Annotated in this window: 46 protein-coding genes; 28 read left to right on the top strand and 18 right to left on the bottom strand. The window is 60.8% G+C overall.

What is annotated here, in order from left to right:
* Positions 1 to 204: 204 nt before the first annotated feature.
* A complete protein-coding gene (locus tag PMI26_RS0129655; RefSeq protein WP_007975264.1) occupies positions 205 to 912 on the top strand; it encodes a CatB-related O-acetyltransferase in 708 nt (235 codons plus the stop codon).
* Positions 913 to 1,040: 128 nt separating this feature from the next.
* On the opposite strand, the gene PMI26_RS13565 is transcribed toward PMI26_RS0129655, so the two are convergent.
* The 4 genes from PMI26_RS13565 to PMI26_RS13580 all read right to left on the bottom strand — a co-directional run bounded on the left by PMI26_RS13565 (position 1,041) and on the right by PMI26_RS13580 (position 6,451).
* Entirely contained in the window at positions 1,041 to 1,589 is a 549-nt protein-coding gene (locus PMI26_RS13565; RefSeq protein ID WP_007975263.1) for a cupin domain-containing protein, read from the bottom strand.
* 425 nt (positions 1,590 to 2,014) lie between these two features.
* Positions 2,015 to 3,313: an NAD(P)/FAD-dependent oxidoreductase gene (locus PMI26_RS13570; RefSeq protein WP_007975262.1), complete on the bottom strand. Its 1,299-nt coding sequence runs from the start codon at positions 3,311 to 3,313 to the stop codon at positions 2,015 to 2,017.
* A gap of 52 nt (positions 3,314 to 3,365) precedes the next feature.
* Positions 3,366 to 4,856 (bottom strand): aldehyde dehydrogenase, encoded by a 1,491-nt coding sequence (locus PMI26_RS13575; protein ID WP_007975261.1) that lies wholly within the window; start codon positions 4,854 to 4,856, stop codon positions 3,366 to 3,368.
* A 218-nt stretch (positions 4,857 to 5,074) separates the two neighbouring features.
* A complete protein-coding gene (locus PMI26_RS13580; protein WP_007975260.1) occupies positions 5,075 to 6,451 on the bottom strand; it encodes a glutamine synthetase family protein in 1,377 nt (458 codons plus the stop codon).
* A gap of 283 nt (positions 6,452 to 6,734) precedes the next feature.
* Here PMI26_RS13580 and PMI26_RS13585 point away from each other — a divergent pair, with 283 nt between their 5' ends.
* From PMI26_RS13585 to PMI26_RS13605, 5 genes are all read left to right on the top strand, one after another.
* Entirely contained in the window at positions 6,735 to 7,496 is a 762-nt protein-coding gene (locus tag PMI26_RS13585) for a gamma-glutamyl-gamma-aminobutyrate hydrolase family protein (protein WP_007975258.1), read from the top strand.
* 352 nt (positions 7,497 to 7,848) lie between these two features.
* Positions 7,849 to 8,991, top strand: coding sequence for a polyamine ABC transporter ATP-binding protein (gene potA, locus PMI26_RS13590; protein WP_007975257.1), 1,143 nt, complete (start codon positions 7,849 to 7,851; stop codon positions 8,989 to 8,991).
* Positions 8,988 to 9,902 carry an ABC transporter permease subunit gene (locus tag PMI26_RS13595; protein ID WP_007975256.1) on the top strand — a complete coding sequence of 305 codons (915 nt, stop codon included), beginning with the start codon at positions 8,988 to 8,990 and terminating at the stop codon, positions 9,900 to 9,902. The genes potA and PMI26_RS13595 overlap by 4 nt, the downstream gene beginning before the upstream one ends.
* Positions 9,899 to 10,783 carry an ABC transporter permease subunit gene (locus tag PMI26_RS13600; RefSeq protein ID WP_007975255.1) on the top strand — a complete coding sequence of 295 codons (885 nt, stop codon included), beginning with the start codon at positions 9,899 to 9,901 and terminating at the stop codon, positions 10,781 to 10,783. The genes PMI26_RS13595 and PMI26_RS13600 overlap by 4 nt, the downstream gene beginning before the upstream one ends.
* A gap of 239 nt (positions 10,784 to 11,022) precedes the next feature.
* Positions 11,023 to 12,120 (top strand): polyamine ABC transporter substrate-binding protein, encoded by a 1,098-nt coding sequence (locus PMI26_RS13605; RefSeq protein ID WP_007975254.1) that lies wholly within the window; start codon positions 11,023 to 11,025, stop codon positions 12,118 to 12,120.
* A 259-nt stretch (positions 12,121 to 12,379) separates the two neighbouring features.
* On the opposite strand, the gene thpR is transcribed toward PMI26_RS13605, so the two are convergent.
* Entirely contained in the window at positions 12,380 to 12,922 is a 543-nt protein-coding gene (gene thpR, locus PMI26_RS13610) for an RNA 2',3'-cyclic phosphodiesterase (protein ID WP_007975252.1), read from the bottom strand.
* A 121-nt stretch (positions 12,923 to 13,043) separates the two neighbouring features.
* On the opposite strand from thpR, the gene PMI26_RS13615 reads away from it, so the two are divergent.
* On the top strand, positions 13,044 to 13,238 hold the full coding sequence (locus PMI26_RS13615) for a hypothetical protein (protein ID WP_007975251.1): 195 nt from the start codon (positions 13,044 to 13,046) through the stop codon (positions 13,236 to 13,238).
* Positions 13,239 to 13,252: 14 nt separating this feature from the next.
* On the opposite strand, the gene PMI26_RS13620 is transcribed toward PMI26_RS13615, so the two are convergent.
* Both PMI26_RS13620 and PMI26_RS13625 read right to left on the bottom strand, forming a co-directional pair.
* On the bottom strand, positions 13,253 to 13,606 hold the full coding sequence (locus tag PMI26_RS13620; RefSeq protein WP_007975250.1) for a DUF1428 domain-containing protein: 354 nt from the start codon (positions 13,604 to 13,606) through the stop codon (positions 13,253 to 13,255).
* Between the two features lie 17 nt (positions 13,607 to 13,623).
* Positions 13,624 to 14,688, bottom strand: a complete 1,065-nt coding sequence (locus PMI26_RS13625) for a hypothetical protein (RefSeq protein WP_007975249.1) — start codon at positions 14,686 to 14,688, stop codon at positions 13,624 to 13,626.
* 388 nt (positions 14,689 to 15,076) lie between these two features.
* On the opposite strand from PMI26_RS13625, the gene PMI26_RS13630 reads away from it, so the two are divergent.
* Complete coding sequence (locus PMI26_RS13630; RefSeq protein WP_007975247.1) at positions 15,077 to 15,337, top strand: hypothetical protein; 261 nt, start codon at positions 15,077 to 15,079, stop codon at positions 15,335 to 15,337.
* Positions 15,338 to 15,375: 38 nt separating this feature from the next.
* Here the strand turns inward: PMI26_RS13630 and PMI26_RS13635 are convergent, their stop codons facing one another.
* A complete protein-coding gene (locus PMI26_RS13635) occupies positions 15,376 to 15,612 on the bottom strand; it encodes a hypothetical protein (protein ID WP_007975246.1) in 237 nt (78 codons plus the stop codon).
* Positions 15,613 to 15,792: 180 nt separating this feature from the next.
* Between PMI26_RS13635 and PMI26_RS13640 the strand changes: the two genes are divergently transcribed.
* The 6 genes from PMI26_RS13640 to yghX all read left to right on the top strand — a co-directional run bounded on the left by PMI26_RS13640 (position 15,793) and on the right by yghX (position 23,042).
* Positions 15,793 to 17,556, top strand: coding sequence for an L-lactate permease (locus PMI26_RS13640; RefSeq protein WP_007975245.1), 1,764 nt, complete (start codon positions 15,793 to 15,795; stop codon positions 17,554 to 17,556).
* Between the two features lie 242 nt (positions 17,557 to 17,798).
* Positions 17,799 to 19,298, top strand: coding sequence for a glycolate oxidase subunit GlcD (gene glcD / locus PMI26_RS13645; RefSeq protein WP_007975244.1), 1,500 nt, complete (start codon positions 17,799 to 17,801; stop codon positions 19,296 to 19,298).
* Positions 19,298 to 20,362 carry a glycolate oxidase subunit GlcE gene (gene glcE / locus PMI26_RS13650; protein WP_007975243.1) on the top strand — a complete coding sequence of 355 codons (1,065 nt, stop codon included), beginning with the start codon at positions 19,298 to 19,300 and terminating at the stop codon, positions 20,360 to 20,362. Before glcD ends, glcE begins: the two co-directional genes overlap by 1 nt.
* A gap of 3 nt (positions 20,363 to 20,365) precedes the next feature.
* A complete protein-coding gene (gene glcF, locus PMI26_RS13655; RefSeq protein ID WP_007975242.1) occupies positions 20,366 to 21,583 on the top strand; it encodes a glycolate oxidase subunit GlcF in 1,218 nt (405 codons plus the stop codon).
* Positions 21,584 to 21,602: 19 nt separating this feature from the next.
* Positions 21,603 to 22,004, top strand: coding sequence for a heme-binding protein (locus PMI26_RS13660; protein ID WP_007975241.1), 402 nt, complete (start codon positions 21,603 to 21,605; stop codon positions 22,002 to 22,004).
* 150 nt (positions 22,005 to 22,154) lie between these two features.
* Positions 22,155 to 23,042: a YghX family hydrolase gene (gene yghX, locus PMI26_RS13665; RefSeq protein ID WP_007975240.1), complete on the top strand. Its 888-nt coding sequence runs from the start codon at positions 22,155 to 22,157 to the stop codon at positions 23,040 to 23,042.
* A gap of 143 nt (positions 23,043 to 23,185) precedes the next feature.
* Here the strand turns inward: yghX and PMI26_RS13670 are convergent, their stop codons facing one another.
* Together PMI26_RS13670 and PMI26_RS13675 are read right to left on the bottom strand one after the other, a co-directional pair.
* Positions 23,186 to 23,839, bottom strand: coding sequence for a peroxiredoxin (locus PMI26_RS13670; RefSeq protein WP_007975239.1), 654 nt, complete (start codon positions 23,837 to 23,839; stop codon positions 23,186 to 23,188).
* A gap of 109 nt (positions 23,840 to 23,948) precedes the next feature.
* Positions 23,949 to 24,893 carry an aldo/keto reductase gene (locus PMI26_RS13675; RefSeq protein ID WP_162831818.1) on the bottom strand — a complete coding sequence of 315 codons (945 nt, stop codon included), beginning with the start codon at positions 24,891 to 24,893 and terminating at the stop codon, positions 23,949 to 23,951.
* Between the two features lie 129 nt (positions 24,894 to 25,022).
* Here PMI26_RS13675 and PMI26_RS13680 point away from each other — a divergent pair, with 129 nt between their 5' ends.
* From PMI26_RS13680 to PMI26_RS13690, 3 genes are all read left to right on the top strand, one after another.
* On the top strand, positions 25,023 to 25,811 hold the full coding sequence (locus PMI26_RS13680; protein WP_007975237.1) for an alpha/beta hydrolase: 789 nt from the start codon (positions 25,023 to 25,025) through the stop codon (positions 25,809 to 25,811).
* A gap of 286 nt (positions 25,812 to 26,097) precedes the next feature.
* On the top strand, positions 26,098 to 26,727 hold the full coding sequence (locus tag PMI26_RS13685; protein ID WP_007975236.1) for a hypothetical protein: 630 nt from the start codon (positions 26,098 to 26,100) through the stop codon (positions 26,725 to 26,727).
* 19 nt (positions 26,728 to 26,746) lie between these two features.
* Positions 26,747 to 27,385: a helix-turn-helix transcriptional regulator gene (locus tag PMI26_RS13690; protein ID WP_007975235.1), complete on the top strand. Its 639-nt coding sequence runs from the start codon at positions 26,747 to 26,749 to the stop codon at positions 27,383 to 27,385.
* A 2-nt stretch (positions 27,386 to 27,387) separates the two neighbouring features.
* Here PMI26_RS13690 and PMI26_RS13695 read toward each other — a convergent pair whose 3' ends face one another.
* A complete protein-coding gene (locus tag PMI26_RS13695) occupies positions 27,388 to 28,275 on the bottom strand; it encodes a LysR family transcriptional regulator (protein WP_007975234.1) in 888 nt (295 codons plus the stop codon).
* 91 nt (positions 28,276 to 28,366) lie between these two features.
* On the opposite strand from PMI26_RS13695, the gene PMI26_RS13700 reads away from it, so the two are divergent.
* From PMI26_RS13700 to PMI26_RS13735, 8 genes are all read left to right on the top strand, one after another.
* The gene (locus PMI26_RS13700; RefSeq protein WP_007975233.1) at positions 28,367 to 29,809 is read left to right on the top strand and encodes an aldehyde dehydrogenase family protein; all 1,443 of its coding nucleotides are present in this window, start codon (positions 28,367 to 28,369) and stop codon (positions 29,807 to 29,809) included.
* A 13-nt stretch (positions 29,810 to 29,822) separates the two neighbouring features.
* Positions 29,823 to 30,809, top strand: a complete 987-nt coding sequence (locus tag PMI26_RS13705; protein ID WP_007975232.1) for a dipeptidase — start codon at positions 29,823 to 29,825, stop codon at positions 30,807 to 30,809.
* A gap of 106 nt (positions 30,810 to 30,915) precedes the next feature.
* Positions 30,916 to 32,469 (top strand): BCCT family transporter, encoded by a 1,554-nt coding sequence (locus PMI26_RS13710; protein WP_007975231.1) that lies wholly within the window; start codon positions 30,916 to 30,918, stop codon positions 32,467 to 32,469.
* Positions 32,470 to 32,492: 23 nt separating this feature from the next.
* On the top strand, positions 32,493 to 34,208 hold the full coding sequence (locus tag PMI26_RS13715) for a hypothetical protein (protein ID WP_007975230.1): 1,716 nt from the start codon (positions 32,493 to 32,495) through the stop codon (positions 34,206 to 34,208).
* Position 34,209: 1 nt separating this feature from the next.
* Positions 34,210 to 34,932 (top strand): DUF3726 domain-containing protein, encoded by a 723-nt coding sequence (locus PMI26_RS13720; protein ID WP_007975228.1) that lies wholly within the window; start codon positions 34,210 to 34,212, stop codon positions 34,930 to 34,932.
* A gap of 29 nt (positions 34,933 to 34,961) precedes the next feature.
* On the top strand, positions 34,962 to 35,336 hold the full coding sequence (locus tag PMI26_RS13725; protein WP_007975227.1) for a RidA family protein: 375 nt from the start codon (positions 34,962 to 34,964) through the stop codon (positions 35,334 to 35,336).
* A gap of 271 nt (positions 35,337 to 35,607) precedes the next feature.
* On the top strand, positions 35,608 to 36,468 hold the full coding sequence (locus PMI26_RS13730) for a CAP domain-containing protein (RefSeq protein ID WP_007975226.1): 861 nt from the start codon (positions 35,608 to 35,610) through the stop codon (positions 36,466 to 36,468).
* Between the two features lie 778 nt (positions 36,469 to 37,246).
* Positions 37,247 to 37,648: a GFA family protein gene (locus tag PMI26_RS13735; RefSeq protein WP_007975225.1), complete on the top strand. Its 402-nt coding sequence runs from the start codon at positions 37,247 to 37,249 to the stop codon at positions 37,646 to 37,648.
* A gap of 158 nt (positions 37,649 to 37,806) precedes the next feature.
* Here the strand turns inward: PMI26_RS13735 and PMI26_RS13740 are convergent, their stop codons facing one another.
* Together PMI26_RS13740 and PMI26_RS13745 are read right to left on the bottom strand one after the other, a co-directional pair.
* Positions 37,807 to 38,439 carry a Vgb family protein gene (locus tag PMI26_RS13740; protein ID WP_007975224.1) on the bottom strand — a complete coding sequence of 211 codons (633 nt, stop codon included), beginning with the start codon at positions 38,437 to 38,439 and terminating at the stop codon, positions 37,807 to 37,809.
* Between the two features lie 35 nt (positions 38,440 to 38,474).
* Positions 38,475 to 39,695 carry a hypothetical protein gene (locus PMI26_RS13745; RefSeq protein ID WP_007975223.1) on the bottom strand — a complete coding sequence of 407 codons (1,221 nt, stop codon included), beginning with the start codon at positions 39,693 to 39,695 and terminating at the stop codon, positions 38,475 to 38,477.
* A 315-nt stretch (positions 39,696 to 40,010) separates the two neighbouring features.
* On the opposite strand from PMI26_RS13745, the gene PMI26_RS13750 reads away from it, so the two are divergent.
* Entirely contained in the window at positions 40,011 to 40,436 is a 426-nt protein-coding gene (locus PMI26_RS13750) for an N-acetyltransferase (RefSeq protein ID WP_007975222.1), read from the top strand.
* Positions 40,437 to 40,626: 190 nt separating this feature from the next.
* Positions 40,627 to 41,856, top strand: a complete 1,230-nt coding sequence (alr, locus tag PMI26_RS13755; RefSeq protein WP_007975221.1) for an alanine racemase — start codon at positions 40,627 to 40,629, stop codon at positions 41,854 to 41,856.
* 250 nt (positions 41,857 to 42,106) lie between these two features.
* Here the strand turns inward: alr and PMI26_RS13760 are convergent, their stop codons facing one another.
* From PMI26_RS13760 to PMI26_RS13780, 5 genes are all read right to left on the bottom strand, one after another.
* A complete protein-coding gene (locus tag PMI26_RS13760; protein ID WP_007975219.1) occupies positions 42,107 to 42,874 on the bottom strand; it encodes an amino acid ABC transporter ATP-binding protein in 768 nt (255 codons plus the stop codon).
* Positions 42,871 to 43,530, bottom strand: coding sequence for an amino acid ABC transporter permease (locus PMI26_RS13765; RefSeq protein WP_007975217.1), 660 nt, complete (start codon positions 43,528 to 43,530; stop codon positions 42,871 to 42,873). The genes PMI26_RS13760 and PMI26_RS13765 overlap by 4 nt, the downstream gene beginning before the upstream one ends.
* Before the next feature lie 10 nt (positions 43,531 to 43,540).
* Complete coding sequence (locus PMI26_RS13770) at positions 43,541 to 44,188, bottom strand: amino acid ABC transporter permease (RefSeq protein ID WP_007975215.1); 648 nt, start codon at positions 44,186 to 44,188, stop codon at positions 43,541 to 43,543.
* Positions 44,189 to 44,251: 63 nt separating this feature from the next.
* Positions 44,252 to 45,040: an ABC transporter substrate-binding protein gene (locus PMI26_RS13775; protein ID WP_007975214.1), complete on the bottom strand. Its 789-nt coding sequence runs from the start codon at positions 45,038 to 45,040 to the stop codon at positions 44,252 to 44,254.
* A gap of 159 nt (positions 45,041 to 45,199) precedes the next feature.
* A complete protein-coding gene (locus PMI26_RS13780) occupies positions 45,200 to 48,247 on the bottom strand; it encodes an aminotransferase class III-fold pyridoxal phosphate-dependent enzyme (RefSeq protein ID WP_007975213.1) in 3,048 nt (1,015 codons plus the stop codon).
* A 139-nt stretch (positions 48,248 to 48,386) separates the two neighbouring features.
* Here PMI26_RS13780 and PMI26_RS13785 point away from each other — a divergent pair, with 139 nt between their 5' ends.
* On the top strand, positions 48,387 to 48,827 hold the full coding sequence (locus PMI26_RS13785) for an Lrp/AsnC family transcriptional regulator (RefSeq protein WP_007975212.1): 441 nt from the start codon (positions 48,387 to 48,389) through the stop codon (positions 48,825 to 48,827).
* Positions 48,828 to 48,980: the final 153 nt, after the last annotated feature.

Here is a 48,980-nt window from a genome sequence, read left to right as displayed (position 1 = left end):
CTAGGTTTTCACACAGCCTGCTTCTGCGGGTTTTCAATGGCCACCGTTCAGTTGGTACAGCAGCCATCAGCAGACTGAGATGCACAAAAGCGTTTATTGAAAAACGTCTAAAAAATCCATCTCCCCCGGCCGATTCATTTAAACTCGACTGTTGGCTCATGGGGCCAGGCCAAGCCCTATAACGGATATCCAAGACAGCTTTTCATGAAAAAAATAATCAGTTATTTGCGAAATAGTTACTGGAAAGGATGGATTCGCAAACACAAATGCAAAGTGGCGGGCGGTGTATTGTCACTGCACAAAAGATCGACACTGACCATTGAAGAAGGCGTGACCCTTGGGCATGTGGTCATAGAGTCAAAAAAGCTGGAAATCGGTGCGCATACCTATATCCGCAGTGACTGCGTCCTTTCGGCGGTCTCCTCCATTGGCAGGTTTTGCTCCATTGGCAGCAGCTGTTTTATCGGCCAACAAAAGAGCTCGCATCCGTTGGACTGGCTCAGTTCACATCCCTTTCAATATACCGACACTGCGCTGGTTTACGACCCGGAGGTTGCGGACATCACGATTGGGCATGACGTCTGGGTCGGCCATAGCGCGATGATCCTGGAAGGCGTGACCATAGGCACCGGCGCTGTCATCGCCACCCGCGCCCTGGTTGCCCATGACGTGCCGCCGTACGCCATTGTTGCCGGCACCCCGGCAAAAGTCGTCAAGTATCGGCACACACCCGAGTTGATTGAAGCGCTGATCAACAGCAAGTGGTGGGAGGTTGATGTAGAGGTACTCAAGACATTACCGCTCAATGATCCGCAAGCCACTTTGGCTCTGTTGGCCACCCTGCAGAAAGAAACACGCGCCGACTACCAACAGATCGAGATAACCCGCAAAGGGTGCAGTGTTTCGTCTTGAGCAGCGCAAATGACCAGCGCTGCACTTCAAGATGCCTGGCTGTAACCCGATTCGAATGATAAAAAAACCCGCATCAAATGCGGGTTTTAAAGCCCGGTTCCTGATGAACCCTGCCCGAAAAGCGGTTATCAGAAGTTCGCCGGGGTGTTGGCGCTGATGATTTCCGCCTCATCCGCCCCGATATTGCGAAACCGATGCGGCAAGGTCGTCGGGAAGTAATAGCCATCTCCGGCGTTCAGCACGCTCACCTGGCCATCCACGGTCAACTCCACGGTGCCACGGGTCACCAACCCGCACTCCTCGCCTTCGGAATGCACGATCGGCTCTTCGCCGGAGCTTGCGCCCGGTGCGTATTGCTCGCGCAGCAGGCGCATCTGCCGGCTCGGTACGGACGCGCCGATCAGCAGCAGGCGCAGGCCATGGCGGCCGAGGTCGGGCTGTTCGTTGGCGCGGAAGACGTACTGGTGTTCGCGGGGTGGCTGATCGAAAGTGAAGAAGTCGGCCAGGGACATGGGGATGCCCTCCAGCAGTTTCTTCAGGGAGCTGACGGAAGGACTGACCCGATTCTGTTCGATCAGGGAGATGGTTGCATTGGTGACGCCGCTACGCCGGGCCAGCTCGCGCTGGGACAGTTTGTAGCTTTCGCGTACTAATTTGAGTCGTGAGCCCGTGTCCATGACAGCCTTATGTGCCAACCCGTAGGAGCGAGCTTGCTCGCGATTGCGATTTTAGCCTAAACGTTGATGTTGACTGAACCAGCGCCATCGCGAGCAGTCTCGCTCCTACAGGGATAATGGAGGGGTGGAGTACTGGCGCGTATCACGCCGTTTTCCGGTCCCGGAAACGTGAAAGGCGGCTATTAAATCACGTTTGTTGGTAATGCTCAGCAGGTTCGATAAACGGCTGGAAAAATAGCCATTTGCCATGAAGTTGCACAACCTGTGGGAGCGGGCTTGCTCGCGAAAGCGATGTGTCAGGCGACATCTGTTTTGGCTGATATGGCCTCTTCGCGAGCAAGCCCGCTCCCACAGGGGACCGCGGTATTTCTGGGATTAAAAAAACCGGCGGCACCTTTAGGGAGATGCTGCCGGCGAGGTAAAGCTTAGATGCCGAAACGGTCGCGCAGCGAGTAGTACACGGCGCCCAGGGCGGTCAGCGGTGCCGAGAAGGTACGCCCGCCGATCATCGGCATGTGCGGCAGGGAGGCAAACGCGTCGAAACGCTCGGCGTCGCCACGGATCATTTCCGAGATCAGTTTGCCGGCCAGGTGCGAGCAGGTGACGCCGTGACCGCTGTAGCCCTGCATGTAGTAGGCGTTTTTCTCGATACGGCCGAACTGCGGCATGCGCGACATGGTCAGCAGGAAGTTGCCGGTCCAGCGGTAGTCGATCTTCACATCCTTCAATTGCGGGAAGGTCTTGAGGATTTTCGGGCGGATCAGTTGCTCGATGTCGTTCGGTTCACGCGCACCGTAGACTACGCCACCGCCGTACAGCAGGCGGTTGTCCGCCGTCAGGCGGTAGTAGTCGAGCAGGTAGTTGCAGTCTTCGACGCAGTAGTTGTTCTTGATCAGGCTGCGGGCCTGCTTTTCCGACAACGGCTCGGTGACGACGATCTGCGAACCGCACGGCATGCTCTTGCTGGTCACGCGGTTGTCCAGCCCCTGCGGCAGGTAGGCGTTACCGGCGATCAGCAGGTACTTGGCCTTCACCACGCCTTTGGCCGTGCGCACGGTGATCGGCTCGCCGTAGGTGATTTCCACCGCCGCCGATTGCTCGTAGATCTTGCCGCCCAGGCCGATGATCGCCGAGGCTTCGCCGAGGGCCAGGTTCAGCGGGTGAATGTGACCGCCCTGCATGTCCAGCAGGCCGCCGACGTACGCATCGGAACCCACTTCGCGCTTGATGTCGGCTTCGCCGAGCAGCGTCAGGTTCTTGTTGCCATAGCGCTCCCAGCTTTTCTTCTGTTCGGCCAGGCCCTTGAGTTGCTTCTTGTTCATCGCCGCGAAGATGCCGCCGGGACGGTAATCGCACTGGATGTCGTAGTGCTGTATGCGCTGGCGAATGATGTCGGCGCCTTCGAAAATCATGCTGCCGAGCACTTCGGCGGTCTTGTCGCCGTAGCGCTCTTCGATGACATCGACGTCGCGGCTGTAGGAGTTGACCAGTTGGCCGCCGTTGCGACCGCTGGCGCCGAAGCCGACTTTGGCCGCTTCGAGCACGGTCACGCTGTAGCCCGCTTCGGCGAGGAACAGCGCCGAGGACAGGCCGGTGTAGCCGGCGCCGATCACGCAGACGTCACAGTCCACCGCCCCTTCCAGCACCGGGAAATCGCCGGTGAAGTTGCGGGTGGCGGCGTAGTAGCTGTTTACATGCTGTTGATTGCTAAAGCTGTGTTTCATAAATTTCTCCGATGGCCGCCGCAGATTGCCGGCGACCGCCGCTTTATTGTTGTTAGAGCTTGATCCAGGTCGCTTTGAGTTCGGTGTACTTGTCGAACGCGTGCAGCGATTTGTCCCGACCGTTACCCGACTGCTTGTACCCGCCGAACGGCGCGGTCATGTCGCCGCCGTCGTATTGGTTGACCCAGACGCTGCCGGCACGCAAGCCACGGGCGAAGGTGTGGGCCTTGCTCAGGTTGCGGGTCCAGACGCCGGCGGCCAGGCCGAAGATGCTGTCGTTGGCAATCGCCAGCGCTTCTTCGGCGGTGTCGAATGTGATGACCGACAGCACCGGGCCGAAGATTTCTTCCCGGGCGATGGTCATGGCGTTGGTCACGCCGTCGAAAATCGTCGGCTGAACGTACTGGCCACCGGTGTCTTCTAGGGTGCGGCTGCCGCCGGCGATCAGTTCGGCGCCCTGCTCCTTGCCGATGCCGATGTAGCGCAGCACGTTGTCCAGTTGACGCTGGTCGACGACCGCACCAACGGTGGTCGCAGGATCGAGTGCGTGGCCCGGCTTCCAGGCTTGCAAGGCTTCTACCAGCAATGGCATGAACTGCTCGCGAATCGAACGCTCCACCAGCAGGCGCGAACCGGCGGTGCAGACTTCGCCCTGGTTGAAGGCGATGCCGCTGGCCGCTGCCTGTGCCGCCGCGCGCAGATCCGGCGCATCGGCGAACACCACGTTCGCACTCTTGCCCCCGGCTTCGGCCCAGACGCGTTTCATGTTGCTTTGCCCGGCGTAGATCATCAGCTGCTTGGCAATCGCCGTGGAGCCGGTGAAGGCCAGCACGTCGACATCCATGTGCAAGGCCAGCGCCTTGCCCACGGTGTGGCCGTAGCCCGGCAGGACGTTGAACACGCCTTTCGGGATGCCGGCATCGAGTGCCAGTTGCGCGATGCGGATCGCGGTCAGCGGCGACTTTTCCGAAGGCTTGAGGATGAACGAGTTGCCCATCGCCAGAGCCGGGGCGAATTTCCAGCTGGCCATGATCAGCGGGAAGTTCCACGGCACGATGGCCGCGACCACGCCGGCCGCTTCGCGCGTCACCAGGCCCAGTTGATCGTGGGGCGTGGCGGCGACTTCGTCGTAGATCTTGTCGATGGCTTCGGCGGTCCAGCGGATCGCGTTGGCGGTCGCCGGAATGTCGATGCTCATCGAATCGCTGATCGGCTTGCCCATGTCGAGGGTTTCGAGCAGGGCCAGCTCTTCCTGGTTGGCCAGGATCAGCTCGGCGAAACGGATCAGGATGCGCTTGCGCTCGGCCGGGGCCAGGTTGGCCCACACACCGGATTCGAAGGTGCGGCGTGCGGCAGCGACTGCCGCATTGGCATCGGCTTCGTCGGTGCTGGCGACGCTCGCCAGGAAACGGCCGTCCACGGGGCTGATGCATTCGAACGTGGCGCCACTGGCGGCCGCGCAGTATTGGCCGTCAATGAAGGCGCGACCTTCGATTGTTAGGGACTGGAAGCGTTGCTCCCAGTCGCTGCGAGTGTTTGTCATGGTTGTGACTCGACGCAGGGGAATAGGTGATCAGCCAGGCCGAATGCCAGTGATCAAAAATATCTGAAAAAACCGCAATCCCTGTGGGAGCGAGCTTGCTCGCGATAGCGGTAATTCAGTCGACATCTATGTTGAATGCCAGACCGCTATCGCGAGCAAGCTCGCTCCCACAGGGGTTGGCGGCGCACACAGAATGTGTGTGTGCACCTCCAACGCCATCAAACGGTATGCAAGTACCAGTTGTACTCAAGGTCGGAGATGGAGTTCTCGAACTCGGCCAGCTCGCTTTCCTTGCACGCCACGAACACGTCGATGTACATCGGGTCGATGTAGCGCGCCATGACTTCGCTGTCGTCCAGCTCGCGCAGGGCATCGCGCAGGTTGTTCGGCAGGCTTTGCTCGTTCTGCTCGTAGCTGTTGCCTTCCACCGGGGCGCCCGGCTCGATCTGGTTGGTCAGGCCGTGGTGCACCCCGGCCAATACCGAAGCCATCAGCAGGTACGGGTTGGCGTCGGCACCGGCCACGCGGTGTTCGATGCGCACGGCGTCCTTTGAGCCGGTCGGTACGCGCACAGCCACGGTGCGGTTGTCGATGCCCCAGCTCGGCGAGTTCGGTACATAGAACTGTGCGCCGAAACGACGGTAGGAGTTGACGTTCGGGCAGAGGAACGCCATCTGCGCCGGCAGGGTCTCGAGCACACCGCCGATCGCGTGTCGCAGCGCGGCGTTCTGCTCGGGATCCTCGCTGGCAAAGATGTTGTTGCCTTCTTTGTCGAGAATCGAAATGTGCACGTGCAGACCGTTGCCCGCCTGGCCCGGATACGGCTTGGCCATGAAGGTGGTGTCCATCTCGTGGTCGTAGGCGATGTTCTTCACCAGACGCTTGAGCAGGACCGCATAGTCGCAGGCCTTGATCGGGTCAGCCACGTGATGCAGGTTGACTTCGAATTGCGCCGGGGCGCTTTCCTTGACGATGGCGTCAGCCGGGATGCCCTGCTCTTTAGCGCCTTCGAGGATGTCTTGCAGGCAGTCGACGTATTCGTCTAGGTCGTCGATCAGGTACACCTGGGTCGACATCGGACGCTTGCCGGATACCGGCGAACGCGGCGATTGCGGACGACCGTTCACGTTGTCCTGGTCGATCAGGTAGAACTCCAGTTCGAACGCGGCGCAGATGGTCAGGCCCATGTCGTCGAACTTGCGCACGACATTGGCCAGCACTTCACGCGGGTCGGCGAAGAAGGGTTCGCCTTCGAGTTCGTGCATGGTCATCAGCAGTTGCGCAGTCGGGCGCTTCTGCCAGGGTTCGATGCTCAGGGTGCCCGGGATTGGGTAGCAGATCCGGTCGGAGTCGCCGATGTCCAGACCCAGGCCGGTGCTTTCCACCGTGGAGCCATTGATGTCCAGAGCAAACAGAGACGCCGGCAGGTTGATGCCTTTCTCGTAAACCTTATGAAGACTGGTGCGCTCGATGCGCTTGCCGCGCACCACACCGTTCATATCCGCAATCAGAAGGTCGACGTACAAAACCTCAGGATATTTCTTAAGGAATGCGTTTGCTTCGTTGAGTTGAACGGTACGCAGAGGGACCGACATGATGCACCTATTTTTTACTGTTAATTATTATGTTCACCGCCCTTTCACGAGCCCAGTCAATCCGAAAGGCAAAGTGAAGTCAATAGCGAACACCTGGCCTTTCAACGTTTATTTTCGGGCCTCCCAGAAGGACGAGAGTGCCAGATACGCCCTCAAACACGCGTAAATCCTGAAGATCGGACGTGCGGCGTTTAGAATTTTTTACATGAGAGTTGTTAATTAAAATCAACAAGGCTAAGCTCCAGAAAAGCTCGTTCAAGTGTGAAACTTCGAGGTGATAAAAATGGCATTCAAGCCATTGATCGGCGTTACTGCATGCGTCAAACAGATTGGCCTGCACCCCTACCACATCAGCGGCGACAAGTACTTGCGTGCTGTCAGCGTTGCGGCGCTGGGGCTGCCTGTCGTTATTCCTTCCTTAGGCGAACTGACCGAAATCGATGACCTGCTGCCGCAGCTCGACGGTCTGTTGCTGACCGGCTCGCCGTCGAACGTGGAACCCTTCCACTATCAAGGCCCCGACAGCGCCCCCGGCACGGAACACGATCCGCAACGGGACCGCACCACCCTGCCACTGATCCGCGCAGCCATCGCTGCCGGCGTTCCGGTGCTCGGCATCTGCCGTGGCTTCCAGGAAATGAACGTGGCGTTCGGTGGCAGCCTGCATCAGAAAGTCCATGAACTCCCTGGCTTCCTCGATCACCGAGAGGCCAACCACCCGGACCTGGCCGTGCAATACGCTCCCGCCCATGCGGTGAATGTGCAGCCCGGTGGTGTGTTCGAAGCCCTGGACCTGCCTGCGGTGTTCCAGGTCAATTCGATTCACAGCCAGGGCATCGACCGACTCGCGCCCGGCCTGCGCGCCGAAGCCGTCGCACCCGATGGCCTGATCGAAGCGATCTCGGTCGAGCACAGCCAGGCCTTCGCCCTCGGCGTGCAATGGCACCCGGAATGGCAGGTTCTGAACAACCCGCCTTACTTGAGTATTTTCCAGGCGTTCGGCGAAGCCTGCCGGCAACGGGCGGCGCTGCGTCACTCGAGCTGACGACCCGGCACCCACATTCAACGATTGACTGCCCAACGCGAGCGGGCGGGCGCTTTTGCGCGTCCCGTTCGCGATAACAACACACTGCAATAACAACAAGTACGACCAGGCAGCCAGGATGGCGGCGCCGAATAAACCCGGAGCGGGAAACGCAATCCCCTGTAGGAGCGAGCCTGCTCGCGATGGATGTCCGGACACCGCGGGCATTCAGACTGCCAGCGTCATCGTTGGCGACCATCGCGAGCAGGCTCGCTCCTACAAGGGATCAGCGCGGACCGGCTTCACGGGTTTGCAATCCACTATTAAGCCGGGCCGTGTTGGCCTGGCGACTGAAACCTGTTGGGAGTTTCACATGGCAAACGCCTCCAGCATTTACAGGAAGGCTATTGAAGGTCACCAGGCCCCGAAAAAGGTCCTGGTGAAAGTCGATCGCGTCACCAAGAAATTCGACGAAACCACCGCAGTGGACGATGTGTCCCTGGAAATCCACCAGGGTGAAATCTTCGCCCTGCTCGGTGGTTCCGGCTCCGGCAAATCGACCCTGCTGCGCATGCTCGCCGGTTTCGAGCGCCCGACCGAAGGCCGGATTCTGCTCGACGGTGTCGACATCACCGACATGCCGCCGTACGAACGACCGATCAACATGATGTTCCAGTCCTACGCCTTGTTCCCGCACATGACGGTGGCGCAGAACATCGCCTTCGGCCTCAAGCAGGACCGTTTGCCAGCGGCCGAGATCGAAGCCCGGGTGCAGGAGATGCTGCGCCTGGTGCACATGACCCAGTACGCCAAGCGCAAGCCGCACCAACTGTCCGGCGGCCAGCGTCAGCGCGTGGCCCTGGCCCGTTCCCTGGCCAAGCGTCCGAAGCTGCTGCTGCTCGACGAACCGATGGGCGCCCTGGATAAAAAGCTGCGTTCGCAAATGCAGCTGGAGCTGGTGGAAATCATCGAGCGCGTGGGCGTGACCTGCGTGATGGTGACCCACGACCAGGAAGAGGCCATGACCATGGCCCAGCGCATCGCGATCATGCACCTGGGCTGGATCGCCCAGATCGGCAGCCCGGTCGACATCTATGAAGCACCGGTCAGCCGCATGGTCTGCGAATTCATCGGCAACGTGAACGCTTTCGAAGGCACAGTGGTAGAAGACCTGGAAGGTCACGCGATCATCCACAGCCCGGATCTGGAGCAGAAGATCTACGTCGGTCACGGCGTCAGCACCTCGGTGCAGGACAAGTCGATCACCTACGCGATCCGCCCGGAAAAACTGCTGGTCAGCACCGTCAAGCCGGACAACCGCTACAACTGGTCCAGCGGCAAGGTGCATGACATCGCCTACCTCGGCGGCCATTCGGTGTTCTACGTCGAGCTGCCTGGCGGCAAGATCGTCCAGTCGTTCATGGCCAACGCCGAACGCCGTGGTGCACGTCCGACCTGGGACGATCAGGTCTACGTGTGGTGGGAAGACGACAGCGGCGTGGTACTGCGCGCATGAAAACCTTCAATCAGCAATTTCTGAGACTGGTCCCCAGCGGGCGCAAGTTCGTCATCGGGATTCCATTCATCTGGCTGTTTCTGTTCTTCATGCTGCCGTTCTTCCTGGTGATGAAGATCAGCTTCTCGGAAGCAGCCCTGGCCATTCCGCCCTACTCGGAGATCTACACCTACGCCGAGCAGAAATTCCAGCTGTTGCTCAACATCGGCAACTACACCTTGCTGGGCCAGGACGAGCTGTACCTCTCGGCTTATCTCGGTTCGTTGAAGGTCGCGCTGTTCAGCACCCTGATGTGCCTGGTGATCGGTTTCCCGATGGCCTACGCCATCACCAAGGCCAGCAAGGAAGCGCAGAACGTGCTGATGCTGCTGATCATGATGCCGACCTGGACCGCGATCCTGATCCGCGTGTATGCGTGGATGGGCATCCTCAGCAACAACGGTCTGCTCAACGGGTTCCTGATGTGGACCGGGCTGACGTCGGCACCGATCGAGATCCTCAACACCAACACCGCTGTTTATATCGGCGTGGTGTATGCGTACCTGCCGTTCATGGTGCTGCCGCTGTACGCCAACCTGGTCAAGCACGACCAGAGCCTGCTGGAAGCCGCGTCGGACCTGGGTTCGAGCACCTTCAACAGCTTCTGGAAAATCACCGTGCCGCTGGCCAAGAACGGCATCATCGCCGGCTGCATGCTGGTGTTCATTCCGGTGGTCGGTGAGTTCGTGATTCCGGAACTGCTGGGCGGTCCGGAAACCCTGATGATCGGCCGTGTGTTGTGGCAAGAGTTCTTCAACAACCGCGACTGGCCGGTGGCGTCTGCCCTGGCGGTGGTGATGCTGTTGATCCTGATTGTGCCGATTCTGCTGTTCAACCGCAGTCAGGCCAAAGAGATGGAGGCACGGGGATGAAACGCTTCGGATTTTCAAAGTTCATGCTGATTTTCGGCCTGTCGTTCATCTACCTGCCGATGCTGATCCTGGTGATTTACTCGTTCAACGCCTCGAAGCTGGTGACGGTGTGGGGTGGCTGGTCGTTCAAGTGGTACGCCGGCCTGCTCGACAACTCGCAACTGATGGGCTCGGTGGTGCGCTCGCTGGAGATCGCCTGCTACACCGCCATCGCGGCGGTGGCGCTGGGTACCCTGGCAGCGTTCGTGCTGACCCGCGTCACCCGCTTCAAGGGGCGCACCCTGTTCGGTGGCCTGGTCACCGCGCCGCTGGTGATGCCCGAGGTGATCACCGGTCTGTCATTGTTGCTGCTGTTCGTGGCCATGGCGCAGTTGATCGGCTGGCCGCAGGAACGCGGCATCGTCACCATCTGGATCGCCCACACCACGTTTTGTGCCGCTTATGTTGCGGTGGTAGTCTCCGCTCGCCTTCGCGAGCTGGACCTGTCCATCGAGGAAGCGGCCATGGACCTGGGCGCGAAACCGTTCAAGGTGTTTTTCCTGATCACCATCCCGATGATCGCGCCATCACTGGCGGCCGGCGGCATGATGTCGTTCGCCCTGTCGCTGGATGACCTGGTGCTGGCGAGCTTCGTCTCCGGCCCGGGTTCCACGACCCTGCCGATGGAAGTGTTCTCGGCGGTACGCCTGGGCGTGAAGCCCGAGATCAACGCCGTGGCCAGCCTGATCCTGTTGGCCGTGTCGATCGTGACCTTCATGGTCTGGTACTTCAGCCGCCGTGCCGAAGCCTCCCGCAAACGCGCGATCCAGGAAGCCATGGACCAGACCGCCAGCGAATCCTGGCAACAACCGAAGAAGCAGATGGCGGCGGCCACCGCCTAAGCCGCTGCTGAATTAACTGTGGCGAGGGGGCTTTTGTGGCGAGGGGGCTTGCCCCCGTTGGGTCGCGAAGCGGCCCCAAAACCGGAAACCGCGGTGTTTCAGTTTCACCGCACTCGCTGGTTTTACGACTGCTGCGCAGCCGAACGGGGGCAAGCCCCCTCGCCACAAAAGCGCCCTCGCCACAGTTTTTGTGTTCACTGTTTTGTGATCTTGAATAAAAAAGAAATGGAGTTGTACCGATGAAAATGTTTGGCAGGACTCTGCTGACACTGTCCTTATTGGGCGCGATCGCCACTGGCGCCCAGGCCAATGACAAGGTTCTGCGCGTCTACAACTGGTCGGATTACATTGGCCCGGACACCGTCAAGAAGTTCGAAGACGAGACCGGCATCCAGGTGACCTACGATGTGTTCGACAGCAACGAAACCCTCGAAGCGCGCCTGCTGGCGGGCAAATCCGGCTACGACATCGTCGTGCCGTCCAACAGTTTCCTGGCCAAGCAGATCAAGGCCGGCGTCTACCAGACACTGGACAAATCGAAGCTGCCGAACTGGAACAACCTCAATCCGGTGCTGCTGAAAAACGCCTCCGCGAGCGATCCCGACAACGCTCACGCCATCCCGTACATGTGGGGCTCGATCGGCATCGGTTTCAACCCGGCCAAGGTCAAGGAAGTGCTCGGCGCCAACGCCCCGACCAACTCCTGGGACCTGCTGTTCAAACCGGAAAACGCCGAGAAGCTCAAGGCCTGCGGCATCAGCTTCCTCGACTCGCCGACCGAAATGATCCCGACCGCCCTGCACTACCTGGGCTACCCGGTGAACGATCAGGACAAACAGCACATCGCCCAAGCCGAGGCGCTGTTCATGAAGATTCGCCCGAACGTGGCGTACTTCCATTCGTCGAAATACATCTCGGACCTGGCCAACGGCAACATCTGCGTGGCCGTCGGTTACTCCGGCGACGTGCTGCAGGCCAAGGCCCGCGCCCAGGAAGCCGGGGACAGGGTGAAGATCGACTACAGCATCCCGAAAGAAGGCGCCGCCAGTTTCTACGACATGCTCGCAATCCCGCGCGATGCCGCCAACGTCGAGAACGCCTACCTGTTCATGAACTTCCTGATGCGCCCCGACGTGATCGCCGACATCACCAACAACATCGGCTACAGCAACGCCAACGCGGCGGCCACGCCACTGGTCGATGAAGCGATCCGCAACGATCCGGGTTCCTACCCGTCGGAAGCGGTGATGGCCACGCTCTATGCCGTACCGGACCAGCCGATCGCCATCCAGCGAATCATGACCCGAGGCTGGACCAAGGTGAAACTCGGCCAGTAATCCACTCAATTGATCTGCTGAGCCTGACATAGCCATCGCGAGCAAGCTCGCTCCCACAGGGATAGCGCGAACTTCAAGGTACACGCCGTACCTGTGGGAGCGAGCTTGCTCGCGATGAGGCCAGAACATCCAGCACACATTTCAGCCCTACCAATTTCCGTTCACGCAGCGCCTTACCACCGCTGCCTCTCCTGCAAGTAGAACGGCCTCACCTGGCTCCCTCGGTTCAGGTGAATTTGGCGCCCTCGGGCGCCTTTTTTTATGGGGGATCAATCAACGGCCATTCGGCCAGTGCCCGATAACGGCCCTTGTGGGATTCGAACAGGGTGAACCGGTCGGCACGCAGGAAGAATTGTGGCGCGGTCGGGGACTCCGGCACCGGCGCCCGATAGTCCCGCGCCAGGGTCAGGTGCGGGCGATATTCCCTTGGGGCCTCCTCCAGCCCGAACGGCAACATCGCCTGTTCCAGGGCATAGACCAGACGCAGCAATGCCGGGGGCGCCTGCTGCGGCGCGAGCACCAACGCCCCTGCCCTGCGCCATACGTCCAGCCGGTCAAGCACCACCGTCAAGCGCTCGCCCGGCGTGCGGATGGCCCCCGCTGCGGTGCAGAGCTCGGCGATCTGCGCCACACCCACCGCGCCCAAAAACTTCAGCGTCAGGTGAAAGTTGTCCGCCGGCACCGGTCGTCCGTTGCGCAGCTGCAGCACGCTGCGCCACTGGGCGATCTCCCGGCGCTGGGCCGGGGCGCAGTCCAGCGCAAAGAACAGCCGCTTGATCGGCTCGCGGGTTTCGTCGTTCATGCCGCACTCCTTGTGGGAAGACTGTCTGAGTGTACTCAACAGCCGCCTGCCGGCCAGCGGATTTCTGGCAACGTCCACCAGGCGCGTTATAGTTTTGGCATCCCGAAACCGGAGGGGGACCATGCGACAGATCATCAGCAAAGAGCCATGGTGGGCCAGACCGCCCGCGCCAGGACAGGATGAACTCCAGCTGGAGTGGGGCTGGCTGGTGCATTACAGCGAAGGTGAACCGCGCTTCGAGTTCATCCACGAGCGGCCGACGGATGACGAGATCCGCCAGCGCAAGAGTTGCAGGATCACCCCGACGCCGGAGTGATCCCGTGTCCGGCATCAAGCCGTGAGAAGTACTTCAAACCCGCCGTACACCATGCGCTGGCCATCGAAGGGCATCGGATTGACGTCCGGCTTCATGCGCGGGTCCTGCATCATCTTATCCATCCCGGCATTGCGGGTGGCCTTGTCCGGCCAGATGATCCAGCCAAAAGCAACGGTTTCGCCCTCCTTGAGCTTCACCGACATCGGGAACGAGGTGACCTTGCCTTCCGGTACGTCCTCGCCCCAGCATTCGACCACGCTCAAGGCGCCGTTTTCCTTGAAGACCGAAGCGGCGATCTGGGCGTGTTTGAGGTATTGCCCACGGTGGGCGGTGGGTACGGCAGCGATAAAACCATCGACATAAGACATGAGTGTTTCTCCTTGGGTCATGGGGTGTTCTGCTGGGTAGTCGGTTGCGCCGGCGTCCAATCGACAGTGCCCGCACTCAAACCGACCGGCGGTTGTGCACCGCCGCCCAGATTCCCTTCGATCTGCCCCGCCATGTAAAGCGTGCCGGCCATGACGCCGGTGGTCGGGTTTTGCACCAGCTTGATCCAGGCCTTGTCGAAGGTGTTGCCCAGGCTGCTGCGGATCAGCGCCTCGCTGTCGGGCCTGTCATTGGCCTGAATAATCGCGCGAATGGCCGCCACACCGACGGTGATCAATCCGCCGGCGAGTTTCCCGGCAGCGGCGGCCACGGCACTGGCGGCCCCGCGCGGGGCCATCTCGGCTTCCATGCGCTGGCTGGCGCGCTTGGCCACCGGCGCCATCGCGGTGTCGGTCGAGCCCACGCCCTTGTCACCGCCGGCCTTGTGGATCTTGTCGATCAACGCGGCGTAGGCCGGCAATGTGTTCAACGATTCGGTGCGCACGATCTGGTACAACGAGGCGTCCCGCGCCGGCGGCGGCCCGAGGGCAATGGCCGGGATTTTCTGGATGCGCCCGTTGAGCTGGGCCATCGGCACGCCGTGGCGGGTGGAGATTTTCTGCAGCTCTTCCTTGAGGATGTCGACGTAGAATGCCGCTGCCAGGCCAAGAATCGCATCGGGATCGATTTCCGCCGCCACCGGGGCCAGGACCTTCTCCTGATAGGCTTCGAGCAGGTACGCCGCCAAGCGCTTGGCCGAGGCATCCTGCTCACCCTTGGCGCTGATGGTGTACCAGCTGACCTTCATCGACAGCCATTCCTGGGTCCAGTAGCTGCTGAACCACGGAATGAAATTCTCTTCGGTCAGTTCATAGACCCGCGTACGCCAGTATTCCATGGCGCCACGGGCGTAGATTCGGGTCTGTTCGGTGGCCGACTGCGACGCGGCGACGATCTCCCGGTCCACCTGTTGCCAGGTGCTGGCGGGAACGATGACCGGCGCCACTTCCACCGGCGCACGGGGCGGCGTGGCGCACCCTGCCAACACCACCAGCACGGCAATGATCAGCGAACGCAGGTTCAAGATGGCGGCTTCCAGAAGTGTGCACCGGGCGGGATGTCCAGCACTCGAAAACCATGATTCAAGTATAGGTCGCGGCGCCCTTGAGGCCGCCTTCGCGAGCAGGCTCGCTCCCACAGAAAAGCGGTTGGCCACGAACCTGTGGGAGCGAGCCTGCTCGCGAAGGGGCCCATATCAACAGCACAAAAACCACCATCACTGGCGTCGATATTCACCATCGCCGCGATTGCCTTCCGCTTGCACACCGTCAGCGTAGGATCGATCCCAAGCCAACACGAAATCCCGAATCGGAGGGAAACCTCATGCTGATCCATCTGCTGACCTGCCTGGCCCTGACGGCGTTCACATTGGGTGTGTTTGCCTGGTACGTCCTGAGCGAGGAGCAAACATCATGATGCACACCGTCTCCCTCGCCGTGCGTTTTCCGCTGTTCGGCAGCAATTTCTACGCGCAGAAATTCGAATCACGTAAAGAGTTGACTCTGCTGTTCGACGAGAAGTTCGAAGCATTGCTGATCCCTTCAGCCGATCATCACTTCAGCAATGAAGTGGTCGGATTCAACGATCAGTTCCGCTTTTTGAATGACGTGTTGGCCGAGCATTTGTTGGATGTCGAGGTGGCTAAAGGCTCGGCCCGTTCGTTCGGGTTCTGACAGCGACCGCCCGTCACCCGGGCACGGACGCGAACCGCTCACAATGTACGCTGGCTATTGCCAGTGCCCCTCGCAATATCGATTCCCCAATCCATCGCCGCCTCCATGTCCAGCATGTGCGGCCGTGGGTCGTGGTTTTCGTCGATGACCGAGCCGTCCGGCTTGTAGACACCGATAAACATGCCCAACGAACCGTCTTTCAATATCTCGGCGGTGACTTTGATTTTGCATCCGTTCGATAACGTCTCCTTGTGTTCAATGTGGCGTTCGGTCATGACTGCATTGCTCCCCTGACTGGATTCAAACCCTACTGGCCATGCTAGCTCAGGCCCCGGAACTGCGCCGCTCCGCTGGACCGGAGGGCCTGGCCTGACAGCGGCGCAATGCCACCTATACTCAAGGCCACCTCCCCCCAGGGGATCTGCACGTCCAACAATAAAAAGCAGAGGTGGAACATGGTCTGGCAGCAAGTCTACGATCCGTTCGGTAACCCGGTGCTTTCAACGCTCATGGCGGCTGTGCCGGTGGTGGTGATGCTGGCGTCCCTCGCGTTTTTTCATGTCAAGGCGCACCTGGCGGCGCTGCTCGCCCTGGCCTCGGCCTTGCTGATCGCGATCTTCGCCTTCGGCATGCCGGCGAACATGGCCGGTTCCGCGGCGCTGTTCGGTGCAGCCAACGGTTTGCTGCCGATTGGCTGGATCGTGTTGAACATCATCTTCCTGCACCGCCTGACCACCGAGAACGGTTCGTTCAAGGTGCTGCAAGACTCCCTGGCGCGCATCACCGATGACCGGCGCCTGCAATTGCTCCTGATCGCCTTCTGCTTCGGTGCGTTTTTCGAAGGCGCGGCCGGTTTCGGTACGCCGGTGGCAGTGACCGGGGCGATTCTCATCGGGCTCGGCTTTTCGCCGCTTGCCGCCTCGGGGCTGGCGCTGATCGCCAACACCGCGCCGGTGGCGTTCGGTGCCCTCGGCACGCCGATCATCACCCTGGCCAAGGTCACCGGGCTGGATGAGATGGAGCTGTCGATGATGGTCGGCCGGCAGTTGCCCTTCTTCTCGGTGCTGGTGCCGTTTTGGCTGATCTGGGCCTTCGCCGGCTGGCGCAAGATGCTGGAGATCTGGCCGGCGATCCTGGTGGCCGGGGTCAGTTTTGCCGTTCCGCAGTTCCTCGTGTCGAACTATCACGGGCCCATGCTGGTGGATGTGATCGCCGCGCTGATTTCCATGGCCTGCCTGACCGGTTTCCTCAAGGTCTGGAAACCGGCCACCGTGCACACCTCCGCCGCCCTGTCCGGCCGGGTCGACAACTCGAAGATCGACGCCGAGCACGACGAAAAGCCCGTACCGACCGCAACCTTCGCGAACGAGGCGAAACCGGCGGTGATGCGGGCGTGGATGCCGTGGATCATCCTGACCATCTTCGTGTTCATCTGGGGCACCCAGGGCTTCAAGAACACCTTCGACACCCGCCCTGCCATCGACCCGCAAACCAGTGCCGCCAAGCTCGATCCGCAGGGCAAGCCGATGCGCGAGGCCAACCCGCTGTTTGCGCCGGTCGTGACCTTCACCACCCTGCACCTGCAGGTCGAGAAAGTCCCGCCCGTGGTGGCCGCGCCGAAAACCGAGGAAGCGGTGTACAAGTTCACCTGGTTCACCGCCACCGGCAGCGGCATTCTGCTGGCGGCGATTGTCGGCGGCTTGTTGATGGGTTACTCGATCCCGCAACTGATTCACCAGTACCTGCGCACGTTGTGGGTGGTGCGTTACTCGCTGATCACCATTGCCGCGATGCTCGCCCTGGGCTTCCTCACACGCTACTCCGGCCTGGATGCGACCATGGGCTTGGCTTTCGCCGCGACGGGCATTTTCTACCCGATGTTCGGCACCCTGCTCGGCTGGCTCGGCGTGGCGCTGACCGGCTCGGACACCGCGTCCAACGTGCTGTTCGGCGGCCTGCAACGGGTGACGTCCGAACAACTGGGCATCAGCCCGGTGTTGATGGCCGCCGCCAACAGTTCCGGCGGGGTCATGGGCAAGATGGTCGACGCCCAGTCGATCGTGGTCGCCTCCACCGCCACCCGCTGGTACGGCCATGAAGGGGAAATCCTGCGCTACGTGTTCTTCCACTCGATTGTGCTGGCGATTCTGGTCGGCGGGCTGGTGACATTGCAGGCCTATGTCGCGCCGTTCAGTCATATGGTGGTGGGCGGGCATTGAATCGAACGCTACTTGATTATGCTTAAGCCGCATACCTGTGGGAGCGAGCTTGCTCGCGATAGCGGTGTCACGTTCAACAGAGATGTCGACTGTGCCACCGTCATCGCGAGCAAGCTCGCTCCCACAGGGGACGGTGGTTTTTTTGAATGAATGGTCCGTCGTGCGGACAAACATCCCATGGACAGCCGGCCGTCTCAGGCCAATGATGAAGGTCAGTGGTCTCCAGCGAGAATCGTGATCCCATGAACATTCTCTACGATGAACGCGTTGACGGCGCCTTGCCCGACGTCGACAGACAGGCACTGTTGCAGGCCCTGCAGAGCCGCTTGCCGGGCCTGGAAATCCTGCATCAGCAGGAGGAACTCAAGCCCTACGAATGCGACGGACTGTCGGCCTATCGCACCACGCCGATGCTGGTGGTGCTGCCCCGGCATATCGATGAAGTGCAAGGGGTGCTGCGCGTCTGTCATGAGCTGCACGTCCCGGTCGTCGCCCGTGGTGCCGGCACCGGTTTGTCCGGTGGTGCGCTGCCCCTTGAGAAAGGCGTGCTGCTGGTGATGGCGCGTTTCAACAACATCCTGGGCATCGACCCCGCCGCCCGTACCGCACGGGTTCAGCCGGGTGTGCGCAATCTGGCGATTTCCCAGGCGGCGGCACCGTTCGGCCTGTATTACGCGCCGGATCCGTCCTCGCAAATTGCCTGCTCCATCGGCGGCAACGTCGCGGAAAATGCCGGTGGCGTGCATTGCCTGAAGTACGGCCTGACCGTGCACAACGTGCTCAAGGTCGACATCCTCACGGTCGACGGCGAGCATTTGAGCCTGGGCTCCAACGCCCTCGACGCCCCCGGTTTCGATCTGCTGGCTCTGTTCACCGGCTCCGAAGGCCTGCTCGGGGTGATCACCGAGGTCACGGTCAAGTTGCTGCCCAAACCGCAGACCGCCAAAGTCTTGCTGGCGGCGTTCGACTCCGTGGAAAAAGCCGGGCGCGCCGTCGGCGACATCATCGCCGCCGGCATCATCCCCGGTGGCCTGGAAATGATGGACAACCTGGCCATCCGCGCCGCCGAGGACTTCATCCACGCAGGATATCCGGTGGAGGCCCAGGCCATTCTGCTGTGCGAACTCGATGGTGTTGAAGCCGATGTCTCGGATGACTGCGACCGCGTGCGCCAGGTACTGCAACAGGCCGGTGCGACCGAGGTGCGCCAGGCCAAAGACGAAGCCGAGCGCGTACGTTTCTGGGCCGGGCGCAAGAACGCCTTCCCGGCGGTGGGCCGTCTCTCGCCGGATTACTACTGCATGGACGGCACCATCCCCCGTCGTGAACTCCCCGGCGTGCTGCACGCCATCGCCGAACTCTCGAACGAATACGGCCTGCGGGTGGCCAACGTATTCCACGCCGGCGACGGCAACATGCATCCGTTGATCCTGTTCGACGCCAATCAACCCGGTGAACTGGAGCGCGCGGAAAACCTGGGCGGCAAGATTCTGGAGCTGTGCGTGAAGGTCGGCGGCAGCATCACCGGTGAGCACGGCGTGGGTCGCGAGAAGATCAACCAGATGTGCGCGCAATTCAACAGCGATGAGCTGACCCTGTTCCATGCCATCAAGGCCGCCTTCGACCCGAGCGGCCTGCTCAACCCCGGCAAGAACATTCCGACCCTGCACCGCTGCGCTGAATTCGGTGCCATGCACATACATGGCGGTCAATTGCCCTTCCCCGAGCTGGAGCGTTTCTGATGCGCGGCCCTGAAGATTTCGATGACAGCCAACTGCTCCTGGAGCAGGTCAATCAGGCGCTGGAAAACGCTACGCCGTTGCGCATCCAGGGTTCCAACAGCAAGGGGTTTCTTGGCCGCACCACGGCCGGGGAAATTCTCGATACCCGCGCGCACCGGGGCATCGTCAGTTACGATCCGACCGAACTGGTGGTCACCGCCCGTTGCGGCACGCCGCTGTCGGAGCTGGCCCAGGCGCTGGATGCCGCGCAACAGATGCTGCCCTGCGAGCCGCCGTCCTTTGGCGACGGCGCCACGGTCGGCGGCATGATCGCCTGCGGACTGTCCGGCCCGCGGCGCCCGTGGTCCGGCTCGGTGCGCGACTTCGTCCTCGGCACGCGGGTCATCACCGGGCAAGGCAAGCTGTTGCGCTTCGGTGGCGAGGTGATGAAAAACGTCGCCGGCTACGACCTGTCACGCCTGATGACCGGCAGTTACGGCTGCCTCGGGCTGATCACCGAAGTCTCGCTCAAAGTGCTGCCAAAACCCCGGAAAGTCCTGAGCATCAGCCTGGAAATGGACCCTGAACGCGCCTTGCTGCGCCTGGCGGAATGGGGCCAGCAACCGTTGCCGATCAGCGCGGCCTGTCACGACGGCACACATCTGCACCTGCGGCTCGAGGGCGGTGATGGTTCGGTGGCGGCGGCCCACGAGCGCCTCGGTGGCGAACGGCTGGACGCTTCGTACTGGGAAGATCTCAACGAACAGCGCTTGAGTTTCTTCGATGAAGACCAGCCGCTTTGGCGCCTGTCACTGCCCCACAACACACCGCGCCTGTCGCTGCCGGGGCGCCAGTTGATCGACTGGGGCGGCGCCCAGCGCTGGTTGAAATCCGATGCCGAAGCGGCGTTCATCCGCCAGGTCGTCGACGAAGTCGGCGGCCATGTCACCTGCTTCAGTCACGGCCTGACCGACACCCCGTTCCAGCCGCTGCCCCAGGCCCTGATGCGCTATCACCGCAACCTCAAACAACAACTCGATCCACGGGGCATCTTCAACCCCGGACGCCTGTACGCGGAGCTTTGAACCATGCAGACGACCCTGAGTGAACGCGCCCGCCATCTGCCCCGCGCCGCAGAAGCCGAAAGCATCCTGCGCACCTGCGTGCACTGCGGCTTCTGCAATGCCACCTGCCCGACCTATCAATTGCTCGGCGATGAACTGGACGGACCGCGGGGTCGCATCTACCTGATCAAGCAGGTGCTGGAAGGCAACGACGTCACGCAAAAGACCCAGCAACACCTGGATCGCTGCCTGTCGTGCCGCAACTGCGAAACCACCTGCCCATCGGGCGTCGACTACCACAACCTGCTGGACATCGGCCGCGCGGTGGTCGATGCGGCGGTGCCGCGCCCGCTCGGCCAGCGCCTGTTGCGCGAGGGATTGCGGCAGACCGTGCCGCATCCGGATTTGTTTAAAAGCCTGGTCAATGGCGGCCAGGTGTTCCGCGCACTGCTGCCCGGCACCCTGCAAAGTAAATTGCCGCGCCATGCACCGCCGGCCAAACCGCGACCCATGACCCTGCGCGAACGTCAGGTGCTGATGCTCGAAGGCTGCGTGCAGCCGGCCCTGTCGCCCAACACCAATGCCGCGGCGGCGCGGGTGCTGGACCGGTTGGGGATCAGCGTCATCGCGACCCGCGAAGCCGGTTGTTGCGGTGCCGTGGACTACCACCTGGACGCCCAGGCCGCCGGCCTCGATCGCGCCCGGCGCAACATCGACGCGTGGTGGCCGGGCATCGAAAAAGGCGCCGAGGCGATTGTGCAGACCGCCAGCGGTTGCGGCGCCTTCATCAAGGACTACGGCCATCTGCTCGCCAGCGACCCGGCCTATGCCGAGAAGGCGAAAAAGGTCAGCGAACTGGCCCGGGACCTGGTGGAGGTGTTGCGCGACGAGCCGCTGGAAAAACTCGGGATCCACGCCTCGCAACGCCTGGCCTTCCATTGCCCCTGCACCTTGCAGCACGGGCAGAAACTCGGCGGTGCCGTGGAAGCGCTGCTGAGCGGACTCGGTTTCAATCTGACGTCCGTGCCCGACGGACACCTGTGTTGCGGTTCGGCGGGCACCTATTCGTTGACCCAGCCCGAGCTGTCGCGACAACTGCGCGACAACAAGCTCAATGCCCTGGAAAGCGGCCATCCCGAGGTCATCGTCACGGCCAACATCGGCTGCCAGTCGCACCTCGACGGCGCGGGCCGGACCCCGGTGCGGCACTGGATCGAACTGGTCGAAGCCGCCCTGCCTTAACCGAATCCCGGAGATGCCCATGAACCGCAAAGCCGTGCTGAGCCAGACCGAAGTCCAGCAGATCATCAAAGCCGCCCGTGCCGAAGCACAGGCCAATCAATGGGCCGTGACCATAGTGGTGGTCGATGACGGCGGCCACCCGCTGGCCCTCGAACGCCTCGACGGTTGCGCACCGAGCAGTGCGTATATCGCCACCGAAAAGGCCCGCACCTCGGCCCTCGGGCGGCGCGAATCGAAAAGCTATGAGGACATGGTCAACGCAGGGCGCTACGCTTTTCTGTCAGCACCGTTGCTGACTTCGCTGGAAGGCGGCGTACCGATTATTTTCGATGGCCAGGTGATAGGCGCTGTCGGGGTGTCGGGCGTCAAGCCTGAGCAGGATGCGCAGGTGGCGAAGGCTGGGGCGCAGTGCGTGAAATGAGATTTTAGCCTCACCCTTTACCCCCTGTGGGAGCGAGCCTGCTCGCGAAAGCAGTGTGTCAGACACCTGGATACTGAACCTGACGCCGTCTTCGCGAGCAGGCTCGCTCCCACAGGGTCCGTGTTCAACCAGCCGAGAGGAGTTGCACCGATGACCCGTCTGACAGCCAAAGACTTCGCCCCGCAACTGCTGGAACTCTACGACTACTACGCCCACGGCAAGATCAATCGCCGGGAGTTTCTCGACCGCGCAGCGTTGTTCACCTTCGCAGGTTTGACCGCCGGTGCCCTGCTCGCCGCGCTTAGCCCCAACTACGCACTGGCCGAGCAAGTCGAGTTCACCGACCCGGACATCATTGCCGAGTACGTCACCTACCCTTCGCCCAAGGGCCACGGCCAGGTACGGGCTTATCTGGTGCGCCCGGCCAAGGCCACCGGCAAGGTGCCGGCGGTGGTGGTCGTGCATGAAAACCGCGGGCTCAACCCCTACATCGAAGACGTGGCCCGGCGTGTGGCCAAGGCCGGTTTCATCGCCCTGGCCCCGGACGGCCTGACGTCGGTCGGCGGTTATCCCGGCAATGACGACAAGGGCCGCGAGCTTCAGGCCACGGTCGACCCGGAAAAGCTGATGAACGACTTTTTCGCCGCCGTCGAGTGGATGATGAAACACCCTGCCGCCACTGGAAAAGTCGGCATCACCGGGTTCTGCTACGGCGGTGGCGTGACCAACGCCGCCGCCGTGGCCTATCCGGAACTGGGCGCCGCCGTATCGTTTTATGGTCGTCAGCCAACGGCCGAGGAAGTGCCCCGGATCAAGGCACCGGTGATGCTGCACTACGGCGAACTGGATACGCGGATCAACGAGGGCTGGCCGGCCTATGAGAAAGCGTTGAAGGCCGGGGGCAAGACCTATGAGGCCTACATTTATCCGGGCTGCAATCATGGTTTCCACAACGACTCGACGCCGCGTTATGACGAGGCGGCGGCGAAGCTGGCGTGGGAGCGGACGTTGGGGTGGTTTAGAAAGTATCTGGTTTGACCCAGACGTTGTGGCCAGCAGGGCCGGCCCCATCGCGAGCAAGCTCGCTCCCACAGGAATATCCAGTGAACACAAGATCTGTGTACGACAGAGATCCAATGTGGGAGCGAGCTTGCTCGCGATGGCGGTATTACTGCTACTGACTATTTCGGCTGAGCCACCGTCCGCAAATACGGCTTCAATGTCTTGAAGCCATCCGGGTATTTCTTCTTCGCATCTTCATCAGACACCGAAGTCGGGATGATCACATCCTCGCCCGGCCGCCAGTTCACCGGCGTGGCGACGGTGTGCCTGGCATTCAGTTGCAGAGAGTCGAGCAGGCGCAGCACTTCATCGAAATTGCGCCCGGCGCTCATCGGGTAGATCAGCATGGCCTTGACCTTCTTGTCCGGGCCGACGATGAACACCGAGCGCACCGTGGCGTTGTCCACCGCCGTACGCGCGCCGCCGCTGGCATTGGGGTGGATCATGTCGTAGAGCTTGGCCACCACCAGGTTTTCATCGCCGATCAGCGGATAGTTGACCGCGCAGCCCTGAGTCTCGGCGATGTCGCCGACCCAACGGTTGTGGTCGCTGACCGGGTCGACGCTGAGGCCGATGACCTTGGTGTTGCGCTTGTCGAATTCGGGCTTGAGTTTGGCCAGGTAGCCCAGTTCAGTGGTGCACACCGGGGTGAAATCCTTGGGGTGGGAAAACAGGATGGCCCACCCGTCGCCGATCCATTGGTGAAAATTGAGCGTGCCTTCGGTGGTTTCGGCGGTGAAATCCGGTGCTTCGTCGCCAATGCGGATAGCCATGTTCGATCTCCTTGCAGTGATGGACAGGGACGCCGTCAGGGCAACGAATGCGCTTTCAACGGCATGGACGCGGACAGTATAGGAGAGGTTGCGCAACTCGCCGGTTGCGCTAGTTCACCAGCGCAATCAGCTGCTGACGCTGGGCATCGGTCAGCATCGGGCCGAAACCGGCCCGGGCATTTTCCGCCATGTAGCGCGGGTTGCCGGTGCCCGGAATCACGCAGGTCACCGCCGAATGCGACAGCAGGAACTTCAGTGCCAGTTGCGGCCAGCTTTTGACCCCGACTTGCGCCGCCCAGCCTGGCAACGTTTGGCCTTTCAGTCTGGACAGCAGGTCGCCACCGCCGAACGGCCGATTGCAGATCACCGCCACGCCCCGTTCGCGGCACAGCGGCAGCAAGCGTTTCTCGGCGCCGCGATCATCCAGGGCGTAGTTGATCTGCAGGAAATCCAGCGGCTCGGCCTTGAGTACCGCTTCCACTTCGTCGTAGGCCGACGCTGTGTAATGGGTGATGCCGATGTAGCGGATGCGCCCTTGTTCTTTCCAGTGGCGCAGGGTCGGCAAGTGCGTCTGCCAGTCCAGCAGGTTGTGGATCTGCATCAGGTCGATCCGGTCGGTTTGCAACAGGGCGAAGGATTGCTCCATCTGCGCGATGCCTTCCTCGCGCCCGCGAGTCCACACCTTGGTGGCCAGGAACGCCGGCGAGCGCGGTTCATGGATCGACAGCAGTTCGCCGGTGGTCTGTTCGGCGCGACCGTACATCGGCGAGCTGTCGATCAGCTTGCCACCCTTGTCGAACAACGCATCCAGTACCGCGGGCAAGTCCTTGTAGGCCGGTTGCGAAGGCTCGACGTCGAATCCGCGATAAGTACCCAAGCCTACGATCGGCAAGGACTCGTTGCTGGAAGGAATGGCGCGAGTCTGCATGGTCTTGCCTCCTGTTCCCGTCGACGGCGCGGGTTGCGCACCCACCGGACCGAACGTGAAGACCGCCGAAGCGCCGGCAGCCAGCGTGAGAATTTCTCTACGGGTGTAACCCTCAGGATGGCTCATAAATCGCTTCTCACCAGTCGTTCGGGTCCGGCCTGTTGCACCGACACGGCGGAGAACCCGTGCCAGGGATCGATTGACTACACTCACAAGGCCCTGCGGCACCAGCCACTTTCAAACCCCGAGCCGTCAATGCCGCCCACTAACGTTAGTCGAATGTCGCGCACCCTGGTGTTACTCGTTGTCATCGTCGCTGCGTTGTACCTGGCGCTGTGCCTGGCGTTGTTCGTGTTTCAGCGGGCGCTGATCTATTACCCGCAACCGCGCGCCGTCGGCGCAGCCGGGACGTTGCTCACCCTGCCGGTCGCCGACGCACGGGTGCTGGTGTCCAACCGGCCTCACGAAGGCCCGAATGCGCTGATCTACTTTGGCGGCAACGCCGAGGACGTCTCGCGCAACTTGCCCGGGTTCACCCAGGCGTTCCCTGACTACGCGCTGTATCTGCTGCATTACCGGGGCTTTGGCGGCAGTTCCGGCTCGCCTTCCGAAGAGGCCATCGCCCGCGACGCCTTGACCTTGTTCGACCAGGTGTATGCCAGTCACTCCCATGTGGCGGTGGTCGGACGCAGCCTGGGGTCGGGTGTCGCCGTGCGTCTGGCCAGCCAGCGCCCGGCCGCGCGACTGGTGTTGATCACGCCCTACAACAGCCTCGAGGGGCTGGCCGCCCGTCAGTTTCGCTGGTTTCCGGTGCGCTGGTTGCTGAAGGACAAATACCCGTCCTGGCAATACGCCGCCCGCATCACGGTGCCGACGGTCTTGATAGCGGCCGAGCATGATGAAGTGATTCCGCGTTCGAGTACCGAGCGCCTGTTGAGTCATTTCACCAAAGGCGTGGCGTCGTTGCAGGTGATACCGGGGACGGGGCATAACTCGATCAGTGAAAGTCCCGACTACCTCAAACTTCTTCGTGAAGGGCTGTAACGGCAACACCAGTCTTTGTGGCGAGGGGGCTTGCCCCCGTTGGACTACGAAGTAGTCCCGAATCCAGACGATGCGTATTCAGGTTAACCGCATGTAGCTGGTTTACGACTGCTGCGCAGCCGAACGGGGGCAAGCCCCCTCGCCACAAAAAGCCTCCCTATGCCCCCAGTCGCTTCCAGCAACAGGCTATGGCCATTCATCCGAGAGTTCGCTTCCAGCCAATAAAAACATATTTTTATGCCTATATTGATATTGTCGAACGTTCCCACTCTCAGAGGGTGCCGTCATGAATATCAAAACCCTGGCTTTGCTCCTGCTGGCTTTCTGTGCGCAACCGGTCTGGAGCCAGACGCCTGCCGCCTCACCCGCCGCAGCCGACAGCCCCGCGCTGACCACACGCCTGGCCGAGCGTGACCTTTGGGTCGAACACATTTTCTGGATCAGAAACTACGCACTGGCCAATCAATCCGCCGATCAGAAACAGGCCAAAGTCGCAGCCGATCAGGTGGTCGACAACGCCACCAAAATCGCCAACAGCATCGCCCCGCTCTACGGCCAACCGGCGGCGGATCAACTGCTCAAGTTGCTTGCCGGCCATTGGGGCGCGGTGAAACACTACAGCGATGCCACGGTGGCCAAGGACGCCAAGGGCAAGCAGGCCGCCGTCACCGAGTTGACCAGCAATGCCAAGGCGATTGCGGCGTTCCTGGCCACGGCGAACCCCAATCTGCCTGAGGCGACACTGGTGACGATGTTGTCAGCCCATGGCGGTCACCACATCACCCAGATCGATGAGTTCGCGGCACATGATTACGCCGGCGAAGCCCGTACCTGGGCGATGATGCGCACGCACATCCTGGCCCTGGCCGATGCGTTGACCGGCGCGCTGGTCAAGCAATTCCCGGATAAGTTCTGATATCGCGCGAGGCTATCCCATGCTGGAAGGACTGGGCCGAACACAGCAAGACCTGCTCAATGCGCTGCTGCACCATGCCGGCGGCATGAGCATTGACGAGTTGGCTGAACACCTGGCCGTTACGCGCACCGCGATTCGCCAACACCTGGCGGCGCTGGAGCGTGACGGCCTGGTGCTGCGCGGCGACACCCGCCCGACGGGGCGTCGCCCGGAGCAGCTGTACCGGCTCACCGACCACGCACGGGAGCAGTTCCCTCGCCACTATCAGCTGCTGGCCAGCGTGCTGATTGACGAAGTCGCCGCCATCATCGGCCCCGAAGCCCTGGCTTCGCTGATGCGCAGCATGGGCCGCAAACTGGCGCTGGACCGTGAACAGCAGGTCGTCGACGAAACCAGGATCGTCCAGCACATGAACCAGGCGGGCTACGAAGCCGAGGTGTTTTTTCGCTCAGGCGCCACGCCGGAAATCATCGCGCATAACTGCGTGTTCCATCGCCTGGCCGCCGAGCATCCGGTGGTCTGCGAACTGGACCTGGCCTTGATCGGCGCGTTGGGCGGCGGTGAAGTCGAGCACAGCGAGTGCATGGTGCGCGGCGGGCATGTCTGTCGCTTCAGGCTGCGACCGACAGAAAGCCCGGAGCCGCCACTGGGAGACTGACCTTACAGCTCGACCATCTGCATGTTCGCTTTGAGAAACCCCATCAACTCGGCTGCCGCCGGCGACAGGCTGTGCCCCTTGCGGCACAGGATGCCGATCTGGCGTTCCACCCGTGGTTCGGACAGTGGCAGGAACACCAGTTTCTCGTTGCCCTGCGGGAACGCCAGGGACGGCAGCGTCGTGATGCCGATGCCCTCTTCCAGCATCGCGATCAGCGAAATCATGTTGGAGACAAACAGCAGACTGCTGTCCAGCAACCCCGCCGCTTCCGTGCCTGCGAGCAAGCGCGAGGTACCATTGCGTACCAGGGGGTAGGCTTGCAGGCTCGACCAATGCAAGGCCTCGCCATTGGCCACCAATGGATGATCGTGACGGCAGACCACGCCCACCCGATCACTCAGGATCGGCACGAACTCAATGTTTTCGTCCGCCGTCCACACGCTGCTGATCGCAAAATCCACCTGCCCCTGGACCAACAACTGCTGGACGCTGTCGGCATTGCCATCCTGCATGCTGATCTGCATTTTCGGGTGCTCGCCGACAAACCGTGCGAGCAGATGCGGCAACAACCGACTGGCCACCGACGGCACCGTCGCGATGCTCACCTGACCGATTTCATGCCGCGCCAGCAAGCTGACTTCGCGGGCGATGCGGTCGTGATGCGCCAGCAAATCCTGGAACAGCGGCAAGCAATGCTCGCCGAATGGCGTCAGTTCGGTTTTACCGCCCTTTTCGAATAATGGCTGGCCGAGCTTCTGCTCCAGCTCGCGCACAGCCAGGGACAGCGCCGGTTGCGTGCGATAGGCCTGCCTTGCCGCGCCGTGAAAGCTTTTCAGCTGGGCAACCAGGGCGAAATAGCGCAGTTGGGTGATCTTCAGCTCAGGCAGCACGGTTAGTTTTCCTTATCATTTCATATTTATTATTAATTTTTATTTGCAGAGTAATACTCTCAAGATGGGGCCAACGCAATCGGAGGTTCCCATGGCACTGCAACCCTGCAAAAACTACATCGGCGGTAACTGGTGCGAAGGCCAAGGCGTCATCGCCAACCACAGCCCTTCGGATGTTCAAGACCTCATTGGCCATTACCATCAGGCCAGCGCCGAACAGACGCTGGAGGCCATCGCCGCCGCGCGCGACGCCCAACCGCAATGGGCCGCCAGTGGCCTGGAACAACGCCAGCAGGTGTTGATGGCCATCGGCAACGAGTTGATGGCGCGCAAGGAAGAACTCGGCGAACTGCTCTCCCGGGAAGAAGGCAAGCCACTGGCCGAGGGCATCGGCGAGGTCAATCGCTCCGCGCAGTTCTTCCATTACTACGCCGCTGAAGTGCTGCGCCAGATGGGCGAGACGGCCGCTTCGGTACGCCCCGGCATCGAGATCGAAGTCCAGCGTGAACCGGTGGGCGTGGTCGGCATCATCACACCATGGAATTTCCCCATGGCCACCGCCGCGTGGAAGATTGCCCCGGCCCTGGCCTTCGGCAATGCCGTGGTGTTCAAACCGGCCAACCTGGTGCCGGCCAGCGCCTGGGCCCTGACTGAAATCATCAGCCGCCAGGCGTTGCCCTCCGGCACCTTCAACCTGGTCATGGGCAGTGGCGCAGTAGTCGGCGAAAGCCTGATCCAGTCCGCCGACATCGACGCGTTGACCTTCACCGGTTCCCTGCAAACCGGTCGCCGCGTCGCGGTTGCCACCGCCAGTAATCTGGTGCGTTGCCAACTGGAAATGGGCAGCAAGAACGCCTTGGTGGTGCTCGATGACGCCGACCTTGAAATCGCCGTGGAATGCGCGTTGAACGGCGCCTTCTTCGGCACCGGCCAAAAGTGCACGGCCTCTTCGCGATTGATCGTCTGCGACGGCATCCATGACCGTTTCGTCGAAGCGCTGGTGGCGCGCATGCGTCAACTGAAGGTCGGTCATGCCCTGCAACAAGGCACGCAGATCGGCCCGGTGGCCGACGCCCGACAACTGGAACAGAACCTCCATTACCTGCAACTGGCCGAAGACGAAGGCGCGACCCTGGTCGAGGGCGGCCAATTGCTGAACCTGCAACCGGCCGGGCACTACATGCGCCCCGCCCTGTTCACCAACAGTCACAACAACATGCGCATCAACCGCGAGGAAGTCTTCGGGCCGATTGCCTGTGTGATCCGGGTCAGCGATTACGAAGAAGCCCTCGCCGTGTTGAACGACACCGAATACGGCCTCACCGCCGGGATCATCACCCAGTCACTGCGTTATGCCAGCGACTTCAAGCGTCGGGCCCGCACCGGTTGCGTCATGGTCAACCTGCCCACCGCCGGCACCGACTACCACGTGCCGTTCGGCGGCCGCAAAGCCTCCAGCTTCGGGCCACGCGAGCAAGGGCAATACGCCCGCGAGTTCTACACCGTGGTCAAGACCACCTACGTGCGACCTTGAACGGGAGATCGGCATGCACGACTTATTGATGATCGACGGCCTGCAATATTCCCACTGGAACGAAGAAATCTTTCGCCAGATGCAGGAAGGTGGCCTGAGCGCGGTGCACGCCACCATCGCCTACCACGAGAACGCCCGGGAAACCCTGTCGCGAATCGGCGAGTGGAACCGCCGCTTCGAAACCTGGCCCGAGCTGATTCGTCCGGTACGCGAGGCTTCGGACATTCGCCTGGCGCATCAGGAAGGCCGCGTCGCGATTTTCTTCGGTTTCCAGAACTGCTCGCCGATTGAAGACGACATCAGCCTGGTGGAGGTTTTCCGCCAGCTCGGCGTGCTGATCATGCAGCTCACCTACAACAACCAGAGCCTGCTGGCCAGCGGTTGCTACGAGACCGAAGACAATGGCATCAGCCGTTTCGGCCGCCAGGTGATCCGCGAGATGAACCGCGTCGGCATGCTGATCGACATGTCCCACAGCGCCGAGCGCAGCACCCTGGAAGCCATCGAGCTGTCGAGCCGCCCGGTGATCGTCTCCCACGCCAACCCGTCGAGTTTCCACGCGGCCAAACGCAACAAGTCCAACGCGGTATTGCGCGGTATCGCCGAGTCCGGCGGCCTGCTGGGTTTCAGCACGTACCCCTTCCACCTCAAGGGTGCGTCGGGCTGCACCCTGGAATCGTTCTGCGACATGGTCGCCAGCACCGCGGAATTGATGGGCGTCGAACACATCGGCATCGGCACCGACCTGTGCCAGCAACAACCCCTGCAAGTGCTCGAATGGATGCGCAACGGGCGCTGGAGCAAAGACAAGGATTACGGCGAAGGATCAAAGGACAACGCCAACTGGCCGGCACCGTTGCAATGGTTCCGCGACAGCCGGGATTTCCCGGTCATTGCCCAGGGCCTGCGCGACCGGGGATTCGCCGAGGACGAGGTACGCAACATCATGGGACTCAACTGGTTGCGCCTGCTGGAAAACGCTACGACGGCGCAAAACTGACTCTTGATCGACACCGTGAGGACAGCATGAAAAATAACAACAATAGCCTCCCGTTCATCTCCCCGACCGGCGATGCACAGCCCCAGGCGCGTATTTTGGAGGCATCATGAAAATATCCGACTCCCTGCAAGCCGACGTCCAGCCACTGGACCTTGCACCGCCGAAAAAAGACATCGACTGGCCGCTGTTCTTGATCAGCGGCGGCTTCCTCGGCGCCTTTCTGATCGCGGCTCTGATCGACATCGATGGCGTATCGCTGCTGGTGAACACGCTGTTCGCCTGGTCGACGAAGTTCTTCGGCTTGTACTGGCAGATCCTGATGCTGGCGACCTTCGCCATGAGCCTGTTCATCTGCTTCAGCAAATGCGGACGGGTACGCCTGGGCGGCGTCGAGCAGCGCCCCGATACCAGCACCTTCAACTGGATCGCCGTGATCATGTGCGCCCTGCTCGCCGGGGGCGGCGCCTTCTGGGCGGCAGCGGAACCGATGATGCACTTCGCCAGCCCACCGCCGTTGTTCGCCGGGGTGCAACCGCACACCGAAGCCGCCGCACACGTTGCGCTCGCGCAATCGTTCGTGCACTGGGGCTTTCTCGCCTGGGCGGTGCTGGGCAGTCTGCTGGCCATCGTGCTGATGCATTTGCATTACGACAAAGGCCTGCCGCTGGCGCCGCGTACCCTGCTCTATCCGTTGTTCGGTGAGCGTGCGCTCAAGGGACCAATCGGCACGCTGGCGGACGCCACCTCGATCATCGCCGTCGTCGCCGGCACCATCGGCCCGATCGGTTTCCTCGGCCTGCAAATCAGCAGTGCGTTGCACTCGGTGTGGGGCATTCCCAACGACCTGGTGGTGCAGTCCATCACCATCGTGCTGGTCACCGTGATGTACACCATCTCCTGCCTGGTCGGGCTGGAGGGGATCCGGTTCGTCAGCGGGATCAACGTCTGGCTGATGATCGGCCTGGCGGTGTTCATGGTGCTGCTGGGGCCCAACGCTTTCATTCTCGGCGGTTTTCCCACCGCGTTCGCCTTGCACCTGGAGCAGTTCATTCCGATGACCCTGTTCCGCGCCGACCCGAAATGGCTCGACTGGTGGACGGTGTTCTACTGGGGCTGGTTCATTGGCTACGCGCCGATGGTCGCCCTGTATGTGGCGAAGATTTCCCGTGGCCGGACCATCCGCGAAGTGATCATGACCCTGTCGATCATCGCACCGCTGGTGACCATGTTCTGGTTCACCATCGTCGGCGGCGCCGGCATCGGCATGGAGTTGCAGACGCCGGGCATCGTCACTGCCCACGGCACGCAGCCCGAGGACCTGCTGCTGGGCGTGACCCAGAACCTGCCCCTGGGTGGACTGATCTCGGCGCTGTTCCTGTTCCTGAGCTTCATCTCGGTGGCCACCAACGGCGATGCGATGGCGTTCACCGTGGCAATGGCGATGTCCAGTAATGACAAGCCGAAACCATGGCTGAGGGCCTTCTGGGCGATCGGCATGGGCCTGGCCGCGGTGGTGTTGATCACCATCGGTTCGGGCGGGGTCACGGCGCTGCAATCCTTTATCGTGATTACTGCCGTACCGGTTTCGCTGCTGATCCTGCCGTCGCTCTGGGATGCACTGCGCATCGCCCGGCAGATGGCTCGCGAACAGGCAGTCTGATGATGAACAGTTCAGGAATCGCAATGATGTCGCACACCGACACAGACACCGCCTCGGCCTTGCGGCCCGCCACTCGGGTCATGGACCTGGAGCGGCTGGGCAGCCACTTTCAAAGCCGCTTGAGTTTCGTGCGCAGTAGCATGCGGCGAATGATGAACGAGCAGTGGCGCATCCAGCGCACCTGCTTCGACCTGGATGCCGAGGGCTTCGGCACGGCGATCTACCGCATCGACACCGCCAGTGCCCGCTATCACTGCGTGATTTTCTCGATGTACCTGCCGCCGGAAAAGCGCAGCGACCGGGTGATAGCCGATCAGTGGGATGTCAGTTTTGTCCTGCTTGCCGGTGATGTCGACGAACAGCAGTTGGCCGACTTGCGACGCAATGTACCGCTACAGGAAGCCGGGCGTTTTGATTCGCGCGTGCTGGTGCTGTCGCGGGCCAACCGTAGCCTGCGCAACTTCGAGCGTTTCCTCGAGGCGCTGGCCGAAGGCTGTCAGCCAGACCCGCGGCAACTGGCCGAGGTCGGCTACCTGTATCGCACCACCGCGGTGTACGGCAACGGCAAGTTCGGCATCGCCGACTTCAGTTGCCTGCAAGGCACGGCAGACTTCACGCAACCCTTCAGCGCCCAGATGTTTACCGTGTACCTGTTGCGGCATTTCAGCATCGAGCAGATCGAACACATGGCCCGGGCACGCAACCCGCAGCGGGCAGTGGGTCTGGACCCTGCCCTGCAGCGTTACCTTGGGGTCGGCAATTCCACGGGGCTGGGCATGGCGCCGTTCCTGATCAATCACCCGCAACTGGTCAACCAATGGCTGTGGGCCAGGGAAACCGCACTGGCACAGGTTGTGGCGCAAGCGGCTGACCTGCCTCATGCCCAGCGCTTTCAGGCGTTGCTGCTACGGGCCCGCCGGCACTTGCAGCAAACCAGCACCGAGGACCAACGGCAAAGCGCCATCGACCTGCAGACACTGGTCGATCTCGAACAACTGGCCGGGTGGTTCGCAGAGCAGTGCGTCAACGCGGGTTTGTGGTCACGCCTGCAAGCCTGGGCCGAAGTGAACGTCGGCGCCGGGTGTCAGGAACTGCTGGTCAGTCTGCTGCTGGAGTTGTACCCCGAACAGGTCGATCCGTTGGCCGAGCAGATGTCGGTCAACGAGGGGTTCCGCCTGAACGCCGAGATGCCCTTGGATGAGCTCTGCGATCTCATCGAGACCGAGTACCGCTGGGCGCTCGATTACGACTTGAGCGGCGCCGAGGCCAACCATTTTTTCTGGTATCGCTCGGCGGAAAAGGAAGAACCACGCCTGGGTGAACGGGCCATGGAGCCAGGCGCCGAGAAAGAAATGCAGTTGGGGATCGCGCACAACATTCAACGTTGTCATCGGGCCCTGCTTGCCTACCGCGAGCAACACCCACGGCAATTGACCGCGCACTTTCTGCTGGCGCTGCCGCAGTTCAAAGGCACCGTCTGCCGCCTGCAAGGCATGGCCCGCTGCGCCTTCGGGGAGATCCGCGCCAATCTGATGGACCGCAGCATGCTGCCGATCCACTTGCTGCGCTGCAAGCTGGCGTTCTTCGGCGCCGGCAAGTTCGACCCCAAGTCCAGCCGCTGGGTGCGCATCACCCTGTTCCAGGGGGCACCGCTGGTCAGCGAGATCGGCCAGCCGTTCGCCGACGACTGGAATTTCGCCGTCATGCCTGAACTGACCAACGCTGCCGGAGCACTCTGAAATGCGTGTATCGCTCAATGAAATCCAGGTGATCTGCCGCAAGGCCTTCGAAGGCATCGGTTTTGCACCCGGTGATTGCGACGACGCCGCCGAGATGATTGCCAGGCTGCAGCAGCAAGGCCTCGACGGTGTCGGTGCGCTGAAAAAGGCGCTGGACTTCCTTCACGATGAAGTCGATCGCCCCATCGAAACCTGCTACGAAGACGCCACCCAGCTGACCCTCGATGCCCATGGCCAAAGCGTATTGCGCTGCGCCGCCCAGGCCATCGAACTGGGGGTGGCCAAGGCCTTGCGCGGCGGCAGTGCGCTGATCCGCGTCCGCCATTGCCACAACCGCGTTCTGCTGCTGGGCTACCTGGCGCGCTGTGCCGGAGAAGGCCTGAATTTTTGTGTGTACTGGCGCGATGCCCGGCAGGAACTGGTGGCCACTTTCAGCGCCGGGAGCACCGGCCCGTCCTTGCGCGTGTATGACCTGCCGCAACCGGCCCGGGGTGATGAGCAAAGCATCAACGTGCTGATTTCCCGGCACTTCGCGCTGCTGCCACGCCTGAGTGCCGAAGTCGCGGCCCCGACGTTTGAACACCGTCAGCCAACACCCGCGGGCGGGCTGCAGGTCGATGATGAAGTCTGGGCCCAGTTGAAGAAACTGGGTGAACGGGTGCTGGTGGAAAGCACCGAAGAATCCCGTCGCCGTGGAGCCGGCGAAGGCAGCGACGCTCGGTAAACCTCTCAAACCCGCATCAGGAAGCATCAATGAAACAGGCGATCAAGACCGACCTCTTTGCCTCGCGCGCGCCACTGGAATGGGCGGTTGTCGGCAACGGCACGCTGTACACCGCGCAAATCCCCATCGACCGCCAGGGCCAGGTGGTGAGCGGCGGCATCGAAGCGCAAACCCGGCAGACCCTGGACAACCTGCGCCACACCCTGCAAGCCGCCGGCAGCTCGCTGGACGCGGTCACCCAGGTGTTGATCTACGTCACTGACCGCAGCTACCTGGCAACCGTGAATGCGGTCTACGCCGAGTACTTCCAGGCGCCCTACCCAAACCGCGCCGCCATGGTCGTAGCAGGCCTGGCCCGGGAAGAAATGCTGGTGGAACTGGTGGTGTACGCCTGCGTGGATTGATCGATTCAGGACCGCAGCGGGTTACTGGTGTACACAAAACCTGTGGGAGCGGGCTTGCTCGCGAAGGCGGTGTGTCAGGTAGCATCCATGTCGTCTGACACGCCGCCTTCGCGAGCAAGCCCGCTCCCACAGAAGTCCTACCCTTCGTCGGACATTGGGTTCCGGCCACAAACAGGTTCGCTCGCGCCGTGAACCTTGTGTCGAGACACCAGTCATACCCTGCGTTTTCCCCCCTCTCCTATCGTCGTCATCTCATTCGAGTTGTCCGTTCATGCGCCAAACCGTCGTTACCTTGCGCTTTACTTCGCTGTGCCTGCTTCCCCTGCTCCCCGTTTTTGCCAGCCCCGCCCACGCCGATGGGCAACGGCAACTGGTCGACGCCATCAACGACTACCGCGCCCATCCGCAACGTTGCGACCGACGCCCCGCGCAACGCTTGTCACCCCTGACGCTCAAATCGAACCTGGCCTTGCCCGTTGGCTATGGCGGTGGGTTGCGGGACCGGTTAAAGGCTTCCGGCTATCAGGCGACCATGGTGCGTTCTATCCGCGTGGTGGGTGCACGGGATGCCGAAGAAGCCTTCGATATGTTCCAGGACGAGCACTGCGCCGCACTGCTCGACAACCAATACGCCGATATCGGCGTCAGTCGCGCCGGGAGCGAGTGGCAAGTGGTGCTGGCGCGGCCGGTGCTCGACCGGCAAACCGCCGATCCCCGCAGCGCCGCCCAGGCGTTGCTGGCGCAGGTCAACGCTGCCCGGGCCAAGCCACGCCTGTGTGGTCGCCAGCGCTTCGCCGCCGCGCGGCCGCTGTCCTGGAGTGCGGCCTTGGGTTCCGCCGCACAACATCACAGCAAGGACATGGCCTACAGCAACTATTTCGCCCACCAGGACCCCGACGGTGACATGCCCGCCGACCGCGCCAGGGCTGCCGGCTACCGTGGCCGCCAGATCGGTGAAAACATCGCCGCCGGGCAAGGTTCGCCGAGCAAGGCCATGGCCGGTTGGCTCGCCAGTCCCGGGCACTGCGCCAACCTGATGAACCCGATGTACACCCAGGTCGGTGCCGCGTACGCCGCCAACGCCCGCAGCGACAACGGTGTTTACTGGACGATGCTGTTCGGCGCGCCTTGAGCGGCCAGCCAGTCCCACCTTGCGGGCATGAAAAAGGTTCTCGACGGGAAACTGTAGGAGCCAGCCTGCTGGCGATGGACTCCAGTGCACCGCGTTCATCCAGCTCACACGCGTTATCGTTAACGACCATCGCTGGCAAGCCAGCTCCCACAATGGACCGTGACCACGCGGGAAAACTGTAGGAGCCAGCCTGCTGGCGATGCACTCCAGTGCGCCGCGTTTATCCAGCTCACCCGCGTTATCGTTAACGACCATCGCTGGCAGGCCAGCTCCCACAGGGGGCCATGCCCACGCTGAAACTGTAGGAGCCAGCCTGCTGGCGATGGACTTCAGTGCACCGCGTATATCCAGGACACATGCGTTATCGTTAACGACGATCGCCAGCAAGCTGGCTCCTACAAAGACGCCAAAAACCAAGGCATTAAAAAGCCCGCACTGGGCGGGCTTCGCGGGTGAGTATAAGTAGGTGGCCGGTGCTGGTCTCCGGCTTACAAGGTTTATCAGGCCTCCCACAAAAGAGTCGTGAAACCGTAATGGAACTCTTCTGCTTCACACGGCATAAGGGCTGGATCCCAGCGCGGGGATCTTTCTAACCGTGTACCCTTCGGAACGCGCCCCACGTCTCCTTGCTATCCTTTTGCGCATCAGTCTGCGTCTTCACCTACAAAGTTGAGGATAGCAAAACAGGGACGATTGCCAACCGCGCTTTTAGACCGATTTCGACCAGCAGAAAACCCGGCAGGAAACAAAAATACTATCGATAAGGAGAGGGTATTGCATGGATGAGTTTCACCAGGGCAGCTGCCTTTGCGGCGCGGTCAAATATGGCGTGTCGACCGAGTTGAAAGCCATCACCCATTGCCATTGCAGCCAGTGCCGAAAGAGCCATGGAGCTGCGTTTGCGACCTACGCGAGCGCGCCCGCCTCGTCGCTGTCGATCATGACCGGCACTGACTCGCTGATGGCGTTTGAATCGTCCAAAGGTGTCACGCGACAGTTCTGTTCCCGCTGCGGATCTTCGCTGTTCTGGACTGACTCGACAGGCGCGTTTTCCGAGTGGATTTCGATTGCCCTCGGCTCGCTGGATACGCCGCTACGGACACGCAAGCAAAAACATGTTTGCGTCGGCTCGAAAGCGGATTGGTACGAGATCAACGATCAGCATCCACAAGCGGACTGAGTGAGGTTGCTTGCAGATTTTGCATACACCCACTGCCCCTGTGGGAGCGGGCTTGCTCGCGAAAGCGGCGTGTCAGACGACATTGATGCTAGCTGATACACCGCCTTCGCGAGCAAGCCCGCTCCCACGGGGTAAGTGGGTGTACACAGATCCGTGTCTCACGAAGGCCGACGCACCACCCTCACCTTGCCGCTTTCGCCGCCACCGCAGAACAACCGCTCGCCGCCATCGGACTCCAGTCCCGACACGCCGACGCCTTCGGGCAGCCTGAGGCTCTCGAGTACTTCACCGGTTTGCGCGTCGATGCGCCGCAACTCACTCTCGTCGCCCTCCCAGGTGCCATGCCACAGCGAACCTTGCACCCAGGTCACGCCGGTAACGAAACGGTTGGATTCTAGGGTGCGCAGGATCTTGCCGGTCTCGGGGTCGATCTGGTGGATCTTGCGTTCGCGGTACTGGCCCACCCACAACGTCCCTTCGGCCCAGGTCAGCCCCGAATCGGTGCCGGCGCCGGGGGCCGGAATCGTCGAGAGGATGCGCCCGGTGCGGGGGTCGATCTTGTGGATGCGGTCGTCGGCGATCTGGAACAGATGCTCGCCATCGAATGCGGTGCCGGCATGGGCAGCGACATCGATCGAGTCCAGCAGCTTGCCGCTTTCCGGGTCGAGGGCGTTGATTTTGCTGTTGCTGGCGAACCAGACCTTTTCGCCGTCCCAGGTGACGCCGCACACATGATCGACCTCGGCAAACGGGCCATATTCACGAATGACTTCAGCAGTTGCGTGTTTCATCTGGCAATCCTCAATGGGGGGTGGTGGCGTTCATCCTAGCCACCGGGCAGCGGCGCCGGGAGTAACAAGGTCGTCGCGAATCCCGGCACGGGCGGTGTCATCCAGCGCCGCGCGCGGCCTCGGCCAAACCACTGCACCTTGCCCTGCTCCGCCAACGTATCGAGCGCACGCTGCACCGTGCGCTGGCTGGTACCCAGCGCCAGGGCCAGGGCGGAACTCGACCACGACTCGCCATCGGCGAGGCAGGCAAATACCGCGGCAAATTTTTCCTCGACCGGTTGCGCCAGTGTCACCACCTCCGTGCACACGGACGTTTGCAGGGCAAAACCACGGGGCGTCGCGATGACGCCGGCCAACGGCTTGAGTGCCTTACGCAGGCGGCCGATTTCCACGCGCAGCCGGGCACGATGGGACTCATCCGAGAGCTTCAGACGGAACGCCCGGGCGATCAGCGTTTCCCGCGCAACATCGGCGGGCCAGGCTTCGGCCAGAGTGCGGGCGAGCATGAACAGGATCGGCCGCGTCGCCAGCGACACCGACATGCCGCAGCCGCGCACAATGTACCGGCAGGCATCCACCACCAACGCCGTTGAACCGAGCAAGGCTTCGACTTCATCGAGCAGCAGCGCGCGTTCCTCACCCTGGGCAGTCAGGCGTGCCGCGGGTGCATCGAGCAGGCGTGCCACCTGTTCGACTTCAGCGATCAGCGCGGCAATCCCCGTCTGACCGGCAGCCAGCCCGGCGCGCGTCAACGCCTCCCGTGCCGCTTTCGATTGCAGGCGGCGAATGGCGATCCCCGCCAGCACCAGTTCATGGGTTGCGCGCAAGGCCGGCGGCAAGGGGCCGGGGTCGAGGCTGGCCAGCAACTGCTGCGCCTCATCGAGCTGGCCGATCAGCAGCAGACGGCGGATTTGCAGATACCGTGCATGAGCGGCATTGACCCGGTCACCGTGCTGTTCAAGGGTGACCCGCGCCGTTTCAAGCGCCTTGACTGGCCAGCCGAGTTCCCGCGACGCCAGGGCGATTTCGGCTTCGGCCACCACGCATCGGGCACGGGCCAGCACCTCCCTGGGCGAAAAGGCCTTTTGCGCGCGCTTGACCAGCGCCCGGGCGCGCACCAGATCGCCCAGTTGCGCCATGGCGATGCCGCGCAGGGCCAGCGCCGGCGCATCGTCGCGCAAGGCCACGCGGTCCAGAGCGCCCAGTGGATTGCCCGCCGCCAGCGCCTGGGCAGCGGCCGTGATCATCGAGTCCATCGAAATCCCGCCACGCTTGTCACTCCCACTCTTCGATACCCGGGTTTAGTCTAATTCACGACCTTTCACCAGGAGCGAACAGCGATGAACACGCACACAACCGCGACAACCAGATAAGCCAGGCGCAGCCCTGGAAACAGCACCTTGCTGAAGGTACCACCGGTGTAGAGCACGCGGCGTTGGCAGTCACAGTTCCAGCCCCATGCATTGCTGTTTGATCAGAATCAGTGCCAGGTAGATCTGCGAGCGGAGGACCGTTGCGCGGAGCACGCATATGGCACAATGTTTTCTTCCTGACTCAATCGTTGAGACCTCATGATCCGCGACTTTCGAAACGTTGACCTGGAGCCCGTATTGGACATTTGGCTAAGAGCGTCAATCCAGGCGCATCACTTCATAGCCCCCGAATTCTGGCATAGCCAGCTTGATGCCATGCGTGAGGTCTACCTGCCCGGCGCCATGTCCCGAGTGTTTGAGGCAGACGGGACGGTAGCAGGGTTCTGCTCTGTATATGGAGACACACTTGCGGCGCTATTCGTATCGCCTGAACGTCAGAGGGACGGTATAGGTACGCAGCTTCTCGCGGACGCCATGGCATCCCAGTCAACTCTACAGCTGACTGTGTATTCGGCGAATGCGCCTGCTATCCATTTCTATGAGAAGCAGGGCTTTATAGTTCTCAATGAACAACTGGACGCGCACACTGGCCACCCTGAGAAGGTGATGCGCTGGGTCGCCTGATCTGACTAATGTAGCTACAGGCGACGCGATCCCCGCCCTGCACCTTGCAGACACCGGCACCCACAACGGCCGCGAACATATTCCTTACATGTTTTTACATCTTCGAACGCGACGTACAACGGCAACTTACATCGCCTTCCAATAATCGGCATTGGAATAATAAAAAGACCGATTACATGGAGAGTTTCAAATGCCCTTTACTCGTACTGTTCTAGCGTTATCCCTCGGCCTGTTTTTTTTGCAGAGCCAGGCCCAGGCGGCGCCGCCGCTGTCGCTCACTAACGGCAACTCCGAGCTGACTGCGCAAATCAGTAATGCCTGGATTGAAATCAACAAGACCGCGTTAGAGCACAATATCCGTACCCTGCAAGCGGAGCTGGCCGGCAAGTCGAAACTCTGTGCGGTACTGAAAGCCGACGCTTATGGTCATGGTATCGGGTTGGTGATGCCGTCGGTGATCGCGCTCGGTGTACCCTGTGTGGCGGTCGCCAGTAACGAAGAGGCGCGAGTGGTTCGCGAAAGCGGCTTTAAAGGCCAGTTGATCCGTGTTCGCACCGCTTCCCTGGGGGAGCTGGAAAATGCTCTGCAGTACAACATCGAAGAACTGGTAGGCAACCTCGATTTCGCCCGCCAGGCGGCCGAACTTGCACAGAAGCACGGTCGCAAACTGCAGGTGCACATCGGCCTCAACTCAAGCGGCATGAGCCGTAACGGCGTGGAAATGGCCACCGAACAGGGCAAGAAAGACGCCGTGGCAATCACACAGGTACCGAATCTGGAAGTGGTCGCAATCATGACCCACTTCGCGGTGGAGGATAAGGACGACGTACGCAAGGGCCTGGCAACCTTCAACGAACAAGCGGCCTGGCTGATGGACGTGGCCCAGCTCGATCGCAAGAAAATCACCCTGCACGCAGCCAACTCCTTCGCCACCCTGGAAGTACCCGAATCGCGCCTGGACATGGTGCGCACAGGCGGCGCGCTGTTTGGCGATACCGTCATTTCGCGCACTGAATATCGGCGCGTGATGCAATTCAAGTCGCATGTGGCCTCGGTCAATGACTATCCCGCTGGAAACACAGTGGGTTACGACCGCACCTTCACCCTGACACGTGATTCGAAACTCGCCAACATCACGGTCGGTTACTCCGATGGGTATCGCCGCGTGTTCACCAATAAAGGCGTGGTATTGATCAATGGTCATCGCGTGCCGGTGGTGGGCAAGGTTTCGATGAACACCGTGATGGTCGATGTCTCGGATGCACCCGACGTCAAGGCAGGTGATGAAGTAGTGCTGTTTGGCAAGCAAGGCGCAAACGAAGTCAGCCAGGCTGAAGTCGAAGAGATCAACGGCGCGCTTCTGGCCGACCTCTACACCGTCTGGGGCAGTGCCAACCCGAAAATACTGGTCGAGAAGTAATCCCGCCACCATCGTAAATTACCGGGCGCGCTCATTCGTGCACGGTTTTGCCAAGCGCGGAAAAGCTCGAATGTATGGCAGGGACCGACAGGAGAGAGATCGCATTCTCTTGTCGGAAGGTGACCATTATGTTTTTTCCGCGCGGACTCCACGTATCGCCGGTGACGGCGCAGTCGCCTGAGATATTCACGACTGCGCCATGGCGTTTGATCTCGCCTGCCCTCGGCGTTCAGAAGCGAAAGCGCACCTCTTATCTATCGTGCAAATGCTTTTTCAGGAATGACCGGGTTCGTTCATGGACAGGGTTTTGCAGGATCTCTTGTGGCGCCCCTTCCTCGACTACAACCCCGCCGTCCATAAAGACAATCCGGTCTGCAACTTCGCCGGCAAAGCGCATTTCATGTGTGACGATCAGCATGGTCATGTGCTCCGCGGCGAGTTGCTTCATGACCAGGTTGACCTCTTCGACAAGCTCAGGGTCCAGTGCCGATGTAGCCTCATCGAACAGCATGACTTTTGGCTGCATCGCCAGTGCCCTTGCTATGGCAACGCGCTGCTTCTGCCCTCCCGACAGGCGAGAAGGATACTCGTCGACTTTGTTGGCCAATCCGACTTTCGACAAATATTCCATTGCCAACTCACGAGATGCCTTCTTCGTAACCCCCTTGAGTTTTATCGGGCCAAGCGCAATGTTTTCACACACGGTCAAGTGCGGAAACAGATTGAAGTGTTGGAACACCATGCCCATCTGCTGACGCACAGCGTTTATATGCTGTTCAAACGCACGACCTTTCAATGGCCGATTGACTTGCTCGCCCTCTAACCAGATCTCGCCATCGTCAAGCACTTCCAGGTGGTTGATTGACCGCAGAAGCGTGCTTTTGCCAGAACCGCTTGGGCCGATGATGGCGACGATCTGCCCGCGAGATACCGAAAGATCGATGCCCTTGAGGACTTCAAGTGCTCCGTAAGCCTTGCGAGCGCCCTTCACCTCCACCATGAATTCTTTTCTGGTCATCGTGACATCTCTACCTTGTTTTCGAGGAGATGCAGGCCGGCTTCGAGAACAAGATTGGCTGCATAATAAATAACCGCAACAGTCAGATAAAACTCAAACGGGCTATAGGTCTCGCTCACGGCAAGCTGCGCGCTGTACACCAACTCCGCAATACCGATGATGGAAACCAGAGAAGTGTCTTTTAAAAGAACAATCAGGTTGTTTCCCAGCGGCGCAATGGTCCTGCGAAGTGCCTGCGGCACAATGATGTAACGCTGGGTCTGTCCACGGCTGAGACCAATGGAGCGGGCACCTTCAATCTGGCCCGGGTCGACTGAGACCAACCCGGCACGAATGACGTCGGCATTGTAGACGGCAAAGTGCAAACTGAGGCCGATGATGCCCGCCACCAGCGCCGGAATATCGATTCCCACTTGCACAAGTCCATAATAAATCACGTACAACTGCAGTAGCAGTGGCGTACCCATCAGCAACCAGGTCATAAAACGCACGGGTAGCGCCAGCACCCTCGGCGCATAAAGAACAATGAGCGCAAAGACTATCCCGGCCATCAAACTCAACAGGCTGGAACTTACAAACATCACAACCGTCCACCAAAGACCGGTCGCAAGCAGCTCGGAATAAGGTGTAACTATACTAAGATCCAGGCTTTGCATCTGAATGCTCTCACCTTGCCGCGAAGCGATTATCGAGATAGTCAATAATGAATCTGACCGAGTAGACCATCACTATGTAAAGCAGTGCAGACACCATGAAAATCTCAAAAGGCTTGTACGTTGAACTGATAAAGCGTTGCGCCGTATATGAAAGTTCAACCACAGAGATCGTCGATACCAGTGCAGAGCCTTTGATAAGAGCCACGGCGTTCACCCCCAGCGGTCTTATCATCAACTTCGCAGCTTGTGGCAGCGTGATAAACCATAAAGTCTGACCGCGCCCGAAACCAATCGTACGTGCCGCTTCCACTTGGCCTGGGTCAACGTTGCTGATAGCGCCACGAATGGATTCGGCCATGTAAGCCGCGATGTTCAGGCCCAGGCCGATTACGCCTGCCGCAAACGGCTCCAGTTCAAGTCCGATCTGCGGCCCGCCAAAGTAGATGATGAACAGCTGAACCAGGCAGGGAGTGCCGCGAAAAACGCTGATGTAGAGTCTTGCAAGGCATCGAAAGACGAGAACAGTGGACAACCGGCCAGCCACGAGCACGATTGCGACCAGAAACCCAAGCACCAGAGCAAGTACAGAGATCTGCACCGTAATCCACGCCGCCTCCAGGAAAAACGGGAATGTGCGTTGTATGAGAGTCAGATCCATGAGCACGCTCGGAAAAGTCGGATTGGCTGGCCCGACGACAAGTCGAGCCATGCTGAACAGCAATCAGCGGATATCGTTGCCAATCCACTTCATCGAGATCTTTTCGTAAGTGCCGTCGGCGAGCATGTCTTCAAGCGCCTTCTGCAGGGTCGCCTTGAGTTCGGGGTTGTTCTTGCGCAAGGCAATGCCCATGCCTTCGATGCCGCCATCGCTATCCGGTGGAGTAATGATGCGCACTTTCTGCCCTGTTTCCTTGACGGCGACCAGTACTGGAACACTGTCCATCACTATCGCGTCAATACGCCCGGCCTCCAGATCGACCAGCATTTCCGGAAGCCCCTTGTACGTTCTGACCTTCAGGTTGCCGCGGGCCCTGGCCCATTTATCGTGAGCGTCGCCGAGGGTCACGCCGACAGTCACATCCTTGAGATCATCAAGGCTTTTGATCGAAGAATCTTCCTTCACTACGATCGTGCGGCCGGCATGGTAATAGGGCCCGACAAAATCCACGGCCTTCTGGCGCTCCGGGGTAATGGTCATGGAAGCGATAATGGCGTCATATTTTTTCGCCAGAAGACCGGCAATGATCCCGTCGAACGGCGTGGTAATGATCTTCACTTTTACTCCCATGCGCTCAGCCAGTGCCTCGCTGATGGAAGCGTCGAATCCGACTATCTGGTTCTGCTCATTGGCAAAGCTGAAGGGAGAGTATTGACCGCTCATCGCGATACGGATCTCTTTGGAATCCTGGATCGACTTCAAATCATCAGCATGAACAACCGCAGTGGAAAGTAGCGCCGCTGCCGCCACGGTAGAAGCGACAATCAAACCCTTGAGCTTTTTGGTTAGCATTGGATGGCACCTTGGAAGAATTGTTTATTATTTTCTTGGGGTTATTCACCCGGCCTTCATGAAAAGTCTTGCATAGGCACTTCTGGAAAGCACCCGGCAAGGTGTCAGCCTGCCTGACACATTGCCGGAGTTGGCCGACACTATGTCGGGCCAGCCAGGTCAGCGGAGTGCGGCCTTGAAACTTTCGTCCAGGACCTCGAGCAGAAAGTCAGCATTTGCCTGACTGAAGATCATCGATGGGCGCATCTTCAGGACATTGTCATGGGGGCCTTCAGTACCGATCAAAATACCCCGCTCCCTGGCACCATCGGCTACTTGTTTGGCCAACTGCGTGGCCGGCACTTTGGTCTTGCGATCCGTGACAAGTTCTATCCCGAGAAAAAGACCCTGCCCGCGCACATCGCCTATTGCATCGTAGCGCTGCTGCAATTTACGGAAGCCGTCGAGCAGATAGTTGCCAATGGTCAGTGCGTTGAGTTTCAGGTTATCGCGCTCGATCACATCGAGTACCGAGAGCCCTACAGCACATGAAACCGGGCTGCCGGCAAAGGTATTGAAGTACTCCATGCCATTGTTGAAGCTGTCTGCGATTTCCCGCGTGGTCACCACCGCCGACATGGGATGGCCGTTGCCAATGGGTTTGCCCATGGACACGGCATCGGGAACGACACCCTGGGTTTCAAAAGCCCACCAGTGGCTGCCTACGCGACCAAAGCCGACCTGGACCTCGTCAGCCAGGCAAAGACCGCCCTCGGCACGGACCATTGCATAGACTTCTTTCAAGTAGTTTTCCGGGAAGAACAGTTGCCCGGCGACACTGGGAATGGACTCCGCCAGAAAGAATGCCGGAGCTCTGCCCTGCTTGCGCATGAGCTCGATCTGATCCGCCACGCTCTCGGCGTAACGCTTGCCAAGTTCTTCGAACGCCCACTGATCCATACCACGGTAGGCATCCGGGACGGTCGCCTCAAACACATGGTCTGCGCGCCCTTTACCGGCTTTACGCTTGTACTTGTAGGGGCTCAGGTCGATCAGTTCCTGTGTCGTGCCGTGGTAAGCCCAATCCAGCACGATCGCATCGTTACGTCCGGTGTGATTGCGCGCCATACGCAGCATGAGGCTGTTTGCTTCACTTCCCGAACAACCGAAGGACGCGACCGCCAGACCTTCAGGCAAAGTGGCGGTGAGCCGCTCTGCATACTCGACGATATTGTCGTGCAGGTAGCGCGTGTTGGTGTTCAGGCGTGAGGCCTGCCGGGAAAGCGCCTGCACCACGTCCGGATGAGAGTGGCCGAGATGGCAGACGTTATTGAAACAGTCCAGATACGCCCTGCCAAAGTTATCGATCAACCAGACCCCGTCACCGCGAACGAACTTGATCGGATCCGAGTAGGAGATCGACAGGTTTGGCAGCAACAGCTCCTTGCGCTTGGCCACAAGCTCTGCCTTGGTGCGTCCGTCCTGGCTATAGGTTTCCGGAGGAATCCCCGCGAGCGCCGACGCATCGGGGAAAATGTCGGCCCAGACCTCAAGATAGGCCCGCTCCCCCACGCCGATGAACTCGCCCGCTTTCAACCCGGTGTCAGTGGACATCTGAAAATGCACATGGGGAATCCACCCGCCATTTTCCGTATCCGCCCCCATGTACCCCAACAGCGCGCCAGCCTCCAGGCGGTCACCGGGCTTCAGGCGCACCAGAGCTTCATGAGCCATGTGCCCCCACAGCGTCAGGAATGGCGGGCAACCTTGTGGCGAGTGCTCAAGCATGATCAAACCACCATAACCAAGCGGCTCATGCTCGACCTCGACGCTCTGCACCACACCGGCAACAGGCGTATAGAGAGGCGTTCCGGCAGGCATGATCAAGTCGACACCGACGTGAATGATCCGACGCTGCCCTTCAATGAATCGCGACTCAAACGCCGTGTCGGTGTAGATGGTCCTTTCCTCGCCCCATGGCCCGATGCCGAGCGGCACCTTGTGCTCGGCAGAAAAATCACTCCACCACTTCGTTGCCTGCGCTGGACGCTGCTCGGCTGAAGCGATGGTCATCACATGCGAAGCGTCGCCGAACGGGGCAATGACCTTGTTCATGGTCGCAGCCGATGGACGCACGATATCGGCGAAGGACTTGCTGTTTTCCGCCACCCAGCGGCGAACCGCACCCGCGCCTTCGATCGCATCAAAACCACAGGCTTTGCGCAGGATCGCCGTCGCCAGTCTCGGGTTCATGCGATCCATCCGCTCCAGAAGGCGCCAGGCCGGCGCTTCGCTGATGCCAAGGTAGGGATTGTCTTGCGTCTGGTCGCATCGCGATGCCGACAGGGTGACGCTGGTGACCAGGCGCATCGCAATGAGATTGAAGAGGACGTCAAGCTCCTCCGGCTGCAGAGGGTACTTGTCATGGAAACCGGCAGTGAGAGCGGCGGCCGCGCCGATCGGGTCTTCCATGTCGAGAATGGAGTAGGCGCAGGTAATGGCGACTTCGGCAATCAGGATCGTATGGACCGCATCGCCGAAATCGATGACGCCCGAGACGTTCTGATGGTTGTGCGAGTCGACGAGGATGTTCCAGTCATTGCCGTCATTGTGAATGACTTGCGCACGCAGACGCGAAAGCTTCGGTTGAACCGTTTTTTCGAAACGCTCTATGAACCGTTCCAGAATGGCCCTTCTGCCAGGATCTTTGACGAAGTGCAGGCGTGATCGAGAACGTGCGGCGTGACGCAAATCCCAGTCGATATCACGCACCGCACCGGGATGCATGAAGCCCTGAAGTGCGCGATCAATTTCACCGAACGACTGGCCGAGGCTGCGCATCAATTCGAATGTGCGCTTGACCTCGGCAAGCGGCGTTCCGTGCAACCAGCTCACCAGGCGGACCGCGTGGGTTTCGCCGGTAGGAGCTACTGCAGAAGCCAGATACTCACCTGCAAGGCTCTTCTTGAGAAATGGCACGGTAAGCTCGGGACTGTAACTGGCGAGATGACTGAGAATGGCCGTCTGAAACTCGCTTTCCACTCGCGGTTCACTCGAGTTGACGACTTTCAGAATCCATCCTGCATCGGTTCCGGTATTCAACCGGTAGTTACGGTCGCGCTCGCCATCCAGAGGCGTGGCCGTACCAATAACGTTGAAAAGCTGCTCACTGAGTTTTTCGGCATCCCCGGTCGAGAACTGGGGGGCAGGATGGGAAAGATTTGTCATGGTAGTTGTTTTCCAAGCCATTTTTTTCAGATAGCTTGGCACGCAACGCCTGGGACGGCAGTAGGTATACGGTCGGCTTGCGCCTGCATATTGCCGGAATCGACCGGCACAATTTCGGCAGCAAAATTAGGGAGTTCTGATGCGCGACCTGGACACGAAAGATCGCGAAATACTCGAAATTCTTTCCAAGGAAGCCCGGATTGCCCTGAAGGCTTTGGCAGCGAGAATCGGGCTCTCAAGAAGCGCTACCAGCGAACGGGTCATCAACCTTGAACGCAATGGCGTGATCAGAGGCTACCGCGCGGATATCGGTGAAATCGACGCCAACGTGATTCGCGCAATCCTGCTGGTCTGCCTCAAGCGCACGCCTGCAATGGGCCTGCTCGATCTACTTGCACAAAACTCGCAGGTCCGTCGCGTGTCCTCGGTCAGTGGCCAACTCGACCTGGTCATCGAGATCGAATCGCGAACCATCGATGACCTGAACCGGGTCAGAGATGCCGTCGCCAGTCATGATTACGTTGAAGACATCACCACCGCCGTCGTTCTGCGGCGCGATATTGATCGGCAGAGTTCCTGATTTGCCTGGGGGAGAATACTGAGACCAGCTCCCCCTCCCGCCCAGCCCCTTCACGCAATCCCGGGAAACTGTAGGAGCCAGCTTGCTGGCGATGGACTCCGGTGCGCCGCGTTCATCCAGCTCACCCGCGGTATCGTTAACGACCATCGCTGG

The organism is Pseudomonas sp. GM33 (genome assembly GCF_000282295.1).
GTDB classification, from domain to species: domain Bacteria; phylum Pseudomonadota; class Gammaproteobacteria; order Pseudomonadales; family Pseudomonadaceae; genus Aquipseudomonas; species Aquipseudomonas laurylsulfatiphila.
This window is presented reverse-complemented; position numbering and strand designations above follow the sequence as displayed.

Coding starts and splice junctions, on each gene's coding strand:
- PMI26_RS13570 (WP_007975262.1), bottom strand. CDS start 3,313: ATGAAACACAGCTTTAGCAATCAACAGCATGTAAACAGCTACTACGCC.
- PMI26_RS13605 (WP_007975254.1), top strand. CDS start 11,023: ATGAAAATGTTTGGCAGGACTCTGCTGACACTGTCCTTATTGGGCGCG.
- PMI26_RS13565 (WP_007975263.1), bottom strand. CDS start 1,589: ATGGACACGGGCTCACGACTCAAATTAGTACGCGAAAGCTACAAACTG.
- PMI26_RS13770 (WP_007975215.1), bottom strand. CDS start 44,188: ATGGATCTGACTCTCATACAACGCACATTCCCGTTTTTCCTGGAGGCG.
- PMI26_RS13575 (WP_007975261.1), bottom strand. CDS start 4,856: ATGACAAACACTCGCAGCGACTGGGAGCAACGCTTCCAGTCCCTAACA.
- PMI26_RS13580 (WP_007975260.1), bottom strand. CDS start 6,451: ATGTCGGTCCCTCTGCGTACCGTTCAACTCAACGAAGCAAACGCATTC.
- PMI26_RS13720 (WP_007975228.1), top strand. CDS start 34,210: ATGCGTGTATCGCTCAATGAAATCCAGGTGATCTGCCGCAAGGCCTTC.
- PMI26_RS13760 (WP_007975219.1), bottom strand. CDS start 42,874: ATGACCAGAAAAGAATTCATGGTGGAGGTGAAGGGCGCTCGCAAGGCT.
- thpR (WP_007975252.1), bottom strand. CDS start 12,922: ATGAACGACGAAACCCGCGAGCCGATCAAGCGGCTGTTCTTTGCGCTG.
- PMI26_RS13640 (WP_007975245.1), top strand. CDS start 15,793: ATGGTCTGGCAGCAAGTCTACGATCCGTTCGGTAACCCGGTGCTTTCA.
- PMI26_RS13635 (WP_007975246.1), bottom strand. CDS start 15,612: ATGACCGAACGCCACATTGAACACAAGGAGACGTTATCGAACGGATGC.
- alr (WP_007975221.1), top strand. CDS start 40,627: ATGCCCTTTACTCGTACTGTTCTAGCGTTATCCCTCGGCCTGTTTTTT.
- PMI26_RS13750 (WP_007975222.1), top strand. CDS start 40,011: ATGATCCGCGACTTTCGAAACGTTGACCTGGAGCCCGTATTGGACATT.
- PMI26_RS13785 (WP_007975212.1), top strand. CDS start 48,387: ATGCGCGACCTGGACACGAAAGATCGCGAAATACTCGAAATTCTTTCC.
- PMI26_RS13620 (WP_007975250.1), bottom strand. CDS start 13,606: ATGTCTTATGTCGATGGTTTTATCGCTGCCGTACCCACCGCCCACCGT.
- potA (WP_007975257.1), top strand. CDS start 7,849: ATGGCAAACGCCTCCAGCATTTACAGGAAGGCTATTGAAGGTCACCAG.
- glcE (WP_007975243.1), top strand. CDS start 19,298: ATGCGCGGCCCTGAAGATTTCGATGACAGCCAACTGCTCCTGGAGCAG.
- PMI26_RS13585 (WP_007975258.1), top strand. CDS start 6,735: ATGGCATTCAAGCCATTGATCGGCGTTACTGCATGCGTCAAACAGATT.
- PMI26_RS13595 (WP_007975256.1), top strand. CDS start 8,988: ATGAAAACCTTCAATCAGCAATTTCTGAGACTGGTCCCCAGCGGGCGC.
- PMI26_RS13715 (WP_007975230.1), top strand. CDS start 32,493: ATGATGTCGCACACCGACACAGACACCGCCTCGGCCTTGCGGCCCGCC.
- PMI26_RS13740 (WP_007975224.1), bottom strand. CDS start 38,439: ATGAAACACGCAACTGCTGAAGTCATTCGTGAATATGGCCCGTTTGCC.
- PMI26_RS13700 (WP_007975233.1), top strand. CDS start 28,367: ATGGCACTGCAACCCTGCAAAAACTACATCGGCGGTAACTGGTGCGAA.
- PMI26_RS13670 (WP_007975239.1), bottom strand. CDS start 23,839: ATGGCTATCCGCATTGGCGACGAAGCACCGGATTTCACCGCCGAAACC.
- PMI26_RS13630 (WP_007975247.1), top strand. CDS start 15,077: ATGATGCACACCGTCTCCCTCGCCGTGCGTTTTCCGCTGTTCGGCAGC.
- glcD (WP_007975244.1), top strand. CDS start 17,799: ATGAACATTCTCTACGATGAACGCGTTGACGGCGCCTTGCCCGACGTC.
- PMI26_RS13765 (WP_007975217.1), bottom strand. CDS start 43,530: ATGCAAAGCCTGGATCTTAGTATAGTTACACCTTATTCCGAGCTGCTT.
- PMI26_RS13660 (WP_007975241.1), top strand. CDS start 21,603: ATGAACCGCAAAGCCGTGCTGAGCCAGACCGAAGTCCAGCAGATCATC.
- PMI26_RS13685 (WP_007975236.1), top strand. CDS start 26,098: ATGAATATCAAAACCCTGGCTTTGCTCCTGCTGGCTTTCTGTGCGCAA.
- PMI26_RS13710 (WP_007975231.1), top strand. CDS start 30,916: ATGAAAATATCCGACTCCCTGCAAGCCGACGTCCAGCCACTGGACCTT.
- PMI26_RS13705 (WP_007975232.1), top strand. CDS start 29,823: ATGCACGACTTATTGATGATCGACGGCCTGCAATATTCCCACTGGAAC.
- PMI26_RS13680 (WP_007975237.1), top strand. CDS start 25,023: ATGCCGCCCACTAACGTTAGTCGAATGTCGCGCACCCTGGTGTTACTC.
- PMI26_RS0129655 (WP_007975264.1), top strand. CDS start 205: ATGAAAAAAATAATCAGTTATTTGCGAAATAGTTACTGGAAAGGATGG.
- PMI26_RS13725 (WP_007975227.1), top strand. CDS start 34,962: ATGAAACAGGCGATCAAGACCGACCTCTTTGCCTCGCGCGCGCCACTG.
- PMI26_RS13615 (WP_007975251.1), top strand. CDS start 13,044: ATGCGACAGATCATCAGCAAAGAGCCATGGTGGGCCAGACCGCCCGCG.
- PMI26_RS13735 (WP_007975225.1), top strand. CDS start 37,247: ATGGATGAGTTTCACCAGGGCAGCTGCCTTTGCGGCGCGGTCAAATAT.
- PMI26_RS13775 (WP_007975214.1), bottom strand. CDS start 45,040: ATGCTAACCAAAAAGCTCAAGGGTTTGATTGTCGCTTCTACCGTGGCG.
- PMI26_RS13730 (WP_007975226.1), top strand. CDS start 35,608: ATGCGCCAAACCGTCGTTACCTTGCGCTTTACTTCGCTGTGCCTGCTT.
- PMI26_RS13745 (WP_007975223.1), bottom strand. CDS start 39,695: ATGGACTCGATGATCACGGCCGCTGCCCAGGCGCTGGCGGCGGGCAAT.
- PMI26_RS13675 (WP_162831818.1), bottom strand. CDS start 24,893: ATGAGCCATCCTGAGGGTTACACCCGTAGAGAAATTCTCACGCTGGCT.
- PMI26_RS13690 (WP_007975235.1), top strand. CDS start 26,747: ATGCTGGAAGGACTGGGCCGAACACAGCAAGACCTGCTCAATGCGCTG.
- glcF (WP_007975242.1), top strand. CDS start 20,366: ATGCAGACGACCCTGAGTGAACGCGCCCGCCATCTGCCCCGCGCCGCA.
- yghX (WP_007975240.1), top strand. CDS start 22,155: ATGACCCGTCTGACAGCCAAAGACTTCGCCCCGCAACTGCTGGAACTC.
- PMI26_RS13780 (WP_007975213.1), bottom strand. CDS start 48,247: ATGACAAATCTTTCCCATCCTGCCCCCCAGTTCTCGACCGGGGATGCC.
- PMI26_RS13600 (WP_007975255.1), top strand. CDS start 9,899: ATGAAACGCTTCGGATTTTCAAAGTTCATGCTGATTTTCGGCCTGTCG.